This is a genomic window from Arthrobacter humicola (genome assembly GCF_039531445.1).
Taxonomy (GTDB): domain Bacteria; phylum Actinomycetota; class Actinomycetes; order Actinomycetales; family Micrococcaceae; genus Arthrobacter; species Arthrobacter humicola.
Window position 1 is genome coordinate 11424 of record NZ_BAAAQB010000041.1, and the last position, 56979, is coordinate 68402.

Genomic DNA, 56979 nt, shown 5'->3' on the forward strand with positions numbered 1-56979 from the left:
CTTCACGGTTACCGCCACGAACGGGGTCAGCCCCGACGCGGTCACCCCGTCCATCACGATTACCGTGAACACCGCCCAGACGGCCCCGGTGTTTACCGCGTCCACGCCTCCGACTACTGCCACGGTCGGCACTGCCTACACATATGCCTTTGCCGCTTCGGGTAATCCGGCGCCGACGTTCCGGGTGTCTTCCGGTGCCCTGCCGGCCGGGTTGAGCCTGAACGCCACGACCGGGGTCCTTTCCGGCACCCCGACGGCGGCGGGTCCGACAACGTTCACGGTTACCGCGACGAACGGGGTCAGCCCCGACGCGGTCACCCCGTCCATCACGATCACCGTGAACCCGGATACGACAGCCCCCACGGCCCCCACGAATCTCTCCGCCGTGGCCGGTAGCGGCCAGATCTCTTTGGCCTGGAATGCCAGCACCGACAACGTCGGCGTCACCCGCTACAACATCTCCCGCAACGGGGCAGCGATCGGCACCGCCGCCGGCACGTCCTTCGTCGACGGATCGGTCGTCGCCGGCACGACCTACAGCTACACCGTGACGGCACAGGACGCGGCCGGCAATGTCAGTGCTCCCTCGAACACCGCCGCGGCCACGGCCACCGGCGCCCGGACCATCACCGTCGACAAGCTCGTGACCGCCCATCAGGGCACCAGCGCCGCTACCGTCAGCGCCGCCGGCCTCACCACCACCGGAAGCAACCAGCTCATCCTTGCGTTCATCAGCTCCGACGGGCCCAGCGGCGGCGGCACCGAATCCATCAGATCGGTCAGCGGGGGCGGCCTGAGCTGGACGCTGCGCCGGCGCGCCAACGCCCAGGCCGGCACGGCCGAGATATGGCAGGCCGTCTCGCCCGCCCCGCTGACCAATGTCACCATTACCGCCACCCAGAACTCGGGCTCGTGGCAGTCAGCCATGACCGTCGTGGCGTTCAACAATGCCGACACCACCAACGGCGCCACGGCCGGGGCCGGCGCCGCCTCCGGAGCACCGAGCGCCAGCCTGACCACCACCGGCGCCGGATCATGGGTCTGGGGCGTCGGAACCGACTGGGACGCAGCGCGGGCCCGGACCGTCGGGCCGGCCCAGACCCTGGTCGATCAGTACTTCCCCCCGGCCGGCGACACCTACTGGGTGCAGCGCCAAACCGGACTGACAGCCACCAGCGGCACCGTCGTCGCCATCAACGACACCGCCCCCACCACCGATCGCTGGAACCTCGCGGTCATCGAAATCCGCGCCGCCCCCTAAGCAGCATCCGGCTCTACAAGTTGGGACGCGCGCCCGAACAGGTAGTCAGCACTCATGGGATAGGTAGTCACCACTCTTGGGCTGGCACCTTCGGCTCGGTTAGGCTCGGACCGCTGTGCCGGTAGACCCGGCCGATTGGCGGCATGTCGCCACGCCGCAGTCAGGGCGTTGTCCCGAAATTTAACGGCAGCCGTTCGTATTCGACAGTTCCGGTCGGTATGCCACCGATGAAATTCACGTTCCACCATCGCGGAGCCTGACCCTGATGCTGCCGCAGCCCCGGGACTGCCTTCCGGGGAGAAGAATGTGGGCGCCGGGAGCGCACCCTGAGGCGGCTTCGTTGTCTTCCGCTTGAACAAAGGATCAAAGATGAAAAGGGCAATCATCGCATTCATTAGCGCCTCCATATTGTTGATGGCAGCTCCGCTGGCAGCGTCAGCCTCGTCCGTGGCCACGCCGGCGGGAGCCGCTGCGCCGTCGGTGGCCAACGCTTACAGTCCTCTTGCGGCGAAGTGGTGGACCTGGGCACTGAGCCAGCCGGCGGCCTCGAATCCGCTGCTCGACACCACCGGCTCGCAGTGCTCCAACCAGCAGTCCGGCCCCACGTGGTTCCTCGCCGGACTCTTTAGCACCGGTGGAAGCGTCACCCGCAGCTGCACCATTCCGGCCCACAAGGACCTGTTCTTTCCGCTCGCGAACGCCTTCGATATAGAGCCTCAGTCTGCCCATAAGACCCCCGCCTACGTCCGGGCGCAGGTCGCGCTGGCCGGCGTCCAGGCCGGGGCAAGCAATCTGACGGCAACCTACGACGGAACAGCCGTGGGCCCGGGCATCGTGAAGTACGAAGAATCGCCCATCTTTAACGTCACCCTGCCCGCTGACAACGTCTTCGGCAACCCGATCTATGCTGGCTTCTACAACATGGGGGCTGATGCCGGCTACTACGCGCTGATCAAGAATGTGCTTCCGGGCACTCATACGCTGAATTTCACGGGGACGCTCAATGGCCAAACCATTAACTCGACGTACACCCTGACAGTCACGCCATAAGAGGGCACCGACACTTCCAGGCAAGCCGGGGGAGTGGAACTGTGGCAGGTGCACTTCCGAAAGTCCGAGTCCTCATGACAGTGTGTGTTCTGATGAAACGGATCGGTTTTCTCTCCTTCGGGCACTGGGGCGACGTCCCCGGTTCGCGCGTGCGTTCGGCCCGGGACGCCCTCCTGCAGGCGATTGATTTGGCCGTGGCCGCGGAGGAAGCCGGCGTCGACGGAGCGTTCTTCCGTGTCCATCACTTTGCCGAGCAGCAGGCCTCGCCGTTCCCGCTGCTCTCAGCTATTGCAGCCCGCACCTCCAGCATCGAGATCGGCACGGGCGTCATTGACATGCGGTACGAGAACCCGCTCTACATGGCTGAGGAGGCTGCCGCCGTCGACCTCATCAGCGGCGGCCGCCTGCAGCTGGGGGTCAGCCGTGGTTCGCCCGAGACTGTGTTAGCCGGCTACGAGGACTTCGGGCACCTCCCGGACGAGGGCGAGTCCGACGCCGACATGGCCCGCCGGCACACCGAGCGGTTCCGTGCCGCCATTGCCGGCTTAGGCGTGGCCCGGGCCAATCCGCAGCTCAGCGGGCACAGCGGGCTGGTCCCGGTTCAGCCGTTGTCACCAACACCGCCCGAGCGGATCTGGTGGGGTGCCGGAAATCGGGCCAGCGCCCGGTGGGCGGGGCAGCAGGGAATGAACCTCATGTCCTCAACCCTGCTGACCGAGGACACCGGGGTTCCTTTCGACCAGTTGCAGGCCGAGCAGATCGCCGGATTCCGGGAGGCCTGGGCTACGGCCGGCCATGCGCACACGCCCCGGGTGTCCGTCTCGCGCAGCATCATTCCGCTGATCGATGACGAATCGCAGCGGTACTTCGGGCTGCGCGCCCAGGCCGATGCCCGGGACCAGGTGGGCTACCTCGACGGCGGCCTGGCCCGCTTCGGGCGAAGCTACATCGGCGAACCCGACCGCCTCATTGACCAGCTGGCCCGGGACGCGGCCGTGGCCGCGGCAGACACCGTGCTCGTCACCGTCCCCAACCAGCTTGGCGTGGACTTCAACGTCCGGCTGCTCGAGTCGATTTCCCGCCATCTCCGCCCGTCCCTGGGATGGGATTGACGCCGTCCCCGACTCAGTCCGAGCCGCCGATCACGTTCTGGTCCCAGTCGATCACGGATCCGGTGACCACCCCGCTCCGTGAGGAGAGCAGGAAGACCACGAACTCGGCGATTTCGTCGATCTGACCGAGCTTTCCCATGGGGACAGACGTGTTGGCCTTGTCGAGCCAGTCATCGCCGGCTCCGTGGAACCGGCGTTGGATCGCGTCTTCCCCTTCGGTCGCGGTCCAGCCGATGTTGACGCCGTTGATCCTGATTTTGTCCCAGCGGTGGGCATGCGCGGCGTTGCGGGTCAGCCCGGCCAGGCCGGCCTTCGATGCGACATAGGGTGCCAGGTACGGCTGGCCGGCGTGCTCGGACATCGTGATGATGTTGACGATGTTGCCGCCCGCGCCGCGATCCTTCAGGTGCTTGATGGCCCCGGACATGATGAAGAAGGGCGCCTTCAGGTTCACCGCGATGTGCTGGTCGAACAACTCCGGCGTGGTGTCGGTCATGCTGCCGCGGGTGGTCAGACCGGCGGCGTTGACGACAGCGTCGAGCCGGCCGAAGCGCTCGATCGTCCTGGTCACGGTGCTGGTGGCCTGCCCGGTGTTGGCGAGATCCGCCGGCAGGAAGACGGCGGGCACGCCGAGCTCGGTTAGCTCTGCGGCGACCTTCTCGCCGGCGTCGACGGAACGTCCCGTGACGGCGATGCCGGCGGCGCCCTCCGCGGCGGCCTGCCGCGCGATGCCGGCGCCGAGGCCGTGAGTGCCCCCGCTGACCAGAACGATGGTGTCCTTGAGTAGTCCTGTCACTTTCGTAGGGCTCCTTCGTGAGTAATGACCTCTTCGATAGCGATGGTTTTGCCCGTTGAGGCCGACTCGGCTGCGGCGTCGGCAAGGATGAGGGCGGCCATGCCATCCTCAAACCCCGGCGAACAGGGGATTCCGGTGTGGATGGCGTCGACAAAGGCGTCCAGCTCACGGCGGTAGGCCGCGGCGTAGCGCTCGAGGAAGAACGGCTCATACGGGTCGGCCCCTTCCACGGCCAGTGTGCCGAAGCTGCGGACCGTGGTGGGTGAAATGTTGTCCGCGCGCAGCATGCCCTGGCTGCCGAAGGCTTCCAGCCGCTGATCGTAGCCGTAGGCGCTGTGCCGGGAGTTCGTGATGCTGACTAGTTCCCCGTTCCGGCCGCGCAGGGTGATGGCGGCGGAGTCGAAGTCTCCTGCCTCGGCGATGTAGTCGGAGGAGACGTTCGCGCCGTGCGCGGTGACCTCGACGACGTCAGGGATGAAGAACCGGGCCATGTCCAGGTCATGGATGCTCATGTCCCGGAAGATCCCGCCGGACGCGGCGATATAAGAGGCGGGCGGGGGGGCGGGGTCCCGGCTCGTGATGGTCAGCTGCTCGAGCCGCCCGATTTCCCCCGCCTGGACCCGTTGGCGGATAGCTGCGAAGGCCGGATCGAAGCGCCGGTTGAACCCCATCATCACCGCGGCGGTGCTGCCGGCCAGGTCCGCCAGGCAGCTCCGCACCCGGCCAATGTCCAGATCGATCGGCTTTTCACACAGCACCGCAACACCCCGCCCGACGGCAGCCCGGATGAGGTCGATGTGCGTCGGCGTAGGCGAACAGACGACGACGGCATCCAGGGACGTATCGGCGAAGACGTCGTCGGTGGAGCCGGTAGCCCGGGCGCCATACAGGGCGGCGACCTCGCTGGCGCTGCTGATCACGGGATCGGCCACCCACGCCAGGTTCACGCCGGGGTGGGCGGCGATGTTCGCGGCGTGGACCCGGCCGATCCGGCCGGATCCACACAACGCGATGTTCAATGTGTTCCGTGAGGTCACGATCGCCTACTGACCGTCGGTGAGGCGGCGACGGCTGGCCGCTTCGAGATCGCGGGCGACGTCTTCCTCGGTGGCGTCTTCCTGCAGGCTGCGCCAGATCAGCTCGGCCTGCGATTCGGGCGCGATTCCGCCGACAGGCTGGTCCCGGTCCAGGTTGGTGGGGAAGCCGTAGCCCTCGGCGGACGCGGCGATGACATTGCGCAGGAACCTCTCGCTAGCGCCGTCGGCCTTTAGCTGCCGCAGCGTCGGGTACAGGGCCTTTGACATAACGGCGCGGTCCACCGACTCCATGGCACGGCCGAACGCGGACGAGACCTGCAGCAGGTTGGCCATGCGCCGAATGTCCGAGGACGTGTTGTGACCCGCGCCGTGGAACAGAGCCGGATTAAAGAAGACCGCGTCCCCCTTTTCCAACGGCAGCTGGACGTAATTGTCCTCGAAGTAGCGGGTGAACTCCGGCTTGTGGAAGGCGAGGTAGCCGGCGTCGTACTTATGGGAGTGCGGAAGGTAAAGAGTAGGCCCTGATTCCATGGGCATGTCGCAGTGTGCCACCGCTCCCTGCAGGGTCAGTGCGGGGGAGAGCAGGTGGACGTGGGCGGGGTAGCGCTCGGCCTGCGTCGCGGACATGAAGCCGAGATGGTAGTCGCGGTGGGCGGTCTGGGCGGCCCCGCCGGGGTTGACAACGTTGACCTGCGAGGTGACTTGATAGTTGGGGCCCAGCCAGGCCTCGGAAATGAGGGCCAGGATGTCGTTGGAGTAGTAGTCGGCGAACACTTCGGGTTCCCGGACGGCGAACTTGTCCAGTGCCCCCCAGATGCGGTCGTTGGCGCCGGGCTTGGCGAAGTGGTCTCCGGCCGCGGCGCCCGAGGCCTTCTGTTCGGCGATGATCGTATTGAAGGATGCGGTGGCGCTGTCGACGATGGCGGTGTCGCCGAAGGCGCCCTTGAAGACCACAATGCCGGGGCCGGTGCTTAGGGCGCGGATGAGTTCGGCCTGGACATCGGCCCGTTCTTCCGGAGTGCCCACGTAGTTGCGGAGGCGGTTTCCGTAGATCAGGACGTTGCGTTCGACGGCGTCAGCATACGCGTAGTCCTCGAGCCGGGTTTCCTGGCTGACGAGGGCGATGAAGTCGTCGAGTTTGCAGATGCCCTCGTCGAACCACTGCGGGCCGTTAGCGCCCAGGGTGTGTGTCTTAGCGGCGGTGGTCATGGTGTTTCCTCCTTGAAACGTCGATCTTGATGTTGGTTCTTGTGGTTCCCAGCTTCGTTCATCCGGCCGGAGCGTCACAAGGCCAAAATCCATCAAAAAACCATCATTCGGCGCCCCCGCATTGCCCGGATGTGTCCTCGGCTACGGCCGGCTGCGGCTGCCTGCTGATGGTCACAAAAGACACGGCACTTGTTCGCTCGCACACACCGCATGCTGAACAGGCGTGACGGCCCTCTCTGGGCTCGGTCTCGCTCATGGGAGGCTCCTTTCATTGGTGGTCTCTTGCCCTCCAGCATGAGCTCATGGCAGAGTCGTTTCCACACCCAAATACATCAAAAAGACATCAGGGCGTGTTGTGGAAGGACTCTCATGACCCATCCGTTTTCGGTCAGGGAAATCGCACGCCAGGCAGGGGTAAGTGACGCGACGGTGGACCGTGTCCTCCATGACCGCCCGGGCGTACGGCAGAGCACCGTGGGGCAGGTGCGCCAGGCGATCAAGGACCTGGAGGCCCAGCGAATCCAGCTGGAGCTCACCGGACGCAGATTCATGGTGGACGTCGTCGCCGACGCTCCCGCACGGTTCACGTCGTCGGTGAAACACGCGCTGGAATCTGTCCTGCCGCTCATGCGGCCGGCAGTGTTCCGGGCCCGTTTCCATCTGCACGAGCAGTGGAGCGCCGATGAATGTGTGGCGGAATTGGACACGATCGCCAAACGGGGAAGCCACGGTGTCATCCTCAAAGCCCCGGACGTGGCCTCAATCACGGCCGCCGTGGACCGGCTGGCCCAGGTGGGGATCCCGGTTGTTACCCTGGTCACCGACCTGCCGGCCAGTCACCGTGCCGCCTACGTCGGCATGGACAACAGATCGGCGGGGGCTACGGCCGCCTACCTGATCCACCAGTGGATGGGAACCGCACCCGGAACAGTTGCCGCGACGGTCAGCAACGATTTCTTTCGCGGCGAGGAGGAACGGGAAATGGGTTTCCGGGCGGCCATGCGGGCCATGGACCCCGGACGGGACGTCCTGTATCTGCCCGGCAGCGACGGGCTGGACCGGACCACCCGGCTCCTGATGGGCGATGCCCTGGCGGCACACCGCGACCTTCGCGCCGTCTACTCGATCGGCGGCGGCAACGCCGGCATCAGCGAAGCCTTCGATGCCGCCGGCCGCCGCCCTGACGTGTTCATCGGCCACGACCTGGTCCCGGACAATATGGCTTTGCTCCGCGAGGGGAAAATGAGTGCCGTGCTGCACCATGATCTCAAGCAGGACATCCAGAGATGCTGCCGCATCATCATGCAGGCCCACGGGGCCCTGGCCGACAGTGATGCCGGCGGCGAACCCTCCAAGATTGACATCATCACTCCCTTCAACATTCCATCGGGATTCTGAGGCAACCGGCTCGCATTAGCTCGCACAAATTGGCATGCTGCGCTAAGGGTTAGTACCGTCGTCGTAACGGCACGTTCGCCATCAGGCAGGGGCACCATGAGCAAGAGCGGCAGGAATCGGCACAAGGGCAACGGCTCCGGGGGGAAGAACGGCGCAGGCTCCCAGGTGCCTGGATCCGTTTCCCTGAGCACGTTCCGCGTTGGCCGTGCACTGGACGCGCTTACGCCGGCGTTCGTGCAGTGGTTCGACGACGGCTCGCCGGGTGCCGCCGCTCTGGCGTTGGGGTGCTTGAAGCAGGTCGAGAACGTCCTCGGCCGCTATATGGACAGCACGGCCGCGGCAGAGGTGACCGGATTCGAGCCGGTTCCCCTTGCGGCCGCGATCTCCGACGAAGTCGTTGCCCTGAGCGACGCTCCTGCCGACGGGATGACGGACCTTGAGAACGCCGGTTTCATCGTTGGCGCGTTCCACGTCTATGTTGATTTCCTTGCCGAAACGGGCCAGTGGAGCGGCTCAGCAGAGCAGCTGGCAGGCGTCGTGGATTTCCTGGACCTCATCGCGGATGACGACGACGAACCCGGTGTCATCGATGTGCCGTACATCCCCGAAGAAGAGGCCCTGAAGGCTTTGTCTGAGCTCCCGCTGATCCGACGGGCGACGGCACTGCTGCGGTGGATCGGCGACGGGCGGCCCGTCACGGCCACCGGAGCGCTCCGTCTGCGCGATATCGAAGCGGCGGCTGCCTGCGTCGGCGTCGCCGTCAAGGGCGGGGCCAAGCAGACGAGTGCACCGCTGCCGGGCACTGCCGTATCCTCGGAGCCCGTGCCCACGGTCCGGAGCATGTACGAGGTGCCGCTTCTAGCACAGATGTGGAACGCCCTCGAAGCCGCCGAACTGATTCAGATCAAGTCGACAAAGGCTGTGCCGTTTCCGGACTCGGCCGCTTTCCTGACGGGCAGCGACTCGGAACGGCTGGACGAGTTCTCCCTTTTCGCGCTGTGTTTCCTGCGCGAGGCTGTGCTCGGGTTCGACCCCGAACAGCCTTGGGAAAGGATCCTCGCCGGAATCCAGACGTCGATTCTGATCGCGGCCACGACGGCGGATCCGCCGTCGATGGAGCGCGTGCTCGCCGCCCCGCACCACGCGCCAGCGGCGGAAAAGTCAATGACCGAGCTTTTGACCAGCATGGCCGTGGGGCGCCTGGAAGGGCTCTCCGAGCTGGGGCTGCTCACTATCGACACCCATTTCCGGGTGCCGGCGGCGCTCATTGGCTGCGTGGCGGACGTTTTCGACGACGACCGGCTGCTGGCAGAACTGGGCCTCGAGGAAGACCCGGACGATTCGGATGATGACAAGTTCTTGCGCTGGGGAGGTCCGGAGACGGCAGTTCCGGAGACTGCGGTGCCTCTGACAGCAGTGACGGCGGCACCGCAGGTCGGCGCCCCGGTTTTGCAGCTGAAAATCACGCTCAATGATTCGAGGCCGCCCATTTGGCGGCGGGTTCTGGTTCCAGCGGGCATGCCGCTCCCGCAGCTGCACCAGGTGATCCAATCCCTATTCGGCTGGTTCGACTACCATCTGCATGAGTTCCGGACCGGGGGCTTCCGTGGCCCCGCCTACGCGCCGTTGAACGACGAGGGTGAATTCTACGGTGACGCTTCCCTCGACGAATCGTCGGTCACGGTCGGCGACCTGCTCCCGGCCGTGGGCAGCACCCTGACCTACACGTATGACTTCGGCGATAACTGGGTGCACAGCATCAAGCTGGAGAAAGTTCTGACGTCCGACGACGACGGCGGGCAGCTCCCGCGGTGCACCGCGGGGCGCGGTGCCGCGCCGGCGGAGGACAGCGGCGGCACGCGGGGATGGGCGAACATTGTCCAGGCCGTCAACGATCCAGGCCACGAAGATAATAGGGAGTACCGGGAGTGGCTGGGAATGGTGCCGGGCGAGATCCTGGATCCCAGAGCCTTCGATATCGACGAGCTCAACGAGAACCTGGCAGACCTCTTCTGACAACTGGCTCCGGTGCCGCGGAGCTGTCCAGCGCCTCCGCGATGATCTGGACGATGTGCCGGGAGCCGCGGCCGGCGAGATCGGCCACTTGGGTCCGGCAGGAGAACCCGTCGGCCAGGACGTCCCGGTCCGGGGTAGCCGCGATCTTGCCCAGAATTCCCTGTTCGGCAATGGCCACTGAGATTTCATAGTGGCCTTTTTCCATGCCGAAATTGCCGGCGAGGCCGCAACATCCGTTGGAGACGTCCACGTCGCAGCCCATGGACGTCAGCAGCTCCAGATCCTTCCCGTACCCCATGACGGCGTTGTGATGGCAGTGGGGTTGGGCAAGTATCCGTTCACCGCTCGCAGGTGGTTCCCAATTGATGGATGTGAGGAATTCCGCGACGGTCCGGGTCCGGCCGGAGACCTGCCGGGCGCGGTCGTCGTCGGGCAGCAGTTCGAGCAGGTCCGAGCGGAGGACTGCCGTGCAGGACGGTTCGAGTCCGATCACGGTCCGGCCGTCGGCTACATGCGGGTGCAGGACGTCCAGGGTCTTCCTGAGGGCTGCCTTGGCCGCGGTCAGCTGTCCTGTTGAGATCAGCGTTAATCCGCAGCACGCGCCGGGGCCGGCAATCTCGATGTCACAGCCCGCGGCCTGCAGAACCTTGATCGCGGCGAGGGGGACCTCGGGGCTCAGCGCGTCCGAGAACGAATCAACCCAGAGTAGGACCTTGTGGGCGGAGGACGCCGCGTGCCCTGTCGGGCTGCCCGCCCCCGCCAGGGCACGGAACGGCGCCCTGGGGAACGTCGGCAGGGACCGGCGGGGATCCGCCCCGGCGAGCCGCAGCATGGTCCGGCGGAGGATCCCGACGGAGGCAACTTTGTTGACCAGGGGGCCGAGCGGTCCGATCAGTCCCAGCCAGGCGGGCAACCGGCCGAGCGTGTAATGGCTGAGCGGACGCAGCCGGCCCTTGTAGCTCTGGTGCAGTGCCTCCGACTTGTACATGGCCATGTCGATGCCGGTGGGGCAGTCGCTGGCGCACGCCTTGCAGCTCAGGCACAGATCGAGGGCCTCATGGACTTCCGGGGACTTCCAGGACATATCCACTACGCCGCCGTTTAGCATTTCCTGCAGGACGCGGGCCCGGCCCCTGGTGGTGTCCTTTTCATCCTTGGTGGCGAGGTAGGACGGACACATGAACCCGCCCTCCTCGCGGAGATCGGCCCGGCACTTGCCGACGCCAACGCAGCGGTGCACGGCGTTGGTGATGTTGCCGCCGTCGTGCGCAAACGCAAAACCGTCCGATGCCAGCAGGTTGCCGGCGTGCGGGCGGCGCAGGTGCGCGTCGAACGGGTCCGGATTGATGATGACGCCGGGGTTGAAGATGTCCTGGAGATCGAAGAGTGCTTTGAACCCGGCCATCGCGGCCAGGGCCCGGGGCGAATACATGGTTTTCAGCAGTTCGCCGCGTGCCCGGCCGTCGCCGTGTTCGCCCGAGAGCGAGCCGCCGTACTTGGCGACGAGCTCCGCCGCCGCCGTCAGGAAGCGGCGCATCACACCGGCATCGTCGTCCAGCGGGAAGTCGATCCTGACGTGGACGCAGCCGTCGCCAAAGTGGCCGTACGCCAGCCCTGACACGTTTTCGCGGGCCATGAGCAGTTCAAGATCGCGAAGGTAGTCGCCCAGATGTTCCGGCGGGACGGCCGAATCTTCCCAGCCCGGCCAGGCCTGGGTCCCGGCGGCGGTCCTGCCGGCCAGCCCGGCGCCGTCGGCCCGAATCTGCCACAACCGCGTGGCCTCCGGGCCGGCCGGAAGGATCAGCGAGTCGATGGCCCCGGCATCCAGGACCATCCGCTCGGCAGCCGCCACCGCCTCCTCCGACGTCGCTCCGCCCACTTCCACCATGAGCCAGCCGTTGCCGGCTGGCATCGTGGGGACGGCGTGCTCGCCTTTGGCGTTGCGGACCACGTCGACCAGCTGCGCGTCCAGGCCCTCCAGGGCCAGCGGACGGTGTGGAAGCAGGCCGGGAACCGCGTCGGCCGCGGCCGGCATGTCCGGATAGCCCAGGACGGCCAAGGCCGAGGCCGCCGCCAGCGGGACCAGCCGGACCTCGGCCTCCAGGATGATGCCGCAGGTACCTTCCGTCCCCGTCAGGGCGGCGGCCAGGTTGGCGCCGTTCTCCGGCAGGAGGTGCTCCAGGCTGTAGCCCGAGATTTGGCGGCCGAACCGGCCGAATTCCAGCCGGAGGACCTCCAGATTGGCCGTGATGAACTCATCGAGTCCGGGGATCCGGGCCGTGGCATCCTTGCCCGCGCCCAGCTCCACCACGTGTCCCGAGCCGGTGAGCCAGCGCAGCCGGTGCACGTTGTCCGCCGTCCGCCCGTACGAGAGCCCGTGCGGGCCGCACGCGTTGTTGCCGATCATGCCGCCGATCGTGCACCGCGTGGCCGTGGACGGATCAGGCCCGAACCGCAGCCCGTGGACGGCGGCAGCCCGCTGCAGGTCGCTGAGGACAACGCCGGGCTGGACCACCGCCGTCCGGTTTTCCGGATCGATGCTGATGATCCGGTTCATGAACCGGCTGAAGTCCAGCACCAGTCCTGGCCCCACCGCGTTGCCGGCGCACGACGTCCCGGCACCGCGGCCGGTGACGGCGAGTCCGTGCCGGCGGGCAATCCTGACCGCCTCGACGACGTCGTCGGCAGTCTTGGGCATGACCACCACCTGAGGCACCACGCGGTAGTTCGAGGCGTCGGTCGAATATTCCGCACGCCGACGGGTGCTGCTGTCGACGACGCCCGCAATTGCTGCGGTGAGTTCTTCGACAATCTGGTCAATGTTCATGCGTGGTGCTCTTCCTTGTCCCTGCGGCGTTGCGTGGTGGGAGGTTAGTACTGCAGGGGCTTGCCGCGCAGCTCCATGGCCCGGCGGACACGGTTCTGGGCCAGTGAGCGGGCGGCATGGTGGGTGGTGGAATCCAGCTTTTCCGCCTCTGCCAGGACGATGGCCGTGTTCTCGCGGAGCTTGTGGGAGACCGTGGTGAAGATCTGGTCCGTCTCGGGACGGAACGGCGAATACCGGGACTCCATGGCGAAGGCTGCACTGACCACGCCGCCTGCGTTGGCGACGAAGTCGGGCACGACCGTCACGGACGCCGCGCGCAGCGCCTGCTGTGCCGCGGCGTTAGTGGGAAGGTTGGCGCCCTCCACCACGAGCTTGGCCGAGATGCCGGCGACGTTTCCCTCATGGAGGACATCCTGCAGGGCAGCAGGGATGGCGATTTCGGCGTCGACGAATAACTCGGTGCCTGCCGGGATAGCCAGCTCCGGGAACTCTCTGACCAGTCCGTCGCCGAGCCGCGGCCGCATGGCCAGCAGCGTGGGAATGTCCAGCCCGGCGGGATCGTGAAGCGCGCCCTCAGCGGTGGAAATCGACACAACGCTGTAGCCGAGTTCATGCAGTCGGGCCGCCGTGGCATGCCCGACGGCGCCGAAACCCTGGATGGCCACGCGCTGGCCCTGGAGGCCGATGGTTGCCGCGGCCTCGTCCGTGACTTCGGCGACGCCGTAGCCGGTGATGCCCAGCTGGTCGTAGGGCACGCCGCCGAGGTCGTACGGAGTGCCCACCGCGGCGCCGCGGTCGCCCAATTCGTCGATGATGATGGCCGCGTCGTTTTCCGTAAGCCCCATGTCCAGGCCAAAGACGTACTCGGACGGGACCTCATTGCTCAGGGCCCGGACAAAGGAGCGCAGGATTGCTTCCTTGTGGGGCGAGTTGGGATCGGCGCGGAGGCCGGCTTTGGCGCCGCCGAAGAAAAGGTCGACGCCGGCCCACTTCCAGGTCATGACCCGGGCCAGGCGGGCAATTTCCTCGACGGTGACGCCGGGCTGCATCCGGGTCCCGCCCTTGCCCATGCCGCGGGCGGTGTTGTCGATGACCAGCACGCCCTTCATTCCTGTTTTTGCGTCGCTGACCGTGACGATCTTTTCCGGTCCCCATTCATCCATCATGTCGAACAGACTGGTCATCGTTGCATACTCCTTCTGGGCTGGGGCCAAGTGTTCCGGGGCCATGTGTGCTGGCGGCTAAGTGATCTGACGGGGGACGGGCCGCGGAGACGGTGCCGGACGGACCGGCCGGCACCGTCTCCGCCGGGGTGCCTAGAGGAACTTCACGCCCTGGGCGAGCGGCAGCTGTCCCGAGTAATTGACGGTGTTCGTGGCCTGGCGCATGTAGACCTTCCACGAGTCGGAACCGGACTCGCGGCCGCCGCCGGTTTCCTTCTCGCCGCCGAAGGCGCCGCCGATTTCGGCCCCCGAGGTGCCGATGTTGACGTTGGCGATGCCGCAGTCCGAACCGCTGGCCGACATGAAGCGTTCGGCCTCGGCCTGGTCGTTGGTGAACACGGCCGAGGACAGACCCTGGGGAACGTCGTTCTGGATGGCGATGGCGTCATCGAAGTCCGTGTACGTCATGACGTACAGCAGGGGTGCAAAGGTCTCGTCCTTGACGACGGCGGTCTGGGCCGGCATCCGTACGATCGCCGGCTCCACGTAGTAGGCGCCGGGCTCATCGTCGGCGTTCACGCGGCCGCCGCCGCACAGCACCGTGCCGCCCTGTTCCCGGGCCGCCTTGATGGCGGCCTGCATGCCATCGAAGCTGGACTTGTTGATCAGCGGCCCGATCAGGTTCTCCTCGTCCAGGGGAGTGCCGATGCGCAGCGTGGCGTAGGCATTGACAAGCTTGTCGGTCAGTTCGTCGACGATCGATTCGTGCACGATCAGGCGGCGCATGGACGTGCAGCGCTGGCCGGCGGTTCCGACGGCGGCGAAGACAATGCCGCGCAGGGCCAGATCCAGATCGGCCGACGGCGCAACGATCGCCGCGTTGTTTCCGCCGAGCTCGAGCAGGGCGCGGCCGAAGCGGCGGGCCACGCGGGGGGCGATTTCCTGGCCCATCCGGACCGAACCGGTGGCGGAGAGCAGGGCAACCCGTGGATCATCGACGATCACCTGGCCGCCGGAACGGTCCGCCAGAACAAGCTTGTGCAGGTCAGCCGGAGCGCCAACATCGGCGACGGCGCGGGCCAGCAGGGCATCGGCGGCCAGTGCGCTGAGCATGGTCATCCCTGAGGGCTTCCACACGATGGTGTCGCCGCATACCAGGGCCAGTGCCGTATTCCAGGAGTAGACGGCGACCGGGAAGTTGAAGGCGGAGATGACGCCGACGACGCCCAGCGGGTGCCAGGTCTCCATGAGGCGGTGTCCGGGGCGCTCCGAGGGCATCGTCTTGCCATAGAGCTGACGGGACAGGCCGACCGCAAAGTCGCAGATGTCGATCATTTCCTGGACTTCGCCGAGTGCCTCGGACTGGATCTTGCCGGCCTCTGCCGTCACGATCCTGGCCAGGTCGTCCTTGTGCTCGGTCAGCAGCTCGCCCCAGCGCTTGACCAGGTTGCCGCGGAGCGGCGCGGGCACATCACGCCACGTCTTGAACGCCTCGTGCGCCTGGCCAATCATCGTCTCAATGTCCGCCGGTGTGTTGACCGGCAGGGTCATCAGGACTTCGCCGGTCAGCGGAGAGGACGCCTCGTGCGGGCCGCCGAGGGCGTCAACGTTGACGCCGCAGGCTTCCAGCGCGTTGCGGACGATCGCCGCAAGTTCTGACGTTTGGGTGAGAGTTTCGGTCATCGTGATCTCCTGAGGTTGGTTGGTTGGTCTGGCGGGCTGATTAGTGGGTGATGGTGATGTTGAGGCGGTGGGCCAGGGCCGCGATCGATGCGTCCTGCTGCCGCTGGTAGAGATCGTTGGGGTCGTGGACTTCGGAGCCGACGATCTCGGACATCCGGTGGATGTCGTAGCTGGTTCCCAGCTGGGCTTCGTCCTTGGAACCCTCCTCGGTGAGGTTCGACTGGAAGATCCCGGCGGCAGAGCGGGGGAGGAAGTCTTCGTAGACGATGGGTTCCGGGACGGCGATTCCGGCTTCGACAAGACCGGCCAGGGAAGCGGTGCCGGCCAGGGGCGCACTTCGGAGGGAGGCACTGTCCAGGGCGGCGTCGTCGAGGCGGTAGGTGAAGAAGGCCAGTCCCTGCAGGGCGAGCTCCTTCTCGGTGCGGGGCAGGTTCTCCGCCCAGACCCCGGCCGCGACCTCGACGCGCGTCGTGCCGGCCGGGGCCACCGCCAGCCGGGCATCGGACTCGGCGACCATCCGGTCGTAGAGGTCGCGTCCCGCCACCGTCAGGGCCATCCCGCGGGCCTCGACCTCGCCGAAGCGCACACGCAGTTCACCTTCGCTGGTGGACCCGTCGGCGTACCGGAACACCCGGTTTTCACCAAGTGCCCGGAAAGACGTCTGGCGCAGGAGCAGGTCCGGCCCATCCCAGCGCGGCGGCCCCTGGATCTCATCGATCATGCTGATGCCGCGGTCCTGCATGCGCTTGTACAGCTCATCGATGTCCAGCACCCTGGGCGTGAGGTGGTTGATGTGCGTGGTGGAAACGCCCCCGATGTCGGAGGCGACGGCGGAGACCGCTTCCAGCTTCTTGTACCACTCATAGTCGACGGGGTCGCCGGAGAGTTCAAAGGCCGCGGTGGCCAGCTCCAGCAGCCGGTCGGCGTCGTCCGCCGCGAGGCCGCCGTCCGCGGCGGCTTTGTCCGCCAGGGTGAGCAGTTCCTCACCGAACAGCTGCCGGGCGCCGATGAATGCGGCCAGCTCGACGCGCAGCTCTTGGTCAAAGAACCGCGGATCCTCGGCCGCCAGCATGGAGGTGAAGACACGGAACGGATTCTTTGCCAGTTCGGCGCCGTCGATCGGGCGGAAGGCCGTCGAGACCACGGGAACGGAACTGGAGGACGCATCGCGAAGGTCGTAGAAGCCGACCGGGTACATCCCGAAGGCCGCAAAAACGCGGGCAACCTGGGCCATTTCCTTCGGGGAGCCGACGCGGATGGCGCCGTGGCGCTCCGCCGTCACTCGTGCGATGCTGCCCAGCCGCTCGGCTTCGGCGCCGTGCTTGGCGGCATACGCTTCGTTCACCTCGGTGGAAACCTCCACGAGCGTGTTGTAGGCGGGGACTTCCCTCCCGTACATGGCGGAGAGCCGCCGCGCGAACTCGGCTCGAAGTTCCCAGGTTTCAAGGGCGGTCATGGCGTGGTTCCTTTCACGATCATTGCTGATGGAGCGGGGGATGCGGCTTGAGCTGCGGATCGGCGGGGCGTTCCGCGCTAGATGATGTGCACTTCCTGGATGAGCTGGTCGGCCGTGCGGAAACGATCGGCGGAAAACGAGGTGTGGTCCATGAAGGATTCCCGGTCCAGGTAGAGGTCCCTGACGAGTTCGCCGACGGCAGGGCCCTGCAGGAAGCCGTGGCCGGAGAATCCCGTGGCATAGTAGAAGCCGCCTACTGAGCTGGACGCTCCGATTAGCGCATTGTGATCCGGCGTGTTCTCGTACAGACCGGCCCATCCGCACTCCAGCTCCGGGGCCTCCAGCGCGGGAGCGCACACGCGGGCCGCTGCATTGAACTCGGGGAGCCATTCATGGGTGAAGTCACGGGCGAAGCCGGGCTCCTGGTTCGAGTTGGAAATCCCCAGGAGCATGCCGTTGCGGTAGTTGTGGAAGTACATCGTGGTGGACAGATCCAGCGTGAACGGCACGGTGGGCATGGGGGAGCCCATCTGGCGGGTCATGCCGATCTGCCGCCGCACCGGGACAACCGGCAGGTTGACGTTGACCATGTCGCCCACGCGCCGGGACCAGGCGCCGGCACAGCAGATGACGGCATCGGTGGTGATGGTGCCGCGGTTGGTGGTCACTGAACTGATGCTTCCGCCTGAGGCGGCCACATCCATGACTTCCGTGTGCTCAAGGATGCAAACGCCCAGCGCGGCGGCCGCGTCGGCGTACGCCTGGACCACTTTCCCCGGTTCGGCAAAACCATCCTCCGGTGAGAACGATGCGCCGATCAGGGCTTCCTGGCGGAGGAAGGGATTGATGTCCACAGCCTCGGCGGGAGAAATCATCCGGCTGGTGCTGCCAAGACCGTTTTGGATGACGGTGCTGCGCTCGCAGTCCAGGAGTTCGGATTCGCTGCGGCACAGGAACAGGTAACCTACCTTGCGCAGTCCGATGTCAGTGGAGAAGCGCTGCCCGAATCCCTCAAACGCGCGCAGGCTGCGCTGGCCAAGGACAATGTTTGCCGGATCCGAGAACGTCGCCCGCACGCCGCCAAGGGGTTTGGACGATGATCCTGCGCCCAGGTCGGACCGGTCAACGAGAACTATGTTGCGTACACCGGCTTCGGCCAGGTGGAACGCGATGCTGGTTCCCATGATGCCGCCACCGATGATGACGACCTCTGCATGCGAAGGCTGCCGGATTCCGGCGGGAAGCTGGAGCGAGACCACATTTGACATTGATCGTCCTGTCTCAGTTGCGGAAGCATACCCACCGCTCTGTGGGTATCAACTATCGGTAATGGGTTATATATAACCATCTTGGGGTTCGATGTAATCTACGTCAAGCAAAATTTTCAGACGGGTTCTCCGGCGGCCGGTGACGGCAGGGGACGCGGGAAAGTGCGCGGCAGGTCCGCCGTCGGCGTCCCGGTTAGGGCAGCGAGTAGCTGAGGTGCTGGACCATGAGGGACTCGACGAGCTTCCGGTCGCCGGCCATCAGGGCGGCCAGGATGGGCCCGTGTTCGGCGGCGCTGGTGGCGAGCAGTCCGCGTTCGGCCAGGTGGTAGGAGCCGCTGATCCGGCTTTGGTCCCGCAGGTTCTCAATGATCTTCGTCATTCGGGTGTTGCCCAGCAGTTCGACGATGGCCAGGTGGAATTGCTGATCGTGTTCGAGGTAGTCGACCATTTTGTCGGGCTTGGCCGTCGCGAGCGTGGCCTCTGCCAGCTCTGTGAGACGCTCGGCGTCGGCAGGGGAGACCCCTTGTTCGGCAACGCGGCCCACTGCGGTCACCTCGATCAGCAGGCGGAGGTCGTAGACCTCTTTTTGGTCCTTCGGGGTCATTTCCACGACCCGGAAGCCGCGGTTCCGCACCACTTCAAGGAGACCCTTTTCGCTCAGAGCCATCATGGCCTCGCGGACAGGGCTGTTGGAGACGCCGAGCTGGGTGGCCAGGGCGTTGGCTGAATAGATCTTGCCCGGCTGCATGTCACCGGACATGAGGGCGTGGCGGACTATGGAGGTGGCCTCGTCCTTGAGGGTGACCCGGCCTTCGCCCAGCTCGGATATTCCCGCAACGGCAATTCGCTGTTCCTGCATTTCGCTCCTCAGACGGTGGTCCTCACGGCTAACACTAAGACACAACATGTGCGCCGCCGGGAAAGGTCGCGACGATTTCCGACTTGTTTCCACATATTCTGCGGCCATTTTTTAATGCTTGACATCCACGGGCAATGGATGGAGATTGGTAATCGACAATCGATAGTGTGTCATACATCACCAATTACTCCGATGTGCATCGAACCGTCGGACACCGAATTAACTTCAGCTCTGATCAAAGGGGATCATCATGAACACTCGCAAAATCTTGGTGGGCGGCACATCAATTGCCCTGCTGGCGCTCTCCCTGTCCGCCTGCGGCGGCACCGCCGAGAGCTCCGTTGCCAAGGGCTGCCAGCCGGCATCAACCTTCAAGACGATCTCCGCCGGCTTCCTGACCGTTGCCGCCCCCGAGTTCCCCCCGTTCTCGTCCGATAAGGACGGCAAACTCACCGGTGTCGACGCCGACATCATCAAGGAGTTCGCCGCCAAGAACTGCCTCGACATCAAGGTCGAGGCGACGTCCTACGCCGGGACCATCCCGGCCGTCCAGAGCGGGCGCGCCGACGTCGCCATCGGCTGCTACTACCGCACCGCCGTCCGGGCCGACATCGTCAGCCTGTCGGCTCCGGTCTACACCGACGAGATGGGGATCATTTCCGAGTCCGGGGTCAAGGACATTAAGGAGCTCGAGAGTATGAAGGTGGGCACCGTCGACGGCTACCTCTGGGTGCCGGACATGAAGAAGGTCATGGGCGCCAACCTGACCATCTACCCCAGCGCCGTGGAGATGCAGGCAGACCTCAAGGCCGGACGCATTCAGGCCGGCATCGACGGATTCGGCTCCGCCGTCCAGATGTACAAGTCCGATGCCAAATACAAGGTTGCAGGCGCCAGCGCCGACGCCCGCGTCATTGCCTCCAAGGAGCCTGCCCAGATCGGTTTCCCGATCGGCAAGGACAACGCCGACATGACCAAGGCCGTGGATTCCTCCATCGCAGCCATGAAGTCCAGCGGCAAGATCGCGGAGATCGTGAAGTCGTATGGCCTGCCCGAGTCGGCCGTCGAGACCGGTGAACCCCGCCTGGTGAAGTAGGAACGCCTCCCCTACACCGTTCCGGCACCGCGAGCAAAGGAAACCGATTCCATGGATTCACCTGCCACCCCTACCTGGCCTCAACGGTCGGCACCCGTCTTCCTCGACGGCGCTGCCATCGCGTCGGCGCTGACGGCGCGCGAGGCTGTGGCCGCCATGGAATCGGTCCTGGCCTCCGGGTTCGATCCCGAAACGAGCGCACCAAGGACCCGGGTGGAAACGGGCAGCGGAACGTTCATGCAGATGCCGGCGAGCCATGGCCAGTACGTCGGCACCAAACTCCTGACCATCACGCCGGGCAACGCAGCGTCCGCGTCTCCGGTGATCCAGGGACTCTACGCGCTGTTCGGCGGCCACGACCAGCGGCCGCTGGCCGTGCTCGATGGCGTCGCGTTGACCGAACTGCGGACGTCCTCCGTTTCGGTGATGGGGGCCAAACTCCTGGCTTCGCCCGGACCTAAGCGTCTCGTCGTGTTCGGCACAGGGGTGCAGGCGCGGGCCCACATCGAGGCATTTGCCGAACTCTTTGAGCTGGACAGCGTTGACATCGTCGGCCGCAACGCGGAAGCAGCGGAGCGGCTTGTGAAAAATGCCGAAGGACTCGGCCTGCCTGCCGCCGTCGCCGGTCCGGAAGCCGTACGGGAGGCCGATCTCGTCATTTGCGCGACGGCGTCGCCGACCGCCCTCTTTGACGGCGCCATGGTGAAGGCATCCGCCGTCGTGGTGGCCATCGGGTCCCATGACAGGGAGCATCGCGAGCTCGATGACACGCTTCTGGCCAGGGCCACGGTGTGCGTGGAGTCAAGGGATTCCGCAGCGCGGGAGGCCGGCGATGTCATCCAGGCCATGGAATCAGGTGCCATCGCCGGGCCCGCCGACCTGATCACCCTGGCCGACCTTGTTTTGAAACGCCGGGAGGTGGCCGCGGACCGTCCGGCCGTCTTCAAGACCACCGGCATGCCGTGGGAGGACCTTGCGGTCGCGACCGCCCTCTACGAAGCCTGCACCCGGCACGACTATGAGAAATGGAACAACTGATGATTGAACCGACAATCCGGACCGGAACACCCGTGGTCCAGGTGAAGAATCTTGCCAAGGCCTACGGTTCGAACGTGGTGCTTCGTGACGTCTCCTTGTCCGTGCCGGAGGGATCAGTCACGGCCATGATCGGGCCCAGCGGCGCCGGGAAGAGCACCGTCCTGCGGTGCATGAATCTCCTGGAGCAGCCGGACAGCGGCGAAATCGAGATTGATGGACACCGCATCAACGCCGGCAGGAAGCCCAACCCAAAGAACCTCGCAGCCCTGCGCCGCAGCGCCGGCATGGTCTTCCAGCACTTCAACCTCTTCCCGCACATGACGGTCCTGAAGAACATCAGTTTGCCCCAGGAACGGGTTCTTGGACGCAGCCGCGACGAGGCCAACGAGAAGTCCATGGAGCTGCTCAAGCGCATGGGCCTGGCCGACAAGGCCGACCAATATCCGTCGCGGTGTTCCGGCGGCCAGCAACAGCGCATCGCCATTGCCCGGGCGCTGGCCCTTGGCCCGCGGGTGATGTTGTTTGACGAGCCGACCTCGGCGCTGGATCCCGAAGTAGGGGTTGAAGTGCTCGAGGTTATGAAAGAGCTCGCGTGCACCGGCATGACGATGGTGGTGGTGACCCACGAGATGGCGTTCGCGGGAAACGTTGCCGACGAGCTCGTCGTGATGGCCGACGGCGGAATCATCGAAAAGGGCGAGCCCGGACAAATCCTGCAGGATCCACAGCACGAGCGCACGCGCCGGTTCCTCCGCGCCGTACTGGAGCGCTGAGCCATGGAGATGCTCCGGGCCATCGCCATCGGCTTGCCGCTCACAGTCCTCGTGACCATTCTGGCCCTGATGATCGGGACGGTTGTCGCGCTGCCCATCGTTGCCGGGCTGCGGAGCCGGAACCGGCTCGTCTGGCTGATGTCGCGCGGGCTGGTTGACCTGCTGCGAGGAGTCCCGCCCGTGGTGTGGCTCTTCATCCTGTACTACGGGGTCTCCATCGGCGCCATCCGGCTCACCGCCTTGCAGGCCGGCGTCCTGGGCCTTGGCGTGGTGGCCGCAGCTTATCTCGCGGAGATTTTCCGCGGCGCCATCTCGTCAATTCCCAAGGGCCAGTGGGAGGCCAGCTCGGCGCTGGGCTTTCACCGGGCCACGGTCTGGAGCCTAATCATCGGCCCGCAAACGGCGCGGGCCGTCGTTCCGGCCTACACCACGTTTGCCATCGGGCTGCTCAAGGATTCCTCCATCGCGTCGTCCATCGGCGTGGCCGAGATCGTCTTCATGTCCAGCCAATACGCCCGGCAGTCCGGCGAAGGCATCATGGTGTTCTTCGTGGCTGCCGGTGTCTACATACTATTGAGCGTTCCGCTGGGACTGCTCTCGAGGCACCTTGACATCAAGATGCGGAAGGCGGTGGCCCGATGAACAACCTGGTCGATGTCGCAATCCAATACGGGCCGACACTCTTTGACGGACTCAAAGTCAGCCTCACCCTGACGCTCCTGAGCCTGGCCTTTGGACTGCCCCTGGGGCTGGTCTTCTCCTTCGGCGTGACCGCCCGCAACAAAACGTTCCGGTACCTCTCGGTGTTCTTCGTCGAAGTGGGCCGCGGCGCGCCGGCCCTGGTCCTCCTGCAGCTCATGTACTACGGCCTGCCGAATGCCGAGATCACCCTCAGCTCCATGGCCTCGGCATGTTTGGCCCTGACCTGGACGACGGCGGCCTATAGCGCCGAGCTGATCCGCGGCGGCATCCAGTCGGTGCCGCCGGGTGAAGTCGAGGGATCCCATGCGCTGGGCATGAGCTACCGGGACTGTCTGAGGTTCGTGGTCATCCCGCAGGGATTGCGAATTGCCCTCCCTTCGCTGATGGGCTTCGCAGTACTCCTGTTTCAGGCGACGTCGTTGGCCTATTCAGTTGCCGTCCCGGAACTCATGAGCCAGGCGTACTCGATCGGCTCGTCCACGTTCCAGTACCTGCCGGTGTTCATCATTGCCGGCCTGCTCTACGCTGCCATCTCGATCCCCGCAACATGGCTGTCCGTCTTCGCGGAACGCATGCTGAGCCGGCACCTTTAGACGATGACAGGGAGCAACCGGATGAACACACCGCAATCGGCCATAGTCGTCGGCGCCGGCATTGTCGGACTGTCGACGGCCTGGCACCTGCAGCAACGGGGGTTATCCGTCACCGTCGTGGACAAAGTCGGGCCGGCCGCCGGAGCGAGCTGGGGCAACGCCGGCTGGGTGACCCCGGGCCTGGTCATGCCCCTGGCTGAGCCGGGCGCCTGGAAGCACGCCCTGCAAAGCCTGACCGATCCGGACGCCCCGCTGCACGTGCCGCTGCGTTTCGACCCGCAGCTGTGGAAATTCCTCCTGCGATTCGCCGCGAACATGAACGCCCGGACGTGGCGGCAGACCATGTCAGCGCTCCAGCCCATCACGACGGCCGTTGATGAGTCCTTCGCCGAGCTCAAGGCGCACGGCATTGCCTCACCGGTCATTGCGGCGCCCTACGTTGCAGGCTTCAGCAGCGCAAGGGCCGCCGCGGCGTTCCGGACGGAACTGGAACATCTCCACGCCATGGGCCAGAGCATCGGTGTCAGCACCTTGGCCGACGGGAACCGTCCGGCGGTGTTCTCCGACGCTGTGGCGCACGGCCTGGAGATATCCGGACAGAGCTATCTTGATCCGGGTGACTTCGTCTGGGACGTTGCCCGGGCCTTTAAAGCCTGCGGCGGCCAGATCATGGACGGCGCCAACGTATGTTCCGTTGACGCCGGGCCGTCGTCGGCAAGCGTGACGTCCGACGACGGCAACCGGCTCACGGCCGACGTCGTCGTCCTTGCCACCGGCGCTTTGCTGCCCAGGCTGGCCACTCGGTGGGGGCTGAGAATCGGCGTCCAGGCCGGCCGGGGCTACTCGTTCACCGTCGACGGCGATTGCCTGCCGGCCGGACCTCTCTACTTTCCGGAACAGCGGGTTGTCTGCACGCCCTATCAGGGGGCGCTGCGGATCGCGGGAACCATGGAGTTCCTTGATCCGGACGAGCCTCTGAATTCTGCCCGGCTTGAGTCAGTAGCGCGAGCCGTTCGTCCGCTGCTGCGGGGCATCGACTGGCCGTCCCGTCGCGACGAGTGGGTGGGCTCCCGCCCGATCACACCCGACGGTCTGCCCGTTGTTGGGCGCCTGGCCTCGGACAGAATTTATGCGGCCGGCGGACACGGCATGTGGGGGATGGTTTTGGGACCGGCAACAGGCAAGCTACTGGCCGAACACATCGTGACGGGTGCCGTGCCGCACCAGCTAGCGGCGTTCAACCCCCTGCGGAGATAAATGCGCAGATAGGACCGTCAACCGGGGGTTCCGGTTGCACATTCTCAACAACGAAGGGCACATTCATGCGAATCCTCGTCATCGGCGCCACCGGAACCGTCGGCCAAAACGTGGTGCGGGCGTTGTCCGCACACCACGACAAGGCCGGGGAAGGGCAGCTGGACATTATCAGCGCGTCACGGTCGTCGACCGAACATCCCGTCGATTGCCGGGACGATGCCAGCGTCGCGGCCCTCTTTGACAGGGTGGGGACGGTGGACGCGGTGGTCAGCACCATCGGGGGAGCCAAATGGGCATCAGCATCGGATGCGACCCTGGATACTTACGCGTCGACCGTCAACGGCAAGCTGCTGTGCCAGATCCGCATCACCCTGGCGGCCCGTGGCCATGTCCGGCCCGGCGGATCCATCACCCTGACCAGCGGGATCGTGGGAAATTATGCATTCCCGGGCGGATCGCCCAGCGCCATCGCCAACATTGGCCTTGACGCCTTCGTGAAAAGTGCCGCTGCGGAGCTGCCGCACCTGCGGTTGAATACCGTTAGCGCCACGGTGCTGGAGGAGTCCGCTGATGCCTATGCGGCGGTGTTCCCCGGTTTCGCTGCCGTTCCCGGCGCCGTGGCGGCCGCGGCCTTTGTCCGCAGCGTCTACGGTTCCGAAACGGGGCAGACGATTAGGGCCTGGTCATAGCAGGGAGGGCTCTTCCTGAACGCCACGGACTATGTCAGTGGGTCGTCAACGACTCGATGGCGACCGTGATCGCGAGGATGAGCGGGACGTCCTGGCCCGCGGCGACGTCGACGCCGTAGGAGTCACGCACGCGGAACCACTTCTTGGAGATCGTGGCGACGGTGTGGCCGTCGCGTTCGATCTCGTATTCGTGGTCGACGATGTTGCCGTGCGCCTTCATATCGGCGCCGTCCTTCACATCGATGGTGAAGCGATCGCGGAGCCCGATCAGCGCCTTGTGGACAGTCGCGGCGGTGTCGCCGCCGCGTTCGATGGCGACCTTGTCCCGGAGCGAGAGCTTGCGCTCCTGGATCCGCGCCACCTCGTTTCCCGAGGCGTCCTCCAGGACGAACGTGTCCCGGACGCGGAGCGCCTTGCCATTGACCTTGTACGCGCGCTGGCCTTGGTCGTTTTCGATCCAGAAGTCATCCCCGATCGAGAGAAGTTTCTCGCGCATCTGAAACCGTTCGCCCGCGGGTTCGTGCCGGTGCCGTAGTAGTCCCATGTTTTGACCATAGGTCCGGTTCGCCGGCCGGCGCCTCACCCGAACCGGATGGTCACCGCTGGTAACCTGAACATAATTGTTTGAGTAATCGGATGGGCGGGTAGGCCGGGTGTCTGAGGTGCAGAAAGAGCGGACCAAGCGGGCGGACGCCGTCCGGAACAAGGACGCCATCATCGATGCGGCACTGACCTGCCTCAGCGATGATCCGGGGGCCAGCATGTCTGAAATTGCGCGCGTCGCAGGAGTGGGCAGGGTGACCTTGTACGGACACTTCGCGGACCGGGAGGAACTGGTCGGTGCCGTCTTCGCCCGGACAATGGACCGTGCCGCGGCCGAACTCGCCGCAGTAGACATCAAGCAGGACACGTGGAAGTGCCTCCGGGACCTCGTTCAGTCATCCTGGCGAGTCCTCTATCAGTTCAACTCGCTCCTGGCGGCGGCCGAACCGTACCTTTCGGCCGAGCAAATCAGAGCCCACCATGACAAGCCGCTCGCGCGGGTGATCACGGTCCTTGAAAAAGGCAGGAGTGAGGGAACCTTCCGCACCGATCAGTCCCTCGCGTGGCAGGGGGCCTGCTTCTACTCGATCCTCCACAGCGCAGCCGCGGAAATCCGTGCAGGGCGTCTCACAGAAGACGATGCAGCAAGGGTCCTTCCGGCAACCATCCGGGCCCTCCTGATCCCGCCGGCGGATCCGGCGCCCTAAAGGCCCTGCTTCACGCCGCTTCGACCCAGGAACTCCGTGATCGTCTTCGCCATAGCTTTGGACTGAGTCCAGTGCAGGTAGTGGTCTCCCTCGAGGACAACCAGCTCGTGGTGCGTGACGTTGGCCAGCTGGCGTTCGTGCGCGGCATACCAGTCCGGCTGCTGTTGCATCGTGTCCCGGGACAGGAAGTCGAGCACCGGGAGGTTGCCGGGGTACCGGACATCCCGGAGCTTCGTGGCGTTCTCGCCCATCCGGAGAGTTTCGTCCGTGACGGCCTGGTTGCCGAAGTTCCAGCTGGTCATCTGGCGGATGTGTTCGCGTTCGGCCGGCGTAAAGCTGTCACCCCCGGGCTCCCCGTAACCCAGAGCTGTGGCCCAGCGGACCACGCCCAGGGTCGAAGGAATGTGCGCCCAGGAGTAGTCCGCTGCGGCCCTCTCCGCGGGGGCCGTAGTTCCGGTCGAGGATGATTTGCCCGCAGGGACAGTCGGGTCGATGCCGATCACCGCGGACACTTCGCGCGGATATTTGTTGGCGTAGTACAGGGTGGAGTAGCCGGCAATGGAGTGCCCGATGAGTGTGTACGGCGCCCTGACGCCGAGTGTGGACAGCACTTCGTGAAGTTCTTCCGTGATGTTTTCTATGGTCCGGGGCCGTGCTGTCATGTCGCTGTAGCCGTAGCCGAACCCCTCAACGGCAATGACCTGGTAGCCTCCCAGCTCCCGGATCAGCGGGGCGAAATCCAGGCCCGGGGCCGGGGTTCCGAGTCCGCTGAGCAGTACGATTGTCGGTCCGGCATCGCCGGTCCGGGTGACGTTGATGGTTCCCTCGTTGATGTGGACCTTCCGACCGTAGGCGACCGTGTTGGTCTTCTCGACCTGTTCCACCAGGAGGTTCGTTGAGGTGGAAGCGAGCAGCAGCCCGGCGAGGCTCAGCGCCGCGACTCCTGCCAGCCGGAGGGGCCGTCCCCGCCGCCGGCGGGGCGGCTGGTCCGAGGCTGAGCTGGTGCGGCGGACGAGGCGTAGCGACATGGCAAAAACTCCAGGAAGAAGGGACTGAGGTATGCGGTGCGACGTCTCCGCGCTGTCGATCTGCTGGTTAAATCATACAGGGCTGTATGAGATAAATCAGTGAATCCGCTTATGAATTTTTCCTACGGAGGATCAGGCTTGAACCGGGCTCAATAACCGCACTATTGTGTTGATTCATAGCATTATCCGCATCCGGCCAGAGCCGGCCAGGGTCCGCAAGGGGCCGTCGCGGCGAGGAGTAAGGCGCCTGAAATGACCGAAATCCGATGGCTTGAAGCGTTCGTGGCGGTTGCCGAAGAGCTCCACTTTGGCCGCGCGGCGGTGCGTCTGCACACCTCGCAGTCCCCGCTGAGCCAGACGATCCGCAAGCTCGAGGCCGACCTCGGGACGCGGCTCTTTGAGCGCAATACCCGCAGCGTGGCGCTGACGCCCGCCGGCCACGCCCTCCTGCCGCGGGCTTACCGCGTGCTGCAGGAAATGCGCCTGGCCCGCGAAGCTGCCCAAACGGAGGTCGCGGGCATCCGGGGGAAGATCCGGATCGGTTTCTCCGGAGCGGTGAACCATTTGACCCTTCCGCCGCTCACGCGCGCCGTGCGGCGTCGATATCCCGACATCGAACTGGACCTCACCAGCAGGGTTCGCACGGCGGACGGCCTGGCGAGCGTCGCAAACGGCACCCTTGACCTGGCCTTCGTCGGCTTTCCCGAAACCCCGGTCCCCTCGGTCACGGCCCGGCTGGTTGCCCGCGAGGAAATCGGGGCTGTGCTCCCGCTGGATCACCCGCTGGCCGGCGAAAGGTCCATCCCGCTGCAAAGCCTGGCCGGGGATGACTTCATATCGCCGCCGATGGACGGGTCGTCCTCGATGACGGAGGTGCTGCTGGCATCATGCATGGCGGCGGGGTTCCGGCCGCGCGTCGTACAGGAGCTGTCGGATCCGTATATGGTCCTGACGTTCGTCGCGGCCGGCGTCGGCGTCACGCTGATGAGCAGCGGAATAGCGAACATCATCCCGTCGGGCGCCACGTACGTGGCCCTGGAGGACCCGCAGCACTTCATGAACCACGCCATCGCCTGGTCCTCCGAAAATGACTCCGCCGTCCTGGCGGCAGTCCTCGCCGTCGTCGAAGAGATCTTCCCGGACCCGCTCGACTGGCCGCAATTGAGACCAAAATCCACTTAGTGATAGACCATTTCTGTCGTGGACTTACACAGTGCGACGCATCACACTTGTGGATGAGCCGCACACAGCGGCGGAACCGATCCGCATCGTCGCCCACTTCAGGAGGCAGCGGAGCAACGGTTCCCGGTCACACGAAGGGAACACCATGTCAATGTCGACATCGGCGTCAGCACGGCCTCGGAACAACGCCAAAATCGCGGCGGTGTCAGGGTTTGTTGGAAGCGCTCTGGAGTATTACGACTTTTTCATCTTCGGCTCAGCGGCAGCGCTGATCTTCGGGAAGCTGTTCTTCGCCCCCGGCCCGTCGTCGATGCTGCTGTCCTTCGCGACGGTCGGCGTCGCCTACGTCGCCCGCCCGCTCGGGGCCGTGATCTGCGGTCACCTCGGCGACAAGTTCGGGCGGAAGCGCGTGCTGCTCTTCACCCTGCTGCTCATGGGCACCTCAACGTTCCTGATCGGCTGCCTTCCCACCTACAGCCAGATCGGCATGGCCGCACCCGTCCTGATCGTGGCCCTTCGGCTGCTTCAGGGACTCTCCGCCGGCGGCGAATCGCCCGGCTCGAGCTCGCTCACCCTCGAGCACGCCCCCGACACGAAGCGCGCTTTCTACACGAGCTGGACGATGAGCGGCATCATGTTCGGCATCGTGCTCTCCACCCTGGTCTTCATTCCCGTGGCGTCCATGCCGGAAGAGCAGCTCCTGGCCTGGGGCTGGCGCATCCCGTTCCTCGCAAGCGCAATTGTTACTGTCATCGCCTTCGTGCTGCGGCGTCTCCTCGAGGAGCCTCCGGTCTTTGAAGAAGTGAAAGACAACGACGAAGTGGTCAAGGTACCCCTGGTCACCCTGTTCCGCTACCACTGGGTCACCGTGCTCCGCATCACCGCGATGTCACTGTTCACCATCATCAATACGATCATCAACGTCTTCGCGCTCTCCTATGCCACATCGGTGGTGGGAATCGACAAGGGACTCATGCTCGTGGTGATCGCCGTGGCCAACGTCACCGCAGTCGCCATGGGGCCCCTGGCCGGACTTCTTTCGGACCGCATCGGCCGCAAGCCGGTCTTCCTTACCGGGCTCGTCCTGCAGATCGGGATGATCTACGTGTTCTTCTCAGCCCTGTCCGCAGCGAACGTTCCGCTGATCTTCCTGACCGGAATCCTGCTCATCGGTGTCGCCTACACCGGCGCGAACGCCATTTACCCCGCCTACTTCCCGGAGCAGTTCCCGGTCAAGGTCCGCTACTCGGGCATGGCCATCAGCCTCATGTTCGGCCTGCTCCTGGCCGGGTTCGCTCCCGCGATCTCCGAACTTCTGATTGGGGGCAACAAAGGCAACTGGATCCCCGTGGCCACCTTTGCCGCCGTGGCCTGCCTCATCTCCGCGATCGCAACCCTCACCGGTCCCGAGACGTACCGGACCCCCACCGCGCTGCTGGGATTGAAGAAATCCCACAAGCGGCTCCCGGCGCCGCAGGCCGTCGTGGCAGAAGCAGCCCTGACAGAGAAGGTGCGGGCATGAGCCTCCAGACGCTGGAGAGCACGTGGGCGTTTGAGCCCCGGGCTGCCGATCCGACCCACCGGCACGTCGTCGGCCTGCTGGGCGCCGGCATCGGCGGATCGCTGACGCCCCGCCTTCATGAGGCCGAAGCCGATCAGCTCGGCCTGTCCTACACCTACCGGGTGATCGACCTCGACACCGTCGGCCAGCCCGCCGAGCGGTCCGCCGCCCTGGTCCGCAGCGCAGCCGACTTCGGCTACGACGGACTCAACGTCACCCACCCCAGCAAGCAGCTGGTCCAGGATGGCCTGGATGATCTTTCACCCGACGCCCGCATCCTGGGCGCCGTGAACACGATCACCTTCCACGGTGGAAAGGCAGTCGGCCACAACACGGACCACCTCGGCTTCATCGGCGGCTTCCGGGCCGGCCTCCCCGCCGCCGCGACCAACCTGGTGGTCCAGATCGGCGCCGGCGGAGCGGGAGCAGCGGTCGCCTATGGACTCCTCCGAGCCGGCGCCCGGCAGCTGGTCATCGCCGACATCGAAACGGCCAGGGCCGAGGGCCTCGCCGCACGGCTCGCCCCGCACTTTCCGGACAGCGAGGTGTCCGTCACGCGCACCGACTCCGTGGCCCCGAGCATCCGGACAGCCGACGGGCTCGTGAATACGACGCCGATCGGCATGAGCGGCCATCCGGGCCTGCCGGTGGATCCCGAACTTCTCCATTCCGGACTCTGGGTCGCGGACGTCATCTACCGGCCCCTCGACACTGAACTGATCAGGGCCGCCCGGGACCGCGGCTGCGCGGTGCTCGACGGCGGACGCATGGTGGTCGGGCAGGCCGTCGCCGCCTTTGAGCTCTTCACCGGCATCCGGCCCGACGCCGAACGCATGCTGGCCAGCTTCCGGGCCGAGGCCCGCTCATGAGTTCCGACGTGGCACCCGGCACTGCAATACCCGGCACCATCGCAGAGTCACGCTGCCTGGTCATCGGCGCAGCGAGCGGCATCGGCCTGGCGACGGCGGAACGTCTCAGGGCGTCGGGCGCCGCCGTCATCGGGGCTGACCTCCCGTCCGCCCGCTGGCCCGGCGAGGACCCCGGATCACTTCCGCTGGACGTGACGGACCCCGAGTCCGTTCGTGCCGCCGTTGCCTCGGCCGTACAGGCCATGGGCGGCCTCGACGCCGTCGTGAACTGCGCGGGCATCCTGGGGCCGGTGGCCTCAGCACTGGGCACTACGGTCGAAGAATTCGAACGGATCCTGACTGTCAACCTCACGGGGGCCTTCATCGTCTCCCGGGCGGTCCTGCCCGCCATGGCGGCGGCGGGTTACGGGCGGCTCCTGCACCTTTCGTCGACGGCGGGCAAGGAGGGCGTGATCAACATGCCCGCCTACTCCGCCAGCAAGGCCGGCATCCTGGGCCTCGTGAAGTCGCTGGCCAAGGAATTTGCCCTCACCGGCGTCACCGTCAATGCCCTGGCCCCCGGCAACGTCATGACACCGCTGTTCCAGGAGGTCCCGGCGGAACAGCAGGCGGCACAGGCCGCCAAGATCCCCATGGGCCGTTTCGGCACACCCGCCGAAGCCGCTGCACTCATCGAATTCATCGTCTCGCCCGCGGCCTCCTACACCACCGGAGTCGTGTTCGACCTCTCCGGGGGCCGCGCCACGTACTAGCTGCGCTAGCACCTTAGCCCACCACATTTCTCCACGATCCCCGGATCAGAAAGACGGCTCTTCCGATGACCCCATCAGCATCCCCGGCCCCCCGCACGCTCCGCGTTGGAATAGCCGGCTGCGGCGCCATTTCGCGCAACCACATGGCGGCCTTCCGTGCCCTCGACAACGTGCAGATCGCGGGCGTGTGCGACGTCGACCTGGACCGGGCGCAGGCCACCGCCGCCGCCTGGGGTGTTCCGGCGGCCGTCGCCACCGTGGGCGAGCTGCTGGACCTGGACCTGGACCTCGTGTCCGTCTGCACGCCGCACCCCACCCACGAGGACGTCGTGCTGCAGGCTGCCGCCGCCGGGGTCCACGTGCTCTGCGAGAAGCCGATCGCCATCGAACTGGCCTCCGCGGAGCGCATGGTTGCCGCCTGCGATGCCGCGGAAGTGAGGCTGGGCGTCCTGTTCCAGCGCCGCTTCTGGCCGGCGGCGCAGCGCATCCGCGCCGCGATCGACGACGGCACGCTGGGCCGGCCCATCATGGGCCAGTGCTCGGTGATGCTGCACCGTGACCCCGAGTACTACTCCCGGGACGCCTGGCGGGGGACCTGGGCCAACGACGGCGGCGGAGTCCTCATGACCCAGGCCATCCACTACATCGACCTCCTCCAGTGGTTCATGGGCGACGTGGCCGAGGTCTACGGCAGGATCAACACCTACAAGCACGGCCATCACATCGAGGTGGAAGACTCGGCCGCCGCCGTCATCACCTTCACCTCCGGGGCCATGGCCACCCTGGAAGCCTCGACGGCGGTGTCCCCGAGCCTGGGCGTGCAGCTGCGCGTCACGGGGGAGACGGGCGCTTCCGCCTCCCTCACCGAATTTCCGGAAGGCAGCGACGGCCGCGTGGACTTGTGGGCCGTGGCGGAGACGATCAGCGCGGAGCCCGCCCACCCGGAAGGCGTCCACCCGAACGTGGACCTGGCCACCATCAACGGCCAACTGATCCCGCACCACACCACCCAGGTCCGTGACTTCGTCCAGGCCCTCCGCGACGGCACGGACCCCGCCATCACCGGCCACGACGCCACCAAAGCCCTGCGGATCCTCCTCGCCGTCTACGAGTCCTCACGGTCCGGGCAACCCGTGCGCTTCGCCGATCTACCGTCCACCAAGCAAACACCGGCGCCTGTCGCCGGCTAAGGAACAGTCATGGAACACAACACCCGCCGCGCCGCCCAAACCCTGAGCGCCCAAACCCTGAGCGCACAGCCCCTGACGCTGGGCCGCAACGGCCGCACCCCGAAAACCCTCCGCAACCGCCTCGCCTCCGCCCCGATGGAGCGCAACTACGGCACCACCGAGGGCGCCATCACAGAGCAGTACATTGACTACCTCGTCACCCGGGCCAAGGCCGGCCTCGGCCTGGTCACCACGGAAGCCACCTTCGTCCGAGCCGACGGCAAGGGCCGCACCCACCAGCTGGGCCTGCACACCGATGCCATGATTCCCGGGCTGCGCCGGCTCACCGACGCCCTGCACGCCGAGGGTGCGCTCGCCGCCGTCGAACTCAACCATGGAGGCCGTACCGCGCAGGCCGCCGTCTCCGGGTTCAAGAACCTGGCACCGTCGCCGGTCCCGTGTGCGACGGCGGGCGGGGAGGTTCCGCGCGAACTCACCGCCGCCGAGTGCTATGAGCTCGCGGACGCCTACGCCCAGGCCGCCCGCCGGGCCGTGCAGGCAGGCTTCGACGTCATCAACATCCACGGAGCCCACGGCTACCTGATCCACCAGTTCATGTCGCCGATTTCCAACCACCGCACCGACGAGTTCGCCGCCCCCGAACGCTTCATGAACCTGGTCATCGACGCCGTACGGGCAGCTGTCCCGGACACGATCGTGGGACTGCGCGTCTCGGTGGTGGAGGGTCCTGCCGAGGGAATCAGCGCCGAACAGCAGCTCGGGATCATCGCCAAGGCCCACCTGGAACACCTGGACTTCCTGGACATCTCCGCCGGCAGCTACGAAGCCGGCGAATGGATCGTGCAGTCCGGCGAATGGAAGCCGGGCATCCTGGCCGACTACGCCAAGGCGTACCGCCAATTCGGGCTGCCACTTGGCATGGCCGGCCGGCTGAACTCCCCGGAGATCATCGAGGAGGTCCTCCGCGAGGGGACCTGCGACTTCGTCAGCCTGGCCCGCGCCATCCACGCCGACCCCGCCTTCGTGGGCGGTGTCCTGCGCGGCGAGCGCTACCGGCCCTGCATTGCCTGCAACGTCTGCATCGACAACCTCGGACTTGGCCAGGTGACCTGCACGGTCAACCCGGCCGTGGGCCGTTCCCGCGTCCCCGTCCCCACCCCCGCCGTCCGCGACGGCTCCCGCGTTGTGGTGGTCGGTGCCGGGCCCGCCGGCCTGACCGCCGCCCGCGAACTCGCCGAAGCCGGCGCCCACGTGACCGTGCTCGACGCCGCCGCCCGCCCCGGCGGTCAGTTCGCCCTGGCCGAACGCATGAAATCCACGCCGGACTTCCACCGCTTCGCCGAATGGTCCGCGGAGGAGAACGCGCGGCTCGGCATCGACGTCCGTCCGGGCACTCGCGTGGACACCGACGCCCTCGGCGAGCTGGTGCGTGACACCGCGGCAGACGCCGTCGTGATCGCCACCGGCGGGCTACGGCCGGCCGCCGGGTTCCCCGGTGACGACTCCCCGAACGTCCTGGACGTGCGGGCGTGGCTCGCCGCCCACGCGGACATCCTCGACGGCAGCGCCGCCGCTCCGGAGGCCGTGACCATGTGGGGCGCCGATTCCGTCGCCATGAGCGTTGCGGACACCCTTGCCGACCGCGGGACTGCGGTTCTCCTGGTGGGACCGCAGGAAGTCATCGCCCCGGAATCGGGCCGCCGCGCCAAGATCCTGGCCGTGCCCCGGCTGACCGCCAACCCCCGGGTGCGGATCCGCCTGGGCGCGGCCATTGAGGAGTACGACGGCGCCCGGGTCCGGATCAGCGGGCCGGGCCTTCCGGCCGGAGGCGAATGGCTGGCCGCTCCGGGACCTGTCCTGGTCTCACGCTCCGTGGTCCCGCTGGACGGCTCGGTCCCGGCCGACGTCCGGGACGCGCGACTGACCGGCACCGCCGGAGTGCCGGTGACCCTGGCCGGGACCGTCGTGGACCAGACGCCCGCGATCGCCTCCAACGCCGTCAAAAGCGGTTACGACGCAGCCCAGCGCATCGCCGCGCTCCTGACACCCGGCACCACTGAGAGCCCTACCGAGAACACGACTGAGAACAAGACGATGAGCCTGAACGGAGCAGCATCATGACCCACGGCACCCGGCGACCATTGGGGCTCGCCCAACTGTCCCTCCTGAACACCGCCCCGCCGCAACTGCTCGGCATCGCGGCTGCAGCAGGCTTCGACTTCATCGGAGCCCGGGTCCGTCCCGTGACTGCGGCCGAACGGCCTTACGACCTCCAGCCCGGCTCGCCGATGTTGCGGGAAACCCTGGCCCGGATGCGGGACACCGGTGTAAGTGTCCGTGACATCGAATTCCTGCTGCTGGACGGCACCGACCAGCGGGACGCCTGGCTGCGGATGATGGAAGCCGGGCAGGCCCTGGGGGCGGAATCCCTGACCGTCGCGGGAGCCGATCCGGACAGTGCCCGGCTGGTCCACACGCTGGCCCGGATGACCGAGGACGGCCGCGGTTTCGGAATCACCCCGACCCTTGAAGCGATCTCCTACCAGCCCGTGGCCTCGATCGCCCAGGCCGCGGACATTGCCCGGCAGGCCGGCTGCAGGATCGTGGTGGACACCCTGCACTTCAACCGGTTCAACGGCTTCACCTCTGTCAACTCGGTCAACTCTGTCAACGGCCGGGACGGCCGGGATGGCCGGGAAGCCGCGCAATGGGAGCAACTGCGCGCCAACGCAGACCTGGTGCCACTGCTGCAGCTGTGCGACGGGCCGGCCCGGCGGCCGGCCAGCCGCGCGGATCTGGTCACCGAATCCCGCTCGGAGCGCGAGGTGCCCGGCGAAGGCGACTTCGACCTCGCCGCCGCCGTGGCCGCCCTCCCGGAGTCCCTCCCGCTGAGTGCGGAGACGCCGTCGGACCGCCGCGTAGCCGAACTCGGCGAACTTGGCTGGGCACGCCGGCTCAAATCCGGCGTCGACGCGGTGCTGGCGGCCGCCAGCACCCTGCGGGACGCGGAAATCCTCCAGGGGGCGGGGCCCCGATGACTGAAACCAGGGACGACACCACGACAGCGGAACTGGCCCCCGGCGTCCGCATCCCGCTCATCGGGCTGGGAACCTGGCCCCTGACCGGCGAGGATGCCGCGGCGGCCGTGGCCCAGGCGATCGGCAGCGGCTACCGGCACATCGACACGGCCGAGAACTACGCCAATGAGGCCGCCGTGGGGGAGGGGATCCGGCGCAGCGGGATCGAGCGCAGCCGGCTGTTCCTCACCACCAAGTTCAACACCGAATGGCACAGCCGGGACGGCGTGCGCGAGGCCTTCGGCCACGCCGTGAAGCGCCTCCGGACCGACTATCTGGACCTTTTCCTGGTGCACTGGCCCAACCCGGCGCAAGGTCGGTTCGTCGAGGCCTGCGAAGGACTTCAACGCCTGGTGGAGGAGGGCTCCATCCGGGCCTGGGGCGTGTCCAACTTCAAACCGGCCCACCTGCGGCTCGTTCAAGCCGCCGGGCTGAAGGTTCCGGTGAACCAGGTGCAGGTCGACCCCGAACACGGTCAGCCCGGGCAGCTTGCCTACCACCGGGACCACAGCATACTGACCGCCGCCTACAGCCCGCTCGGCCGCAACGGCACCTTCCTCAGCCACCCTGCCGTGACGGGCCCGGCCCGGGACCTCGGCAAGACCCCCGCGCAGATCGTGCTGCGCTGGCACGTTCAACACGACCGGGTGGCCGTGCCCAAGTCCGCAAGCCTTGACCGTCAGCGCGAAAACCTCGACGTCTTCACCTTCGCCCTGGGCCAGGACCAGCTCGACGCGATCGACGCACTCGACACCGGGGCGCCCCCGCGCCTGGACTCCGACACCTTCTTCCACTGAAAGAGAAACACCATGCCTGCACCCCTAAACGCCGATCGTGACCGCACCAGCCTGGACTGTGATGTCCTGGTGGTGGGCTCCGGAGCCGGCGGCCTGTCCGCCGCGGTCACGGCCGCCTACCACGGGCTGAAAGTCATTGTTGTTGAAAAGGCCGATGTCTGCGGCGGCGCCACCTCGTGGTCCGGCGGCTGGGCCTGGACGCCGGGGAACCCGCTGGCCAAGGCCGACGGCGTGAACGAGGACCGCGAACTCTTCCGCACCTACCTGCGGCATCGGCTGGGCGGGAACTTCCGCGACGACAAGGTGGACGCGTTCCTTGAGGCAGTCCCGCACATGGTCGGCTTCTTCCACGACAAGACCAGCCTGCAGTTTGTCCCCGGCGCCAAAATCAAGGACATCTACGGCAGTACGCCCGGTGCCGGCACCGGGCACCGCTCGGTGGGGCCCAAGCCGTTCAACGCCCGGCGGATCAGGCCCGAGCTGCGCGCCAAGATGCGCCACCAGCTCTACGAGACCTCCTTTCTGGGCATGGGCATCATGGCCGGCCCGGACCTCACCAAGTTCCTCTCCGCCTCCCAGGGCAACGTCCAGGGACTCTTCCACGCCGGCTGGCGGGTGGGCCTGCACCTGCTGGATCTCCTGACCCACCGGCGCAACATGCAGCTGGTCAACGGCACCGCGCTCACCGGCCGGCTCATGAAATCCGCCGATGACCTCGGCGTGGACATCCGCGTCTCCACCCCCGCGAAACGCCTCATCACGGACGCTGCCGGCACAGTCACCGGAGCTGTGGTGAGCTCACCGGAAGGCGAGCTGCAGATCAACGCCGCCCGCGGCGTCGTGCTGGCCGCCGGCGGCTTCCCGAACGACGTCACCCGGCGCGCCGCACTGTTCCCCAAGACCCCCACCGGGCGCGAGCACTGGACGCTGGCGCCGAAGGAAACCACCGGCGACGGCATCACCATGGCCCAGGCCGTGGGCGCCCGGTTCGACACCGACATGCAGTCCCCGGCCGCCTGGTGCCCGGTCTCCCTGGTCCCGTACCGCAACGGACGCACCGGGACGTTCCCGCACATCATGGACCGCGCCAAACCCGGCAGTATCGGCGTGCGGGCGGACGGACGCAGGTTCGTGAACGAGGCCAACGGCTACTACGACTACGTCGAGGGAATGCTCAACGCGACCCCGGACGGCGAACCCGTCGAAGCCTGGCAGATCGCCGACGCCGCGTTCGTGCGCAAGTTCCCGCTGGGCATGGCCAAGCCGCTTCCCGTCCCGCTCTTCCCCTACCTGCGCTCCGGCTACCTCAAGAAAGGCCGGACCATCGAGGAACTCGCCGTTGCCTGCGGCATCGACCCGGAAAGCCTCGCCAAGACCGTCGCAGACTTCAACAAGAACGCCCGCAAGGGCCTCGACCCCGACTTCGACCGCGGCGCCAGCGAATTCAACCGCTACGGCGGGGACCCGAAGAACACGCCCAACCCGTCGCTGCGCCCGCTCGAAAAGGGGCCGTTCTACGCGGTCAAGATCGTGCCGGGATCCTTCGGCACCTTCGCGGGACTCGCCGCCGACTCGCGCGCCCGGGTACTGGACACCGCCGGGAGGCCCATTGCCGGCCTCTACGTCGCCGGAAACGACCAGGCATCCGTCATGGGCGGCCACTACCCGGCCGGCGGCATCAACCTCGGACCGGCCCTGACGTTCGGCTACATCGCGGGCCGCGACCTCGCCAACGCGACACACTACGAAGACGACAGCAGCCTGGCCCCTGAGCGTACCGCGGGGGATGAGGAGCCCGCGGGCCACGTGACCGCCTTGGCGTAGGCCCGGCCCTACCCACCGCTGCGGCTTCCGTGCAAGCATGGGGACTCAGCGATGATGCACCGTGAGGGGACTCGATGAAATCCAACGAACTGCTGCTGGACGCCTTCGGCCGCATCCATGAGACCGTGGCCGCCGCGCTGGAAGGCGTCGACGACGAGACTCTGGTGCGCCGGCCGGCGGGTAACGGAAATTCGATGGCATGGCTGATCTGGCACCTCAGCCGGGTCGAAGACGCGCAACTCGCCTCCGCCGCAGGCCTGGAACAGGTCTGGACCTCGCAGGGGTTCGCTGGCAGATTCGACCTTCCGCTGCCCAAACGCGACACCGGCTACGGCCATTCGAGCAGCCAGGTCGACGCGGTGCGGGTTTCCCGGCAGCTGTTGTTCGACTACTACGACGCCGTTCACCGGCAGACCGTGGGGTTCCTGACGCCGCTCGGCGACGAGGACTTCGACCGCATCGTCGATACGCGATGGGACCCGCCCGTCACGCTTGGGGTGCGGCTGGTCAGCACGATTGCCGACTGCCTCCAGCACGTGGGGCAGGCGGCATATGCCAAGGGTTTGAATCCCGCCTAAGCCCGAACTCCGGGCCTCACGGCGTAAGCGGGCCCTGAAGGACGCGAAGGGCAACGGCGGCGTCACCTTCGATGATGGCAGTATCCTCGAGCTTGGATCGGCCCCAGAGGCCGAGGTACATCCCAACCGCCGGGGCCGTAATTGATGCCACGGCGGGACCCGGGCCCAGGGTCCAGCTCGCGGCCCCGGGCACGTGGAAGGTTACGGCCTTGTCCGGGGGCGTCATCCGGCCCAGTCGAAGCTGGCGCGGGGTGAACATCGTCAGGACCTCGGCGATCCCGTCGAGCATGAAGTCCTCGCCGGGAGCAGGGCTTTCCAGGCCCAGCGCCTGGCATGCGTCGATGAGGTGGATGGCGTGTTCGTGGGCTTGGCGTCGAAGCCAAAACCCGGCCGTGCGCGGCGGTGGTCCAAAAGTCCAGCACCGTGTCTCTGGATCAAGGGCCATGAGCGTCTCGAAGAAGGGTGCAACGCCGTCGAGGAACCAGGCTGCCGAACCCTCTGGCGGCGGGGCCGGTTCCTCAACGAACGTGCCCTCACGAACCACGGCGGCAGCCCACCGCTCAATTGAACCGAGATGCCCGAAAAGTTCGTCGAGAGTCCATCCGGCGCAGGCCGGAACGGAGCGGGCCAGCACGTCCACCGGCTGGCGGGCGAGCGTGCTGAGGCGGTCAAGAGAGCTGGCAAGCTCGGCCAGGTAGCGATCGGGGACCATGGGATGAGCCTAACGCGACACCCGGCGAGGGCCCCACGCGCGCTGCCTGGGACCGGGGCGTCATCCGCGATGCCCGCAAGGATTGCGGCGCGCCGACGCTCCCTCCTCACGGTGTGGGCCTTGGACGCGTAGGCTGCCTCGCATGCGTCCCACACCACAGCCGCAGCCATGATCGCAGACCCCGCGCCTGCGCCGCTCACCGAGCGATTTGCGGCGCAGTCCGTGATCGAGGAACTCCTGGCAGTCCAGGCGCTCGTACCGCCGCGTTCGCGGCTCCGTCGGATATTCGGCGCCAGCCCGTTGAACGACGCCAGCTGGCCCTGGTACAAGGGTGCGCTGGGCGAGATTACCGTGGGACGGATTCTGGCCGGGCTGGGGCCCGAATGGCTGGTGCTGCATGCCGTCCCGGTCGGCTCAGGCTGGTCGGACATCGATCACGTGCTTGTCGGTCCGGCCGGCGTCTTCACCCTCAACACCAAAAACCATGCGGATCAATCGATCTGGGTGGCAGGGCAGACCCTGATGGTGTCAGGAAAGAAGCAACGCCATCTCTACAACGCCGCGCACGAGGCCGCCCGGGCCTCGAAGCTCCTCAGCACCGCAACGGGCGCGGCAGTCGAGGTGACCGGCGTCGTGGTGATCGTTGAACCCCGGCGGCTCACGGTTAGGGAGAAGCCGCGCCAGGTGATGGTGCTGAGCGAACGGCAGCTCCTGGGCTTTCTCCAGCGGCGCCACCCCGTCTTGAACGCTGAACAGGTACACGGCATCGCCGCCGCGGCCATGCAGCCCCGGACCTGGCACACGAAGCCGACGGCGCGCGGCAACCCTGATGAACTCAAGCGGAATTTCGCCGCCCTCCGGGACCTGGTGGATCAGGCACGACGGCGCCGGGTCGCCTGGGCGCTCGGCGTACCGGCCGTCGGCGTCCTGATGCTGACCGGAGGCCAGTGGGCCGCCGCGATCATGCACGCTTTGACCAACCGGTAGGGGAGACCCTCCAGCGCGGCCGCTTGCGTCAGCAGTCCCGCGCGGCGACTTCTTCACAGCAGGAGCGTATCCTCGGCCTAACTGATTTGAAGGAGAACGCGTCATGGCTGACTGGCAGGACACCCTTCCGCTCTGGGCCGCCGCCTGGGCCGCCGTCCGCGGACAATCCTCAGCACTGGAGGGCTCCGGACTCGTCACCGCACCGGACACGGAGCCGGCCCCTCCGGAGTACATCTTCGCCTGGCCCGGAACCGACGCGGACCGCGCCGCAGAGACCGTCCGCGAGCATCCGGGGGCGATCCTCACGCTGGTCACCGCGGAGTCCGGGGACGCGTTGGACTACGCCGCAGCCCGGGGCCTGGAACCTGTAGACCAGGCGGTGCTGCTCACTGCCCCCACGGGTGAGATGAACGCTGCTCCTGAATTACCCGAGAACGCCGAGCTGGCCCAGGCGCCCCTGGAGCGGTACGACGTCGTGGAAATATCCGTTTTCGACCACCCCGTTGCCGGCGGCCGTATCAGGATCGAGGAGGGCCTGGCCGTCATCGGCGGCCTGCAGACCCTCACGCCGGAATCCGCGAAAAGCCTTGAGCCGGCCGTTGTGGCGGCACTCGCGGACGAGGCCTATGTGCACGGCGCGGACACCCTCTACACAGTCCTCGCCCCGCACCGGGTGGCCGACTACACCGCCTCGGGGTGGACAGTGGCCGCCCATATCGTCCACCTCCGCGCACCCGAATGAACGACCGCCGTTGACGGCCCGAGTCGACGGACCTTAGCCCTGACCCCCGCATCACCGGGGCACATGATGAAACGACGAAAGCCGCTTCCACCGAGGTAGCGGCTTTCGTGCGATGGGCGAGGATCCGGGCCCAGCAAGTAGGCAGCCGGGTGGGCCCGCACGACGGGCAAGTAGCGCCCGCAAGAAAGCAAGAGTCACCCCGTGGAAGTCGAGTAGGCCTCACTCGCGCGCCGTTCCTGCCCGACTTCTAGGCTCCTGAGTACTGGGTTAATAAAGTCAATGTAGTGGTCAGAAACGGGTCTCAACCATGCATGATCAAACAGTACCTTCGGTGTTGTCCGGCCATTCCGCTGGCCGTTTGCGTGGTGGGCGAAGGGGCGAGGCGCCACATGCCCGGAAGGAACGGGCGGCGACGCTCCTGGCAAAGCAGTCCGTGCACCGCCCGTGGTCCCGACACGCATGGGCCGCCCTCGTGTCGGCCTCGCTCACACTGGCCGGGCTGACCGTCAGCGAGATCGCCGCTGCGGACGTCGGGACGATCTCCACCGATTCGCTGCGGACAGGCTGGGATAGAGACGAGCCAGGGCTTTCGCCGTCGGCGGTCGCATCATCGAACTTCGGCAAACTGTTCTCTGCAACCGTGGACGGGCAGGTCTACGCCCAGCCCCTTGTGGTCGGCGGCACCGTGATCGCCGCGACGGAAAACAATGCCGTCTACGGACTGGACAGCGCCACGGGTGCGAAGAAATGGACCCGCAAACTCGGGCCGGCGTGGCCGGTGTCGACCGTCAGTTGCGGTGACCTCACCCCCAATATCGGAATCACGTCGACGCCGGTCTATGACCCTGCCACGAAGAGCGTCTTCCTGCTGGCGAAGACAAACGACGGCGCAACCAAACAGCTCCCGCACTGGTACATGCATTCCCTCGACGCGGTCACAGGAGCGGAGCGGCCCGGATTTCCCGTCACCATCGAAGGCGCCCCGACGAACGACCCCACCCGCCCGTTCAACCCCATGACCGCGATGCAGCGGCCCGGGCTGCTGCTCCTGAACGGCGTGGTCTACGCCGGATTCGCCAGCCACTGCGACTACACCCCGTTCGTCGGCTACGTCGTCGGCGTGTCGACGGCCGGGCGGCAGACGACGATGTGGGCGACCGAATCCGGCAACGCCAACGCGGAGGGCGGCATCTGGCAGTCCGGCGGCGGACTGGTGTCCGACGGCCCCGGCCAGATCCTGCTCACCACCGGCAACGGCATCTCGCCGAAGGCCGGCCCGGGCACGAAGCCTCCCACTACCCTGGCGGAGTCGCTGGTCCGGCTCCGCGTCGGCACCGACGGCAACCTGAAGCCCACCGACTTCTTCAGCCCGGCGGACAACGCGAAACTGAACCGCAACGACGCCGATCTGGGGTCCGGTGCGCCGGTCGGGATACCGGACGGCTACGGCACAGCGGCGCACCCGCACCTGATGGCGCAAATCGGCAAAGGCGGCCAGTTGTACCTGCTGGACCGCGACAATCTGGGCGGCATGGCGCAAGGGCCGGGCGGAACTGACGCCGTCCTCGACAAAGCCGGTCCGTACAGCGGAGTATGGGGAAAGCCCGCGTTTCTCGGGACCAGCACCGGCGGATACCTCTACGTCGTCGAGAGCAACGGGTATCTCCGGGCCTTCAAACTCGTGCCAGGCGCCACCGGCGGCGTCAGCCTCGCCGCCGTCGGGACCTCCGCCGGAACCTTCGGGTTCAGTTCCGGTTCCCCGGTGGTGACGTCCTCCGGTACGGACGGCTCGTCCGCCTTGGTCTGGGTGGTCTACGTCAGCGGAGGCACCGGGGCAGGCGCGGAACTGCGCGCCTACCGTGCACTCCCGGATAACACCGGGAACCTCCAGGAAGTGTTCAGTGCCCCTCTGGGTACGGGGGCCAAGTTCTCCTCAGTGGCCACTGACAAAGGCCGTGTGTATGTAGGTACCCGGGACGGGCACGTCCTGGGCTTCGGCGCTCCGACAACATCAGCGGTCGGGGCGAAGGACACCGACCTCGGCCAGGTCAAGGTTGGTTCCTCGGTGACCGGAAGCGTGACGATCACGGCGTCTCGGGCGGTAACGGTCAACTCCATCACCGCCGGTGCCCCGTTCAAGGTCGGCACCACGCTCACGCTGCCCCGGAAGCTGTCCAAAGGGGCCAGCATGACGGTTCCCGTGACCTTCTCGCCGACGGTCGCGGGACAGGCCGATGGCACGCTCACCGTCAAAACCGCCGACGGCGAGACCGACCTCCTCGGCGTCCACGGCGTCGGCACGAAGGAGGGCCTGGGCGCGACCCCGGCCCTGGTCCAGTTCACCGACGTACCCACCAAGACGGTCAGCCGGCAGACGGTCAACATCGTCAATACCGGAACTACCGTCGTCAAGATCACCGGCGTCACCTTGCCGGTCAACGCACAGCTCAGCGTCGACCCGGCCACGGTCCCGGCCGTGGGTCAGACGATCCAGCCCCTCGCGTCGGTGGCCGTATCCATGATGTTCAGTCCCGCGACGGCGACGCCGGTCACCGACTCGCTCGTCGTCGCCAGTGACCGCGGCAAGGTGACAGTCAAGGTAACCGCGACCGCCGTTGAAGGAGCGGCGCACCTGCAAATGCCGCGCTCGCTGGACTTCGGTGACGTCCCGGTCGGGACCTCGGCCACACGGGCGTTCCAGATACGGAACACCGGCAACGTGCCCATGACCATCACCAAGGCGAAGGCGCCGCAGGGAGCCTTCTCGACCACCACACCCATTGCCGAGGGACTGAAGATTCCCGCGGGTGAATCCGCATACCAGAGCGTCACCTTCACGCCGTCGGCCTTCGGCCAGGCCGGGACGACGGACACCTACTATCTGATCACCGCCGACGACGGCCAGGGCGCGCTGAAGGTGATGCTCACCGGGAACGGCACCGACGACCCGATCGCGGCCTACGCATGGAAGACCAACGCCGGACGTCCGGGGTCAATCCTCGGCCGCTCGCTGACCCTGGAATACGACGTTGCAGGAGGGAAATGCCAGGACTACGACAGGGGCGTGATTTGCTGGTCACCGGCGACCGGGGCTCATTCGGTCATCGGTGCGATCTACGCCCGCTACAAGGCCTTGGGCGGCGCCGCCGGCTTCCTCGGATTTCCGACCAGCGACGAGCAAGCATCGCCTGACGGGATAGGGAAGTATAGCCACTTCTCAGGCTCCGGCGGGGCCTCGATCTACGCTACGCCGACAACCGGGGCGCACTATGTCCTGGGTGCGATCCGGGCGAAGTGGATGGCACTGGGTGCTGAGACAGGGCCCTTGGGGTATCCCATCACCGACGAGAAACGCACTGCCGACGGCGTGGGACGGTACAGCGACTTTTCCGGTGCAGGTGGGTCATCGATCTACAGCACAAAGATAACCGGAGCCCATGTCGTGCAGGGTGCGATCCGGGCGAAGTGGAGGGCACTGGGTGCTGAGTCCGGGCCGCTGGGGTATCCCGTCACCGACGAAAAACGCACGAGTGACGGGGCGGGACGGTACAGCGACTTCTCCGGTGCAGGTGGGTCGTCGATCTACTGTACAAAGATAACCGGGGCGCACTGGATCACGGGTGCGGTCCGGACCAAATGGGCCGCACTGGGCTGGGAGACAGGTCTGGGTTATCCGACCACTGACACAAAGGCGACGGCGGACGGGGTGGGAAAGTATAACCACTTCTCGGGTTCGGGGGGGAATTCGATCTTCTGGTCGCCCGCGACCGGGGCTCACTTTGTCCTCGGTGCGATCCGGGCCAAATGGGCGTCCCTCGGCTGGGAGACGAGCCGGTTGGGCTACCCAACCAGTGACGAGTACTCGATTCCCATCGGCCGGGCATCAGATTTTCAGCACGGCCGCCTCACCTGGAACTCGACGGCCATGCAGGTAACCGGATAGCGATACCAGGCGTCAGTGCAGGAACTCCCGGATCAGTCCGGCTGTCTCCCGGGCCCGTTCAATGTGTGGCATGTGTCCTGTCTGCTCGAACAGATGCGTTTGGGCCTCGGGCAACAATCTGCGGGCCTCGTCCAAGTGCCCGGCCGGCAGAATGAGATCGGAGTCGCCCCACAGGATCAGCACGGGCTTCCCTGCCGCGGCGACCTCGGCGATCAGGCGCGACCGCCACCTCGGCCGGATCCCCCTGAACGTGCCAAGATCGCAGGCCACTTCGCGGAAAGCCCGCATGGCGCCCCGCTGCGAACCGCGGGCCACGCTCGCGGCAATTCGCTCCTGCGAAACGAAGGAACGGTTCACAAAGAGCGCCCGCTCCGTCCGGTACGCGGCCTTCGGCGAGGGCCGCAGGAGCAGCCGGCCGAGCACGGGCACCGCGATCAGCCGCAGCGCCGGGGTCACGGTCGCGCCGAATCCGGCGCTGTTGATCAGCACGAGGCGGCGCACCTTCTCCGGGCGCAGCACCGACAAGCGCATCGCGACGGCGCCCCCGAGCGAGTTGCCGACGACGTCGACGGCACCCAGCTCCTCTTCAGCGTCCAGGGCGTCCAGGAACCGGGAGACCCACGCGGCCAGGACGTCGAGCGTGTGCCGTCCGCGCAACGCCGTCGAGCCGCCAAACCCGGCGAGATCCACGCTGATCACCCGATGGCCGGCCCCCAGCAGCGTGTGCTGCTCGTCCCAGTCCGCAAGGCTCCGGCCGATGCCATGGAGCAACAGGACCGGGAACCCGCTCCCTGTGTCCCGGTAGCAGACCGGGCGGCCGTCCACGGCGATGCTCCGCGGTGCCGCCAGCACCGGGTCCGCACTCACAACGCCGCCAACTTGCGGGGTTTCCTTGAACGAGCCGCTGCGCCGTGTCCACTGAACAGCACGTCCGCTGAACAGCAAGCCGTTGCCGTGCAGCCGGCTCAGCCGGAACATCCTGACGTCCCGGGGGTAGTTCTGGTGCAGCCGCCACGGCGCGTGCGCGCCTTGTTTTGGCATCTGGTCGATGCCGCGGCGGATGTAGCCGGAGGTAAGGTCGATCAGCGGCCTGAGTTCGCCGACGTCGGGCGGGGCCACCGGCGTCACAGTGGTGTGACCGCTCCGGTCAAGGTGGCGCAGGATCCGGGCCACGTAGTGCACCACGAGATCGATCTTGAGGGTCCAGGACGCGTTCGTGTAGCCGATCGCGAAGGCCAGGTTCGGCACGTCGGCCAGCATCATGCCCTGATAGGTGACCTTCGTTGCCGGGTCCACCGGGACGCCGTCGACGCTGAGGGCCATGCCGCCGAAGAGCAGCAGATTCAGGCCGGTGGCCGTCACCACGACGTCGGCGGCCAGTTCCGCGCCGGAGGCAAGCCGGATGCCCGCCGGCGTGAGGGTCTCGATCGTGTCGGTAGCGACGTCGGCGCGGCCGGAGCGGATGGCCTTGAAGAGGTCGCCGTTCGGCACGATGCACAGGCGCTCGTCCCAGGGGTTGTACTTGGGCTGGAAGTGCTTCTCGACGTCGTAACCCTCGGGCAGGCGCTTCGTGACCTGGTGGCGCAGGATGCTCTTCATCTTTTCCGGACTCCGCCGGCTGATCTGGTAGCTCAGCAGCGCCCGTGCGATCCCCTTCCAACGCGAGACGACGCCGGCCAGGCGCCGGGGGACATGCCGGGATACGAGGGTGTCGAAACCGTCGTCGGTGTCCGGGAGGACGGCCATGTAGCCGGGGGAGCGCTGCAGCATGGTGACGTGCTCCGCGGCGGCTGCCAGCGCGGGAACGAGGGTGACGGCCGTGGCCCCGCTGCCGATTACGACGATCCGCTTTCCGGTCGCGTCGAAGTCCGCCGGCCAGTGCTGCGGGTGGATGATCTCGCCGGTGAAGCTGTCCTGACCCGGGAACGTTGGGCTGTAGCCCTCGTCGTAGCGGTAGTAGCCCGAGCAGATGAAAAGGAACGAGGTCGTGAAGGTAACCGGCGCCTCGGCGCCGCGGCAGACCTCGACCGTCCACAACGAGGTTTCGGAGGCCCAATCGGCCCTCACCACGCGGTGACCGTAACGGATCAGGCGGTCAACGCCGTAGGCCGAAGCGGTTTCGCGCACGTACTGCAGGATGGACGCGCCCGGGGCGATCGACGTCGACGTCTCCCACGGACGGAACGGATAGCCGAGCGTGAACATGTCGCTGTCCGAGCGAACCCCCGGGTAGCGGAACAGATCCCAGGTGCCGCCGCTGGATTCGCGGGCCTCGAGGACCGCCATCGATTTCGACGGGAAAGCTGTGGTCAGGCGGCATGCGGCGCCGATGCCGGAGAGCCCGGCTCCGACGATGAGGACGTCGAGATGTTCGGCGATGATGGTGCTCCCTAATAGTTGCGCGGCCGATGGGTGCCGCCCCGATTCCCCGCAGTCTATGAACAGGGTGTTGATGAAGTCAACATCCTGTCGAGAGGATGCTACGCTGACCGCATGAACCCAGCATCCGCCGCAGAAACTGCGCCGCCGTCGCCCGGACCGGCGGCGGCGAAAGCCGCGCCCGACGACGCCGCACAGGGCGTCCCGAACCGGGGACGCCGGGCGGCCAGGCTGTCCGGCGACGAACGCCAGCGGGCCATCCTGGTCGCGGCCGAGCGGCTGCTCGGCGAAAAGGACTTTGCGGACGTCACGATCGACGACCTCGCCCGGGGCGCCGGCATCTCGCGTCCGACGTTTTACTTCTATTTCGCTTCGAAGCAGGCTGTTCTGCTGACCCTCCTGGACCAGGTGGCGCACGAGGCCGAGAAGCGCACGGCCGATGTCTTCAGCGACCTCAGCGCGGCGCCGTCGGCCGCCTGGCGGAAGGCAATCGAAGCCTTCGCCGGGACGTTCGCGGCGCATCGCGGGGTCTCGGTGGCCGCTGCGGCCGCGCGTTCCTCGGAACCCGAACTCGCTGCCGAGTGGGCCACGCTGACAAACCGCTGGATCGACGCCGCAGCGGCGGCGATCGGGGCTGAACGCGACCGCGGCGCTTCACCCGCCGGACCGGAGCCGCGGCTGCTCGCCAGCGCGCTCAATCTGCTCAACGAGCGCGTCATCACGGCGGCGCTGACCGGGCTCCACCCGATGGGACCGGCGCTTCCGGCAGCAACCCTCCCGGGCGTCGTTGAGGACACCGTTGAGACCTTGCTCCATATCTGGCTCACCAGCATCTACGGAGCGGTGCCGGCTGACCCTTAGGAATGCCTACGCCTGAGGATTCAGTCTCCCGGGATTACTCCGGGGAAGTCCGCGCAAACTCCGCTCACGCACAGCCGCTTTTCGAAGGAGAGATCATGCTCGCAGGCCGACTCGACGTTGGGACCGCCACGTTCGCGGTAAGGGAAGTACCGGAGCCTGAGGCCGGCCCCGGACAAGTACGGATCGCCGTCGCTGCGGCCGGCGTCTGCCTCTCTGACGTCCACCTCATCGAGGGAATGCTCAAGCCGCAGTACCTCCGGGGCGATACCGTGACCCTCGGGCACGAAGTCGCCGGGGTGATCGACTAGCTCGGCGACGGCGTGGAGGGGTTGCGGCTCGGCCAACGGGTGCTCCTCCAGGCCGGCGAGGAGCGCGGCGGCACCGTTCTGACCCGTGGCGTGGACTACGACGGCGGCTGGGCGGAGTATGCAGTCGCTTCGGCCGGAACTGTTGTTCCGCTGCCGGACAGCCTCCCCTTTGAACAGGCCTGCTTCATCCCCGACGCCGTTTCGACGCCGTGGGCGGCCATCACCTCGACGGCCAGGATCCAGCCGGGCAAGCCGGCAGGGATCTGGGGTGTGGGCGGTCTCGGTGCCCACGCGGTGCAGCTGCTCCGGCTCGTGGGCGCTGCTCCGATCATCGCCGTCGACCCGCTCGAAGCGGCCCGCGCCCGGGCCCTCGAGTTCGGCGCCGACGTCGCCCTTGACCCCAACGACGCCGGATTCACCGCCGCCATGGGTGCGGCGACGCGCGGCCGCGGGCTCGCCACGGCGTTCGACTTCGCCGGGGGCCGGCCGTCAGGGAGCAGGCGGCGGGATCGTTGGGCGCCGGCGGAAAGATGGTCCTCGTGGGTCTGGCGGATCAACCGCTGCACGTGAGCAACGGGACGCTCTTCAGCTACCTCCGGCAGCAGATTCTCGGGCACTACGGTTCGGCCCCCGCCGACGTGGCCGATCTCGTCTCGCTCTACGAGCTGGGCCGGATCGAGTTCTCCCGCTCCGTGAGCCGCATCATGCCGCTCGCTGACGCCGCCGAAGCCGTGCGGATGCTCAGCGAGAAGGACGGCAACCCGATTCGGATCGTGCTCAAGCCATAGCGGCGTCCGGTGAAGTGCGGTCTGGAAGCGGGGAGTCCCGGGGCGTAGATTGAAGCTCGGGGCCCGCCGATTTCCGGGCACAGTCCCGACCAACAACGTGGCAGGGCACAAAGCCGCGCACGAGCATATGCGCAAGCCCCCTGCCGCGGGGAGGAGCGATTACTTGAGCGAAGTCATCCAACGCCTGCTGGCTGCGATGAATGCCCACGACCTCGAGGCAGCGGCTGCGTTGTTCCATGAGTCCTACAAGAGCGTGCAACCGGCCCACCCGGCCAGGGCCTTCGTGGGAAGGCGGCAGATGCACGCCAACTGGGCAGCGATGTTCGCTGGCATTCCGGATTTTCACGCCGAGGTGATCAGCTCGGCGGACCACGGCAACACCGCGTGGAGCGAATGGACCTGGGCCGGCACCCGCAGCGACGGACGGCCCTTCGACATGCGTGGTGTGACGATCTTCGAGGTCGAGGACGGCCTCATAACAGGCGGACGGCTGTACATGGAAGAGCTTGAACGAGAAAACGTGGGGATCGCCGAGACGGTGCAGTCGTTGGCGGGGCGCCGGCCGGATCAGCCCGCGCGGCCCGTGGACTGATAGGGCTGGCCTCATGATGAGCCGCATCACTTGCCGGGAGTCGGCCTTCGGAGGAGGATGAACGGCAAAGTCCAGGAGGTCCATCATGATCCAGCTTGGCAAGTTTGAGAAGTATCTGATTGAGGAATTCTTCGACGATTACCGGGCCGGCGCCATGAGCCAACGCACGTTCACGCGCCGGGTGGCGTTCATTACAGGCAGCATGGCGACAGCCTCGGCAGCGATGCTCCTGGTCGGCTGCACGCCCGACGAAGTTCCGCGCAGCACGGACCCTATGCCGACGCCGGCTAGGTCCTCGGCCGGGTCGGGGCAAGGGACACGTGCGTCGTCCGCGGGTGCGGTACCGGGGGCCAAGAGTCCGTTGTCCGTCCCCGAGGGAGCGGCCGGACTCACGACGGCGACGGTGCGTCTCACCGCTGGCGGCACCGATATCAGCGGCTACCTTGCGCGGCCGGATCATGGACCGGCCGGCCCGGCCGTGCTGGTCTGCCACGAGAACCGCGGGCTGACCCCGCACATCCAGGATGTGGCGCGCCGCTTCGCGAAGGCCGGGTATGGGGCACTGGCCCTGGACTTGCTGAGCCGGGAAGGCGGAACGGCGGGCATGGACCCGGACGCCATCCCGGGAGCGCTGATCCAGGCCGGAGCCCGGCGGCACGTCTCCGACTTCGCCGCGGCCTTCGATTATCTGAGTGCCCAGGACTTCGTCGACCAGGGCCGGATCGCCATGAACGGTTTCTGCTTTGGCGGGGGAATCACCTGGCAGGCGGCGACGGCGCTCCCGGGTTTGAAGGCTACGTCCGCGTTCTACGGACCCGCGCCCGATCTGGACAAGGCGGCGGCCATCAAGGCGGCCGTCTTTGGTGTCTACGCCGAACTGGACCAGCGGATCACCGGCGCCATGCGGGCGTTCCGGGATGCCCTGGCCAAAACCGAGGTCCGGCATGAGCTCAAGGTCTATCCCGGCGTGGACCACGCCTTCCACAATGACACGGGAGAGCGTTACAACCAGGAGCAGGCCACCGCCGCGTGGAACGACACCCTGGCCTGGTTCAGCAAGTATGTCTGAGGGCATGGTTGCCAGTCATCACTCCGGGCGGCCTTGAGTCACCACCGGCAGTTCATTCCAGCCTCAGGACATCACAGACACTAGGAGAGCCACCGCAGCCGAGATTACTCTCCGACGGCGGCGTCCTTCTCGTGCCGGTACGACGCGTCAAACGTCCCTCCATGCGCCGCGTCAGACGTCCCAACCACAGCCTTCAAGGCGGCAAGGTGTTCCACCAACGCCCGTTCCGGGTGTCCGGGATGGGCGTCAAGCTGCCGGCGGAGCAGTTCCCGTGCCCGGTCGTGCTCCGGCGCGGTGTCGGCGAGCACGGCTTCGATGATTCTGGCGGCCTGATGTCGGATTCCGGCCGCACCTGAGGCATGCTCTGCGCCGAATGCCAGGTCATCGCGATCCTGGTCTTCCTGGAGTCCTGGAGTGGACGACGGCTCCACCGACATGGGCTATTCCTTTGGTCAACGTTCCGGCTGAGCCCGGAACCGGTGTTCCGACTTCCCCCCATCCCGGGTATGGGACCCGGATCCGAAGGCGGACCACCGAGACACACCATACAACGGCGCCGGACGCGCTTGCCCAGTGCTAGCGAAGTTTTTGCCAAGCTGATGCACAAGTTACGGCGTCGAGGCCTTGAGCGGCCCCGCCTCCGCGGTCGCCACCTCCAAAATTCCCGGCACCGCGTGCATTGGTCATCTCCCCGAAAACACATGGAAATACTCGCCGGGTAGCCTCGCAGCAAGGTATCCGTTCGGAAAGGTAGTGCGTCATGCGTGTTGGACTGATCCGGGTAATGACGACGTCGGACCGCCGCCTGCTCCACGCCCACGGCAAACTCCTGCAGGAAGCATTCGGATTCACCGTCACCTCCCGCTGTATTCCGGACCAGCCGTCCGGCGTCTACGATCAGGCGTCGCTCGAGTCTGCGGCTCCCAAGGTGGTCCAGTTGGCGCAGGAAATGGCCGGGGAGGCCGACGCCCTGATTATCAGTTGCACGTCGGACCCGGGGCTGGCCGCAACCCGGGCAGCCGTGGCTATCCCGGTCATCGGGGCGGGAGCCGCAGCCGCGGCCGCCGCGCTGACGTTCGGCGGAAGGATCGGGGTCCTGGGACTGGGCGCCCATGTGCCGGGCCCGATCGCGGAGTCGCTGGGCGACCGCATGCTGCTCATTGACGGCGAAGGGCGGCTCGAAACGCCCGATGCGTTCCTGATGCCCGCCGGGATTTTCGATGCCCTCGCCGCGGCCCACATGCTGGTTGATGCCGGCGCCGACGTCATTGTCCAGGCGAGCACGGGCCTGAGCAGCATCGGCATGGCGGACGTGCTCCGCCGCCGGCTCGGGGTGCCGGTTATCGACGCCGTGACGGCGGCCGGCTCCATGCTCGTCTCAGCGGTGTTTGCCCGCGAAGTCCAGAAGGTTTGAAGCCGGCGACCGAGGCCTACTTGTAGACGCGGACCCAGTCGACCTGCATCTGTGAAGGCTTGGTGGCTGATCCGTCAGGGAACCAGTCCAACTGCAGCGTCTGGTGCATGCCCACGGAGGGCAGGTGCGCCGGGTTCGTGTCGGAGAAGGTCTTCACGCCGTCGATGTAGCCGGTGATGCCGCCAGGAGTCCACTCGACGGCATAGTTGTGCCACTGGGTGGTGTCGATGGTCGTGGCCGCCGTGGTCTGGAAGTTCGAGCCGCTGCAGGCATAGTGCAGGAAGAACTTTATCTGGGCGGTGTTGGTGCTGCCCTCGGCGTAGTCGATCTCGGCGCAGTTGGGGGAGGTGTTGTTGTTCGGCCACAGGATCAGCACAGGATGGTACTTCGGGTCCCGGGCGTTGGTCCGCATGCGAGTCTCCCACTTGCCGTACTTTTGCTGCGCAAATTTGGCCGACATGCCGCCCGTGGTGCCGGCCGAGTTACCGCTCACTGTGGCCACGCCGTTGGCAACTGACCACGCCTGCGGGCTGCGCAGGCCCTTTCCGGCATGTCCGGTTCCGTTGAAGACGCTCCACTTGGTGGAGTCCGGGGCGCCCGTGTTGGAGAACTCGTCGCCCGCGACAACCGCACCCCAGCCCCGGGCCGTGGCGGCCTGCGAACCGTCGCCAGTGGCGGCGACGGCGGCCTGGGCGGAAACGGGCGCGGCGGCCGGCGCGACCGACGTCGAACCCGCGGCGGCTGCCGCCGGAGCGGCACCCCCTGCGGCCGGATCGACCGGTGCGGCTGCGGGTGTGGCGGGGACTGCCGGCGCCGCCACGATTCCGGGATCTGCCGCTGCAGTGGCCGACCCGCCGACCGGCTTCAGCGCAGACCCGGTGGCCGGCGCCTTAGTCGCTGCGGCCGCCGACGGCGTCGACGCCACGGCAGGACGTGAGGCCTCGCTGGCCGGGGAAAGGGCTGCGGCTCCTGCCGTGGGAGCAGCGCCGCACCCGGTCAGGGACAGTGCGCCCATGGTCAGCGCAATGGCGATTTTGTTGAAGTGTGTCGTCTTGAACTGTGCTTCTTTGGACGGTGCATCTTTGGACGGTGATTTCGTGAACAACGGACCCCTCCGGGCGTGGTGACTGGCGCACACAACCGTCGCTGCCAGGGCGGCGGCCAGTGCGGGAAGCTTCATCCGGCCCCTGCCGCAAGGGCACGGGCGAGCAGACGCCGAACGGCGCAACCGGGCCCGGCAAGGGGCAGTCCGGGGCCCTGCGTTCGGGCCAGGCCTTCGCGGCCAGTCGCCTACGTTACTGGATCGTTACCTTGGCCCGCAAACCTGCGCTTGTCGCCGCAAGTGGCGGAGTCGGGCGGGTTGATCGGATGCGGCGGCCGGCGCCCCCTCATTCTCCAGACGGAAAATCGTAGGCGGCCGGGATCTTTGCCGGGGGAGTGCCGTAGCTCAGGACGATTTCGTCGTGTGCCTTCAACGGGAGGTCCCGGATGCCGGCGTCGTACTTCTGGCCGTTCACGTAGAGGGTCCACCCGTCCAGCGATCCCGCCCCGGTGCCCGGGGCGCCGCTGCCTCCGAGGACGCCCCATTCCGTGAAGAGCTGCCCGAGGGTGAAGACCTGGCCGGCAGTGGGGGACTCGATGTGCACCACGCCGGTGGTGTCGTGGGTGTGCAGCGCGGAGATGCCGTTGGCCCTGTTGTCCGGGCCGGCCGTGATGCCGATGTTGGCCGGCACAGCTACGGCCTTGCCGTCCTTCAGCACGTCCAGATGCGCATGGTAGTGGTCCACGTTCCCCTCGGCTGTCAGCACCGAGAGACCGGCCTGGGCGATCCGTCCGGGAGCCCCTGCGATGTCGAGGCCAAAATCGGCGGCGGAGGCTGTGGAGGTCGTCGGCGCCGCCGACGTGGCAGGCACCTCGGGGGGCGGCCCGGAAGCAGCACACGACGCCACCCCCAACGTCACGGCGGAAAGTGCGACGGCAAGTGCCAGCTTGGGGTGCCTGGTGGTGGTGTGCATGGCTGGAGAACCGCTTTCAATCGGAAACTTGTCCCAATCAGTCTAGGTAGGCGCAGCCGGCGGGGCACGATTACGCGTTTTCCCGCCCGCGCGCCGAGGGGAAAGAATGGACCTGTGAGTGATGCTGGCGATTTCATTGACCTCGCGCTGCAGCGGGAAGGTTCCTGGAGCCGTGCGGAGGCGCTGCGGTACGGGCTGGGAAAGAATCCGGGGGGCGGTGGCCTCGGTTTCTACGGCGCCTCCGTGGGTGCCGTGCGCGGGACCGTCCGGGATGCCGGCCGCCGGTATTCCGGACTCGCGCATGATGAGATCACGGCACTGAGTTCCGAACTCTGGGCGGTGCCGGTCTTCGAGCGCCGCCTCGCAGCAGTCGTGCTGCTGCAGGACAACGTGAAGCTGTTGACCAACTCGGATCTCACCCGGCTGGAGGGCTTCATCCGGGAGGCTCGGCTGCCGGACCTCGCGGATCCGCTCGCCGTCGACGTCGTCGGGCCGCTCGTGGACGGTCTGGACGTCCTGGGCAGGGTGCGGGCCGACAGCGTGCTGGACCGGTGGGTGCGCGAGCCCGATCCCTGGCTGCGCCGGGCCGCGCTCCTTTCGCCGCTCATGGCGTTGCGCGCCGGCGCCGGGGATTGGGACAGGTTCGTCCGCCACGCGCGCGCGGTGCTCGGCGAGGACGCGGCGGGTTTCACGTTCGACTCCGACACGGAGGCCGACGGCGCCACAACCGACGACGCCGCGGCGGTGCGGGACGCCGTAACGCGGGTCCTGGCGGAAATGGCCAAGAGGAGACCCGAGCTACAGTTCACGCCCGTCGGAAGGTGACGTTCCCTTACTCGATCTTGTTCAGTGCTTCGGAGCGTTTGGATCGCCTGGATCAGATTGGTCGGCGGTGCTGCCGGCTTCGCTTGAGCCGCCGCCGGCCTTCGCGGGCAGCGCGAACCTCCTGGCCGCCCGTGACCCGGCCACGGCGCTCGCGGCGATGGTGATCAACGCACCCATCAGCAGGGCTGCTGCCTCGCCGGGGAACAGGACGTCAAGCTGCGTGCCGATGCTCGCAGCTGCCACCGGCACGCCGAGCTGGGCCGCCGACAACACGCCGAGCGGCAGGGGGAGCCCCAGGAAGGCCAAACCGGCGTGCGCCAGCAACGTTCCGGCTCCCAGTGCCAGACCGAGCGCAATCATGTCCGGATGCCCGGCCAGGTCCTTGAGCGTGAGGGATGCGCCCAGCCAGACGAAGAACAGCGGGCCCAGGAAGCCGTCGCTGAGGGCAAAAAGTTGCCGGGCCAGCCGCCTCGGTTCGCCGACGGCCGCCACCACCAGGCCGAAGGAAAAGCCCGCCATCATCACGGACACGTTGCCGAAAGTCGCGACACCGGCCAGGGCAAACAGCACCGCCAACTGGATCCTCAGCTCGAGGGCAAACTTGCGGTTCTCCGAGAGCCGGTGCACGTGGCCGCGGATTCCCGTGCTCTCCAGCCAGCGGAGTATAAAAAAGAGCGCCACAGCGCAGCCCGCCACCGTGAGCACGGTCAGGGCCGCCCGGCCCGCGTGCGGCGGATCCACCAGGAGCGGCAACGCCACAATGCAGGCTATGTCAGCGATCGCCACCTGTGCGGTCATGGAAACGACGTCGGGTCCGCCGAGGCGCAGAGAATCGACGATCGGGAGGACCAGCGCGGCCGACGAGGACGCCAGCAGCACGACGTAGAGGGGAGCATGTCCAGTCCCGAAGAGCAGGCCGATGCCGGTTCCGACGACCGCTGCCGCCGCGGCGG

Annotated in this window: 51 protein-coding genes; 34 read left to right on the forward strand and 17 right to left on the reverse strand. The window is 66.8% G+C overall.

Translation table 11 applies throughout. The annotated features are described in order from the left end of the window. The 3 genes from ABD243_RS16665 to ABD243_RS16675 all read left to right on the forward strand — a co-directional run. A partial coding sequence (locus ABD243_RS16665) for a putative Ig domain-containing protein (RefSeq protein WP_344367506.1) occupies positions 1 to 1261 on the forward strand: 1261 nt, incomplete at its 5' end. 369 nt (positions 1262 to 1630) lie between these two features. After that, positions 1631 to 2311, forward strand: coding sequence for a hypothetical protein (locus ABD243_RS16670; RefSeq protein WP_344367507.1), 681 nt, complete (start codon positions 1631 to 1633; stop codon positions 2309 to 2311). A 92-nt stretch (positions 2312 to 2403) separates the two neighbouring features. Next, a complete protein-coding gene (locus tag ABD243_RS16675; protein WP_344367508.1) occupies positions 2404 to 3423 on the forward strand; it encodes an LLM class flavin-dependent oxidoreductase in 1020 nt (339 codons plus the stop codon). Positions 3424 to 3436: 13 nt separating this feature from the next. On the opposite strand, the gene ABD243_RS16680 is transcribed toward ABD243_RS16675, so the two are convergent. The 3 genes from ABD243_RS16680 to ABD243_RS16690 are packed head-to-tail and all read right to left on the reverse strand — an operon-like array spanning position 3437 to position 6465. After that, positions 3437 to 4219 carry an SDR family oxidoreductase gene (locus tag ABD243_RS16680; RefSeq protein WP_344367509.1) on the reverse strand — a complete coding sequence of 261 codons (783 nt, stop codon included), beginning with the start codon at positions 4217 to 4219 and terminating at the stop codon, positions 3437 to 3439. Further along, positions 4216 to 5256 (reverse strand): inositol 2-dehydrogenase, encoded by a 1041-nt coding sequence (iolG, locus tag ABD243_RS16685; RefSeq protein WP_344367510.1) that lies wholly within the window; start codon positions 5254 to 5256, stop codon positions 4216 to 4218. Before iolG ends, ABD243_RS16680 begins: the two co-directional genes overlap by 4 nt. A gap of 6 nt (positions 5257 to 5262) precedes the next feature. Beyond that, positions 5263 to 6465, reverse strand: a complete 1203-nt coding sequence (locus tag ABD243_RS16690) for a phytanoyl-CoA dioxygenase family protein (RefSeq protein ID WP_344367511.1) — start codon at positions 6463 to 6465, stop codon at positions 5263 to 5265. A gap of 369 nt (positions 6466 to 6834) precedes the next feature. On the opposite strand from ABD243_RS16690, the gene ABD243_RS16695 reads away from it, so the two are divergent. Both ABD243_RS16695 and ABD243_RS16700 read left to right on the forward strand, forming a co-directional pair. After that, positions 6835 to 7863 (forward strand): LacI family DNA-binding transcriptional regulator, encoded by a 1029-nt coding sequence (locus ABD243_RS16695; protein WP_344367512.1) that lies wholly within the window; start codon positions 6835 to 6837, stop codon positions 7861 to 7863. Positions 7864 to 7959: 96 nt separating this feature from the next. Beyond that, a complete protein-coding gene (locus tag ABD243_RS16700) occupies positions 7960 to 9879 on the forward strand; it encodes a plasmid pRiA4b ORF-3 family protein (RefSeq protein ID WP_344367513.1) in 1920 nt (639 codons plus the stop codon). On the opposite strand, the gene ABD243_RS16705 is transcribed toward ABD243_RS16700, so the two are convergent. The 6 genes from ABD243_RS16705 to ABD243_RS16730 all read right to left on the reverse strand — a co-directional run bounded on the left by ABD243_RS16705 (position 9851) and on the right by ABD243_RS16730 (position 19135). After that, a complete protein-coding gene (locus ABD243_RS16705) occupies positions 9851 to 12706 on the reverse strand; it encodes an FAD-binding and (Fe-S)-binding domain-containing protein (protein ID WP_344367514.1) in 2856 nt (951 codons plus the stop codon). The two genes, ABD243_RS16700 and ABD243_RS16705, sit on opposite strands and share 29 nt — an antisense overlap. 44 nt (positions 12707 to 12750) lie before the next feature. Next, a complete protein-coding gene (locus ABD243_RS16710; RefSeq protein WP_344367515.1) occupies positions 12751 to 13890 on the reverse strand; it encodes a Glu/Leu/Phe/Val family dehydrogenase in 1140 nt (379 codons plus the stop codon). A gap of 132 nt (positions 13891 to 14022) precedes the next feature. Beyond that, complete coding sequence (gene amaB, locus ABD243_RS16715; protein ID WP_344367516.1) at positions 14023 to 15552, reverse strand: L-piperidine-6-carboxylate dehydrogenase; 1530 nt, start codon at positions 15550 to 15552, stop codon at positions 14023 to 14025. Between the two features lie 40 nt (positions 15553 to 15592). Next, positions 15593 to 17008 carry a 2-oxoadipate dioxygenase/decarboxylase gene (hglS, locus tag ABD243_RS16720; RefSeq protein ID WP_344367517.1) on the reverse strand — a complete coding sequence of 472 codons (1416 nt, stop codon included), beginning with the start codon at positions 17006 to 17008 and terminating at the stop codon, positions 15593 to 15595. Positions 17009 to 17085: 77 nt separating this feature from the next. Further along, positions 17086 to 18276: an NAD(P)/FAD-dependent oxidoreductase gene (locus ABD243_RS16725; protein ID WP_344367518.1), complete on the reverse strand. Its 1191-nt coding sequence runs from the start codon at positions 18274 to 18276 to the stop codon at positions 17086 to 17088. Between the two features lie 193 nt (positions 18277 to 18469). After that, positions 18470 to 19135, reverse strand: coding sequence for a GntR family transcriptional regulator (locus tag ABD243_RS16730; RefSeq protein WP_344367519.1), 666 nt, complete (start codon positions 19133 to 19135; stop codon positions 18470 to 18472). A 250-nt stretch (positions 19136 to 19385) separates the two neighbouring features. Between ABD243_RS16730 and ABD243_RS16735 the strand changes: the two genes are divergently transcribed. The 7 genes from ABD243_RS16735 (at position 19386) to ABD243_RS16765 (ending at position 25283) form a co-directional block, all read left to right on the forward strand. Next, positions 19386 to 20231, forward strand: coding sequence for a substrate-binding periplasmic protein (locus tag ABD243_RS16735; protein WP_116768333.1), 846 nt, complete (start codon positions 19386 to 19388; stop codon positions 20229 to 20231). A 51-nt stretch (positions 20232 to 20282) separates the two neighbouring features. Further along, on the forward strand, positions 20283 to 21269 hold the full coding sequence (locus tag ABD243_RS16740; RefSeq protein WP_344367520.1) for an ornithine cyclodeaminase family protein: 987 nt from the start codon (positions 20283 to 20285) through the stop codon (positions 21267 to 21269). Beyond that, positions 21269 to 22042, forward strand: coding sequence for an amino acid ABC transporter ATP-binding protein (locus tag ABD243_RS16745; protein WP_091252141.1), 774 nt, complete (start codon positions 21269 to 21271; stop codon positions 22040 to 22042). Before ABD243_RS16740 ends, ABD243_RS16745 begins: the two co-directional genes overlap by 1 nt. A 3-nt stretch (positions 22043 to 22045) precedes the next feature. Further along, complete coding sequence (locus tag ABD243_RS16750; protein ID WP_344367521.1) at positions 22046 to 22684, forward strand: amino acid ABC transporter permease; 639 nt, start codon at positions 22046 to 22048, stop codon at positions 22682 to 22684. Then, a complete protein-coding gene (locus ABD243_RS16755; RefSeq protein ID WP_344367522.1) occupies positions 22681 to 23337 on the forward strand; it encodes an amino acid ABC transporter permease in 657 nt (218 codons plus the stop codon). The genes ABD243_RS16750 and ABD243_RS16755 overlap by 4 nt, the downstream gene beginning before the upstream one ends. Before the next feature lie 21 nt (positions 23338 to 23358). Then, positions 23359 to 24594 carry an NAD(P)/FAD-dependent oxidoreductase gene (locus ABD243_RS16760; RefSeq protein ID WP_344367523.1) on the forward strand — a complete coding sequence of 412 codons (1236 nt, stop codon included), beginning with the start codon at positions 23359 to 23361 and terminating at the stop codon, positions 24592 to 24594. Positions 24595 to 24659: 65 nt separating this feature from the next. Beyond that, on the forward strand, positions 24660 to 25283 hold the full coding sequence (locus ABD243_RS16765) for a short chain dehydrogenase (protein ID WP_116768328.1): 624 nt from the start codon (positions 24660 to 24662) through the stop codon (positions 25281 to 25283). 34 nt (positions 25284 to 25317) lie between these two features. On the opposite strand, the gene ABD243_RS16770 is transcribed toward ABD243_RS16765, so the two are convergent. Then, entirely contained in the window at positions 25318 to 25827 is a 510-nt protein-coding gene (locus ABD243_RS16770; RefSeq protein WP_116768327.1) for an LURP-one-related/scramblase family protein, read from the reverse strand. Positions 25828 to 25936: 109 nt separating this feature from the next. On the opposite strand from ABD243_RS16770, the gene ABD243_RS16775 reads away from it, so the two are divergent. Next, positions 25937 to 26533, forward strand: coding sequence for a TetR/AcrR family transcriptional regulator (locus ABD243_RS16775; RefSeq protein ID WP_344367524.1), 597 nt, complete (start codon positions 25937 to 25939; stop codon positions 26531 to 26533). Here the strand turns inward: ABD243_RS16775 and ABD243_RS16780 are convergent. Then, positions 26530 to 27561: an alpha/beta fold hydrolase gene (locus tag ABD243_RS16780; RefSeq protein ID WP_344367525.1), complete on the reverse strand. Its 1032-nt coding sequence runs from the start codon at positions 27559 to 27561 to the stop codon at positions 26530 to 26532. The two genes, ABD243_RS16775 and ABD243_RS16780, sit on opposite strands and share 4 nt — an antisense overlap. Positions 27562 to 27813: 252 nt before the next feature. Between ABD243_RS16780 and ABD243_RS16785 the strand changes: the two genes are divergently transcribed. The 10 genes from ABD243_RS16785 to ABD243_RS16830 all read left to right on the forward strand — a co-directional run bounded on the left by ABD243_RS16785 (position 27814) and on the right by ABD243_RS16830 (position 39391). Next, positions 27814 to 28743 (forward strand): LysR family transcriptional regulator, encoded by a 930-nt coding sequence (locus ABD243_RS16785; RefSeq protein WP_344367526.1) that lies wholly within the window; start codon positions 27814 to 27816, stop codon positions 28741 to 28743. 202 nt (positions 28744 to 28945) lie between these two features. Next, the gene (locus tag ABD243_RS16790; protein ID WP_344367527.1) at positions 28946 to 30265 is read left to right on the forward strand and encodes an MFS transporter; all 1320 of its coding nucleotides are present in this window, start codon (positions 28946 to 28948) and stop codon (positions 30263 to 30265) included. After that, entirely contained in the window at positions 30262 to 31173 is a 912-nt protein-coding gene (locus ABD243_RS16795; RefSeq protein WP_344367528.1) for a shikimate dehydrogenase, read from the forward strand. The genes ABD243_RS16790 and ABD243_RS16795 overlap by 4 nt, the downstream gene beginning before the upstream one ends. Then, positions 31170 to 31925: an SDR family NAD(P)-dependent oxidoreductase gene (locus ABD243_RS16800; protein ID WP_237563555.1), complete on the forward strand. Its 756-nt coding sequence runs from the start codon at positions 31170 to 31172 to the stop codon at positions 31923 to 31925. The genes ABD243_RS16795 and ABD243_RS16800 overlap by 4 nt, the downstream gene beginning before the upstream one ends. 65 nt (positions 31926 to 31990) lie before the next feature. Beyond that, entirely contained in the window at positions 31991 to 33115 is a 1125-nt protein-coding gene (locus tag ABD243_RS16805; RefSeq protein ID WP_344367529.1) for a Gfo/Idh/MocA family protein, read from the forward strand. A 9-nt stretch (positions 33116 to 33124) separates the two neighbouring features. After that, positions 33125 to 35236, forward strand: a complete 2112-nt coding sequence (locus ABD243_RS16810; protein ID WP_344367530.1) for an FAD-dependent oxidoreductase — start codon at positions 33125 to 33127, stop codon at positions 35234 to 35236. Next, positions 35233 to 36153 (forward strand): sugar phosphate isomerase/epimerase family protein, encoded by a 921-nt coding sequence (locus ABD243_RS16815; RefSeq protein ID WP_344367531.1) that lies wholly within the window; start codon positions 35233 to 35235, stop codon positions 36151 to 36153. The genes ABD243_RS16810 and ABD243_RS16815 overlap by 4 nt, the downstream gene beginning before the upstream one ends. Beyond that, complete coding sequence (locus tag ABD243_RS16820) at positions 36150 to 36989, forward strand: aldo/keto reductase (protein ID WP_344367532.1); 840 nt, start codon at positions 36150 to 36152, stop codon at positions 36987 to 36989. Before ABD243_RS16815 ends, ABD243_RS16820 begins: the two co-directional genes overlap by 4 nt. Before the next feature lie 12 nt (positions 36990 to 37001). Continuing rightward, positions 37002 to 38813 (forward strand): FAD-dependent oxidoreductase, encoded by a 1812-nt coding sequence (locus tag ABD243_RS16825; protein ID WP_344367533.1) that lies wholly within the window; start codon positions 37002 to 37004, stop codon positions 38811 to 38813. A gap of 74 nt (positions 38814 to 38887) precedes the next feature. Next, positions 38888 to 39391 (forward strand): mycothiol transferase, encoded by a 504-nt coding sequence (locus tag ABD243_RS16830; protein WP_344367534.1) that lies wholly within the window; start codon positions 38888 to 38890, stop codon positions 39389 to 39391. 16 nt (positions 39392 to 39407) lie between these two features. Here the strand turns inward: ABD243_RS16830 and ABD243_RS16835 are convergent, their stop codons facing one another. Then, positions 39408 to 40103 carry a maleylpyruvate isomerase family mycothiol-dependent enzyme gene (locus tag ABD243_RS16835; protein WP_344367535.1) on the reverse strand — a complete coding sequence of 232 codons (696 nt, stop codon included), beginning with the start codon at positions 40101 to 40103 and terminating at the stop codon, positions 39408 to 39410. A 168-nt stretch (positions 40104 to 40271) separates the two neighbouring features. Here ABD243_RS16835 and ABD243_RS16840 point away from each other — a divergent pair, with 168 nt between their 5' ends. The 3 genes from ABD243_RS16840 (at position 40272) to ABD243_RS16850 (ending at position 45775) form a co-directional block, all read left to right on the forward strand. Continuing rightward, on the forward strand, positions 40272 to 41090 hold the full coding sequence (locus ABD243_RS16840; RefSeq protein WP_344367536.1) for a nuclease-related domain-containing protein: 819 nt from the start codon (positions 40272 to 40274) through the stop codon (positions 41088 to 41090). A 103-nt stretch (positions 41091 to 41193) separates the two neighbouring features. Next, entirely contained in the window at positions 41194 to 41832 is a 639-nt protein-coding gene (locus tag ABD243_RS16845) for a hypothetical protein (protein WP_344367537.1), read from the forward strand. A gap of 472 nt (positions 41833 to 42304) precedes the next feature. Further along, positions 42305 to 45775, forward strand: coding sequence for an Ig-like domain-containing protein (locus ABD243_RS16850; RefSeq protein WP_344367538.1), 3471 nt, complete (start codon positions 42305 to 42307; stop codon positions 45773 to 45775). Positions 45776 to 45787: 12 nt separating this feature from the next. Here ABD243_RS16850 and ABD243_RS16855 read toward each other — a convergent pair whose 3' ends face one another. Further along, entirely contained in the window at positions 45788 to 48352 is a 2565-nt protein-coding gene (locus tag ABD243_RS16855; protein WP_344368070.1) for an alpha/beta fold hydrolase, read from the reverse strand. Between ABD243_RS16855 and ABD243_RS16860 the strand changes: the two genes are divergently transcribed. The 6 genes from ABD243_RS16860 (at position 48269) to ABD243_RS16885 (ending at position 51772) form a co-directional block, all read left to right on the forward strand. After that, positions 48269 to 49015: a TetR/AcrR family transcriptional regulator gene (locus ABD243_RS16860; RefSeq protein ID WP_344367539.1), complete on the forward strand. Its 747-nt coding sequence runs from the start codon at positions 48269 to 48271 to the stop codon at positions 49013 to 49015. The two genes, ABD243_RS16855 and ABD243_RS16860, sit on opposite strands and share 84 nt — an antisense overlap. A gap of 95 nt (positions 49016 to 49110) precedes the next feature. Beyond that, positions 49111 to 49323: an alcohol dehydrogenase catalytic domain-containing protein gene (locus ABD243_RS16865; RefSeq protein WP_344367540.1), complete on the forward strand. Its 213-nt coding sequence runs from the start codon at positions 49111 to 49113 to the stop codon at positions 49321 to 49323. Between the two features lie 12 nt (positions 49324 to 49335). Further along, the gene (locus ABD243_RS16870) at positions 49336 to 49893 is read left to right on the forward strand and encodes a zinc-binding dehydrogenase (protein WP_344367541.1); all 558 of its coding nucleotides are present in this window, start codon (positions 49336 to 49338) and stop codon (positions 49891 to 49893) included. Beyond that, entirely contained in the window at positions 49890 to 50111 is a 222-nt protein-coding gene (locus ABD243_RS16875; RefSeq protein WP_344367542.1) for a hypothetical protein, read from the forward strand. Before ABD243_RS16870 ends, ABD243_RS16875 begins: the two co-directional genes overlap by 4 nt. A gap of 163 nt (positions 50112 to 50274) precedes the next feature. Further along, positions 50275 to 50703 (forward strand): nuclear transport factor 2 family protein, encoded by a 429-nt coding sequence (locus ABD243_RS16880; protein ID WP_344367543.1) that lies wholly within the window; start codon positions 50275 to 50277, stop codon positions 50701 to 50703. An 85-nt stretch (positions 50704 to 50788) separates the two neighbouring features. Further along, complete coding sequence (locus ABD243_RS16885) at positions 50789 to 51772, forward strand: dienelactone hydrolase family protein (protein ID WP_344367544.1); 984 nt, start codon at positions 50789 to 50791, stop codon at positions 51770 to 51772. Positions 51773 to 51876: 104 nt separating this feature from the next. On the opposite strand, the gene ABD243_RS16890 is transcribed toward ABD243_RS16885, so the two are convergent. Beyond that, positions 51877 to 52209, reverse strand: a complete 333-nt coding sequence (locus ABD243_RS16890) for a hypothetical protein (RefSeq protein ID WP_344367545.1) — start codon at positions 52207 to 52209, stop codon at positions 51877 to 51879. Between the two features lie 323 nt (positions 52210 to 52532). Here ABD243_RS16890 and ABD243_RS16895 point away from each other — a divergent pair, with 323 nt between their 5' ends. Beyond that, a complete protein-coding gene (locus tag ABD243_RS16895) occupies positions 52533 to 53186 on the forward strand; it encodes an aspartate/glutamate racemase family protein (RefSeq protein WP_344367546.1) in 654 nt (217 codons plus the stop codon). Positions 53187 to 53202: 16 nt separating this feature from the next. Here ABD243_RS16895 and ABD243_RS16900 read toward each other — a convergent pair whose 3' ends face one another. Both ABD243_RS16900 and ABD243_RS16905 read right to left on the reverse strand, forming a co-directional pair. Beyond that, complete coding sequence (locus ABD243_RS16900) at positions 53203 to 54366, reverse strand: glycoside hydrolase family 16 protein (protein WP_344367547.1); 1164 nt, start codon at positions 54364 to 54366, stop codon at positions 53203 to 53205. 208 nt (positions 54367 to 54574) lie between these two features. Then, complete coding sequence (locus ABD243_RS16905; protein WP_344367548.1) at positions 54575 to 55201, reverse strand: DUF4430 domain-containing protein; 627 nt, start codon at positions 55199 to 55201, stop codon at positions 54575 to 54577. Between the two features lie 114 nt (positions 55202 to 55315). Between ABD243_RS16905 and ABD243_RS16910 the strand changes: the two genes are divergently transcribed. Then, on the forward strand, positions 55316 to 56026 hold the full coding sequence (locus ABD243_RS16910) for a DNA alkylation repair protein (protein WP_344367549.1): 711 nt from the start codon (positions 55316 to 55318) through the stop codon (positions 56024 to 56026). A 21-nt stretch (positions 56027 to 56047) separates the two neighbouring features. On the opposite strand, the gene ABD243_RS16915 is transcribed toward ABD243_RS16910, so the two are convergent. After that, a partial coding sequence (locus ABD243_RS16915) for a cation:proton antiporter (RefSeq protein ID WP_344367550.1) occupies positions 56048 to 56979 on the reverse strand: 932 nt, incomplete at its 5' end.

Bases quoted from the DNA above. Each gene is read 5' to 3' on its own strand.
- ABD243_RS16670 (WP_344367507.1), top strand. From the start codon at position 1,631: ATGAAAAGGGCAATCATCGCATTCATTAGCGCCTCCATATTGTTGATG.
- ABD243_RS16675 (WP_344367508.1), top strand. From the start codon at position 2,404: ATGAAACGGATCGGTTTTCTCTCCTTCGGGCACTGGGGCGACGTCCCC.
- ABD243_RS16690 (WP_344367511.1), bottom strand. From the start codon at position 6,465: ATGACCACCGCCGCTAAGACACACACCCTGGGCGCTAACGGCCCGCAG.
- ABD243_RS16695 (WP_344367512.1), top strand. From the start codon at position 6,835: ATGACCCATCCGTTTTCGGTCAGGGAAATCGCACGCCAGGCAGGGGTA.
- ABD243_RS16700 (WP_344367513.1), top strand. From the start codon at position 7,960: ATGAGCAAGAGCGGCAGGAATCGGCACAAGGGCAACGGCTCCGGGGGG.
- ABD243_RS16705 (WP_344367514.1), bottom strand. From the start codon at position 12,706: ATGAACATTGACCAGATTGTCGAAGAACTCACCGCAGCAATTGCGGGC.
- ABD243_RS16710 (WP_344367515.1), bottom strand. From the start codon at position 13,890: ATGACCAGTCTGTTCGACATGATGGATGAATGGGGACCGGAAAAGATC.
- amaB (WP_344367516.1), bottom strand. From the start codon at position 15,552: ATGACCGAAACTCTCACCCAAACGTCAGAACTTGCGGCGATCGTCCGC.
- hglS (WP_344367517.1), bottom strand. From the start codon at position 17,008: ATGACCGCCCTTGAAACCTGGGAACTTCGAGCCGAGTTCGCGCGGCGG.
- ABD243_RS16725 (WP_344367518.1), bottom strand. From the start codon at position 18,276: ATGTCAAATGTGGTCTCGCTCCAGCTTCCCGCCGGAATCCGGCAGCCT.
- ABD243_RS16730 (WP_344367519.1), bottom strand. From the start codon at position 19,135: ATGCAGGAACAGCGAATTGCCGTTGCGGGAATATCCGAGCTGGGCGAA.
- ABD243_RS16735 (WP_116768333.1), top strand. From the start codon at position 19,386: ATGAACACTCGCAAAATCTTGGTGGGCGGCACATCAATTGCCCTGCTG.
- ABD243_RS16740 (WP_344367520.1), top strand. From the start codon at position 20,283: ATGGATTCACCTGCCACCCCTACCTGGCCTCAACGGTCGGCACCCGTC.
- ABD243_RS16745 (WP_091252141.1), top strand. From the start codon at position 21,269: ATGATTGAACCGACAATCCGGACCGGAACACCCGTGGTCCAGGTGAAG.
- ABD243_RS16750 (WP_344367521.1), top strand. From the start codon at position 22,046: ATGGAGATGCTCCGGGCCATCGCCATCGGCTTGCCGCTCACAGTCCTC.
- ABD243_RS16755 (WP_344367522.1), top strand. From the start codon at position 22,681: ATGAACAACCTGGTCGATGTCGCAATCCAATACGGGCCGACACTCTTT.
- ABD243_RS16760 (WP_344367523.1), top strand. From the start codon at position 23,359: ATGAACACACCGCAATCGGCCATAGTCGTCGGCGCCGGCATTGTCGGA.
- ABD243_RS16765 (WP_116768328.1), top strand. From the start codon at position 24,660: ATGCGAATCCTCGTCATCGGCGCCACCGGAACCGTCGGCCAAAACGTG.
- ABD243_RS16770 (WP_116768327.1), bottom strand. From the start codon at position 25,827: ATGGGACTACTACGGCACCGGCACGAACCCGCGGGCGAACGGTTTCAG.
- ABD243_RS16780 (WP_344367525.1), bottom strand. From the start codon at position 27,561: ATGTCGCTACGCCTCGTCCGCCGCACCAGCTCAGCCTCGGACCAGCCG.
- ABD243_RS16785 (WP_344367526.1), top strand. From the start codon at position 27,814: ATGACCGAAATCCGATGGCTTGAAGCGTTCGTGGCGGTTGCCGAAGAG.
- ABD243_RS16795 (WP_344367528.1), top strand. From the start codon at position 30,262: ATGAGCCTCCAGACGCTGGAGAGCACGTGGGCGTTTGAGCCCCGGGCT.
- ABD243_RS16800 (WP_237563555.1), top strand. From the start codon at position 31,170: ATGAGTTCCGACGTGGCACCCGGCACTGCAATACCCGGCACCATCGCA.
- ABD243_RS16805 (WP_344367529.1), top strand. From the start codon at position 31,991: ATGACCCCATCAGCATCCCCGGCCCCCCGCACGCTCCGCGTTGGAATA.
- ABD243_RS16810 (WP_344367530.1), top strand. From the start codon at position 33,125: ATGGAACACAACACCCGCCGCGCCGCCCAAACCCTGAGCGCCCAAACC.
- ABD243_RS16815 (WP_344367531.1), top strand. From the start codon at position 35,233: ATGACCCACGGCACCCGGCGACCATTGGGGCTCGCCCAACTGTCCCTC.
- ABD243_RS16820 (WP_344367532.1), top strand. From the start codon at position 36,150: ATGACTGAAACCAGGGACGACACCACGACAGCGGAACTGGCCCCCGGC.
- ABD243_RS16825 (WP_344367533.1), top strand. From the start codon at position 37,002: ATGCCTGCACCCCTAAACGCCGATCGTGACCGCACCAGCCTGGACTGT.
- ABD243_RS16830 (WP_344367534.1), top strand. From the start codon at position 38,888: ATGAAATCCAACGAACTGCTGCTGGACGCCTTCGGCCGCATCCATGAG.
- ABD243_RS16835 (WP_344367535.1), bottom strand. From the start codon at position 40,103: ATGGTCCCCGATCGCTACCTGGCCGAGCTTGCCAGCTCTCTTGACCGC.
- ABD243_RS16840 (WP_344367536.1), top strand. From the start codon at position 40,272: ATGATCGCAGACCCCGCGCCTGCGCCGCTCACCGAGCGATTTGCGGCG.
- ABD243_RS16845 (WP_344367537.1), top strand. From the start codon at position 41,194: ATGGCTGACTGGCAGGACACCCTTCCGCTCTGGGCCGCCGCCTGGGCC.
- ABD243_RS16860 (WP_344367539.1), top strand. From the start codon at position 48,269: ATGAACCCAGCATCCGCCGCAGAAACTGCGCCGCCGTCGCCCGGACCG.
- ABD243_RS16865 (WP_344367540.1), top strand. From the start codon at position 49,111: ATGCTCGCAGGCCGACTCGACGTTGGGACCGCCACGTTCGCGGTAAGG.
- ABD243_RS16885 (WP_344367544.1), top strand. From the start codon at position 50,789: ATGATCCAGCTTGGCAAGTTTGAGAAGTATCTGATTGAGGAATTCTTC.
- ABD243_RS16890 (WP_344367545.1), bottom strand. From the start codon at position 52,209: ATGTCGGTGGAGCCGTCGTCCACTCCAGGACTCCAGGAAGACCAGGAT.
- ABD243_RS16895 (WP_344367546.1), top strand. From the start codon at position 52,533: ATGCGTGTTGGACTGATCCGGGTAATGACGACGTCGGACCGCCGCCTG.
- ABD243_RS16900 (WP_344367547.1), bottom strand. From the start codon at position 54,366: ATGAAGCTTCCCGCACTGGCCGCCGCCCTGGCAGCGACGGTTGTGTGC.
- ABD243_RS16905 (WP_344367548.1), bottom strand. From the start codon at position 55,201: ATGCACACCACCACCAGGCACCCCAAGCTGGCACTTGCCGTCGCACTT.